50 protein-coding genes (2 of these 50 running past the window's edge) are annotated in these 57,009 nt (G+C 68.7%); 17 read left to right on the forward strand and 33 right to left on the reverse strand.

Going from position 1 to position 57,009, the window contains the following annotated elements; all coding sequences use genetic code 11:
- The 3 genes in view from nbtC to ABZ824_RS20955 are tightly spaced (at most 7 nt apart) and all read right to left on the reverse strand, a layout consistent with a single transcriptional unit that may run on beyond the window.
- Positions 1-2,718 carry the 5' portion of a nocobactin polyketide synthase NbtC gene (nbtC, locus tag ABZ824_RS20945; RefSeq protein WP_356964833.1) on the reverse strand. 315 nt of this gene lie to the left of the window's left edge, so only the first 2,718 of its 3,033 coding nucleotides appear in the window; its start codon is at positions 2,716-2,718; the stop codon falls past the left edge of the window.
- Complete coding sequence (locus ABZ824_RS20950; RefSeq protein WP_356964897.1) at positions 2,711-4,039, reverse strand: polyketide synthase; 1,329 nt, start codon at positions 4,037-4,039, stop codon at positions 2,711-2,713. The genes nbtC and ABZ824_RS20950 overlap by 8 nt, the downstream gene beginning before the upstream one ends.
- Before the next feature lie 7 nt (positions 4,040-4,046).
- Positions 4,047-4,820 (reverse strand): alpha/beta fold hydrolase, encoded by a 774-nt coding sequence (locus tag ABZ824_RS20955; RefSeq protein ID WP_356964834.1) that lies wholly within the window; start codon positions 4,818-4,820, stop codon positions 4,047-4,049.
- Between the two features lie 146 nt (positions 4,821-4,966).
- Here ABZ824_RS20955 and ABZ824_RS20960 point away from each other — a divergent pair, with 146 nt between their 5' ends.
- Positions 4,967-5,632 carry a GNAT family N-acetyltransferase gene (locus ABZ824_RS20960; protein ID WP_355076069.1) on the forward strand — a complete coding sequence of 222 codons (666 nt, stop codon included), beginning with the start codon at positions 4,967-4,969 and terminating at the stop codon, positions 5,630-5,632.
- Between the two features lie 44 nt (positions 5,633-5,676).
- On the opposite strand, the gene ABZ824_RS20965 is transcribed toward ABZ824_RS20960, so the two are convergent.
- Positions 5,677-6,963 (reverse strand): SidA/IucD/PvdA family monooxygenase, encoded by a 1,287-nt coding sequence (locus ABZ824_RS20965; RefSeq protein WP_356964836.1) that lies wholly within the window; start codon positions 6,961-6,963, stop codon positions 5,677-5,679.
- A 172-nt stretch (positions 6,964-7,135) separates the two neighbouring features.
- Between ABZ824_RS20965 and ABZ824_RS20970 the strand changes: the two genes are divergently transcribed.
- Positions 7,136-7,606, forward strand: coding sequence for a hypothetical protein (locus tag ABZ824_RS20970; RefSeq protein WP_356964838.1), 471 nt, complete (start codon positions 7,136-7,138; stop codon positions 7,604-7,606).
- Positions 7,607-7,712: 106 nt separating this feature from the next.
- Positions 7,713-8,420, forward strand: a complete 708-nt coding sequence (locus ABZ824_RS20975; protein WP_356964840.1) for a siderophore-interacting protein — start codon at positions 7,713-7,715, stop codon at positions 8,418-8,420.
- 222 nt (positions 8,421-8,642) lie between these two features.
- Here the strand turns inward: ABZ824_RS20975 and ABZ824_RS20980 are convergent, their stop codons facing one another.
- Positions 8,643-10,379, reverse strand: a complete 1,737-nt coding sequence (locus ABZ824_RS20980; protein ID WP_356964841.1) for an ABC transporter ATP-binding protein — start codon at positions 10,377-10,379, stop codon at positions 8,643-8,645.
- Positions 10,376-12,235, reverse strand: a complete 1,860-nt coding sequence (locus ABZ824_RS20985; protein ID WP_356964843.1) for an ABC transporter ATP-binding protein — start codon at positions 12,233-12,235, stop codon at positions 10,376-10,378. The genes ABZ824_RS20980 and ABZ824_RS20985 overlap by 4 nt, the downstream gene beginning before the upstream one ends.
- 415 nt (positions 12,236-12,650) lie before the next feature.
- On the opposite strand from ABZ824_RS20985, the gene ABZ824_RS20990 reads away from it, so the two are divergent.
- The 6 genes from ABZ824_RS20990 (at position 12,651) to ABZ824_RS21015 (ending at position 19,310) form a co-directional block, all read left to right on the forward strand.
- Positions 12,651-12,830: a hypothetical protein gene (locus ABZ824_RS20990; RefSeq protein ID WP_356964845.1), complete on the forward strand. Its 180-nt coding sequence runs from the start codon at positions 12,651-12,653 to the stop codon at positions 12,828-12,830.
- Between the two features lie 73 nt (positions 12,831-12,903).
- The gene (locus tag ABZ824_RS20995) at positions 12,904-13,356 is read left to right on the forward strand and encodes a TIGR03667 family PPOX class F420-dependent oxidoreductase (protein WP_356964847.1); all 453 of its coding nucleotides are present in this window, start codon (positions 12,904-12,906) and stop codon (positions 13,354-13,356) included.
- Positions 13,357-13,361: 5 nt separating this feature from the next.
- Complete coding sequence (locus ABZ824_RS21000; protein ID WP_356964848.1) at positions 13,362-13,943, forward strand: putative glycolipid-binding domain-containing protein; 582 nt, start codon at positions 13,362-13,364, stop codon at positions 13,941-13,943.
- A gap of 181 nt (positions 13,944-14,124) precedes the next feature.
- The gene (locus tag ABZ824_RS21005) at positions 14,125-15,054 is read left to right on the forward strand and encodes an RluA family pseudouridine synthase (protein ID WP_356964849.1); all 930 of its coding nucleotides are present in this window, start codon (positions 14,125-14,127) and stop codon (positions 15,052-15,054) included.
- 218 nt (positions 15,055-15,272) lie between these two features.
- Positions 15,273-16,013, forward strand: a complete 741-nt coding sequence (locus ABZ824_RS21010; protein WP_356964850.1) for a CPBP family intramembrane glutamic endopeptidase — start codon at positions 15,273-15,275, stop codon at positions 16,011-16,013.
- 588 nt (positions 16,014-16,601) lie between these two features.
- The gene (locus ABZ824_RS21015; protein ID WP_356964852.1) at positions 16,602-19,310 is read left to right on the forward strand and encodes a hypothetical protein; all 2,709 of its coding nucleotides are present in this window, start codon (positions 16,602-16,604) and stop codon (positions 19,308-19,310) included.
- Between the two features lie 129 nt (positions 19,311-19,439).
- Here the strand turns inward: ABZ824_RS21015 and ABZ824_RS21020 are convergent, their stop codons facing one another.
- On the reverse strand, positions 19,440-20,081 hold the full coding sequence (locus ABZ824_RS21020; RefSeq protein ID WP_356964854.1) for a TetR/AcrR family transcriptional regulator C-terminal domain-containing protein: 642 nt from the start codon (positions 20,079-20,081) through the stop codon (positions 19,440-19,442).
- Between the two features lie 105 nt (positions 20,082-20,186).
- Here ABZ824_RS21020 and ABZ824_RS21025 point away from each other — a divergent pair, with 105 nt between their 5' ends.
- On the forward strand, positions 20,187-21,296 hold the full coding sequence (locus ABZ824_RS21025; RefSeq protein WP_356964856.1) for an FAD-dependent monooxygenase: 1,110 nt from the start codon (positions 20,187-20,189) through the stop codon (positions 21,294-21,296).
- A 19-nt stretch (positions 21,297-21,315) separates the two neighbouring features.
- Here the strand turns inward: ABZ824_RS21025 and ABZ824_RS21030 are convergent, their stop codons facing one another.
- Both ABZ824_RS21030 and ABZ824_RS21035 read right to left on the reverse strand, forming a co-directional pair.
- The gene (locus ABZ824_RS21030; RefSeq protein ID WP_356964858.1) at positions 21,316-21,507 is read right to left on the reverse strand and encodes a hypothetical protein; all 192 of its coding nucleotides are present in this window, start codon (positions 21,505-21,507) and stop codon (positions 21,316-21,318) included.
- A complete protein-coding gene (locus tag ABZ824_RS21035) occupies positions 21,504-21,668 on the reverse strand; it encodes a hypothetical protein (RefSeq protein ID WP_356964860.1) in 165 nt (54 codons plus the stop codon). The genes ABZ824_RS21030 and ABZ824_RS21035 overlap by 4 nt, the downstream gene beginning before the upstream one ends.
- A gap of 142 nt (positions 21,669-21,810) precedes the next feature.
- On the opposite strand from ABZ824_RS21035, the gene ABZ824_RS21040 reads away from it, so the two are divergent.
- On the forward strand, positions 21,811-22,998 hold the full coding sequence (locus tag ABZ824_RS21040; RefSeq protein ID WP_356964862.1) for a helix-turn-helix domain-containing protein: 1,188 nt from the start codon (positions 21,811-21,813) through the stop codon (positions 22,996-22,998).
- A gap of 420 nt (positions 22,999-23,418) precedes the next feature.
- On the opposite strand, the gene ABZ824_RS21045 is transcribed toward ABZ824_RS21040, so the two are convergent.
- Both ABZ824_RS21045 and ABZ824_RS21050 read right to left on the reverse strand, forming a co-directional pair.
- Positions 23,419-25,569, reverse strand: coding sequence for an MMPL family transporter (locus ABZ824_RS21045; RefSeq protein WP_356964864.1), 2,151 nt, complete (start codon positions 25,567-25,569; stop codon positions 23,419-23,421).
- A gap of 42 nt (positions 25,570-25,611) precedes the next feature.
- Complete coding sequence (locus ABZ824_RS21050; protein WP_356964866.1) at positions 25,612-26,091, reverse strand: EXLDI protein; 480 nt, start codon at positions 26,089-26,091, stop codon at positions 25,612-25,614.
- A 283-nt stretch (positions 26,092-26,374) separates the two neighbouring features.
- On the opposite strand from ABZ824_RS21050, the gene ABZ824_RS21055 reads away from it, so the two are divergent.
- On the forward strand, positions 26,375-27,280 hold the full coding sequence (locus tag ABZ824_RS21055) for an NAD-dependent epimerase/dehydratase family protein (protein WP_356964868.1): 906 nt from the start codon (positions 26,375-26,377) through the stop codon (positions 27,278-27,280).
- Here the strand turns inward: ABZ824_RS21055 and ABZ824_RS21060 are convergent.
- The 12 genes from ABZ824_RS21060 to rpsJ all read right to left on the reverse strand — a co-directional run bounded on the left by ABZ824_RS21060 (position 27,270) and on the right by rpsJ (position 33,551).
- Positions 27,270-28,082, reverse strand: coding sequence for a phosphatase (locus tag ABZ824_RS21060; protein WP_356964870.1), 813 nt, complete (start codon positions 28,080-28,082; stop codon positions 27,270-27,272). The two genes, ABZ824_RS21055 and ABZ824_RS21060, sit on opposite strands and share 11 nt — an antisense overlap.
- Positions 28,083-28,301: 219 nt before the next feature.
- A complete protein-coding gene (gene rpsQ, locus ABZ824_RS21065) occupies positions 28,302-28,574 on the reverse strand; it encodes a 30S ribosomal protein S17 (protein ID WP_355076029.1) in 273 nt (90 codons plus the stop codon).
- Positions 28,571-28,810: a 50S ribosomal protein L29 gene (gene rpmC / locus ABZ824_RS21070; protein ID WP_040864843.1), complete on the reverse strand. Its 240-nt coding sequence runs from the start codon at positions 28,808-28,810 to the stop codon at positions 28,571-28,573. Before rpmC ends, rpsQ begins: the two co-directional genes overlap by 4 nt.
- The gene (gene rplP, locus ABZ824_RS21075; protein WP_039795447.1) at positions 28,810-29,226 is read right to left on the reverse strand and encodes a 50S ribosomal protein L16; all 417 of its coding nucleotides are present in this window, start codon (positions 29,224-29,226) and stop codon (positions 28,810-28,812) included. Before rplP ends, rpmC begins: the two co-directional genes overlap by 1 nt.
- A gap of 3 nt (positions 29,227-29,229) precedes the next feature.
- Complete coding sequence (rpsC, locus tag ABZ824_RS21080) at positions 29,230-30,024, reverse strand: 30S ribosomal protein S3 (RefSeq protein ID WP_039795445.1); 795 nt, start codon at positions 30,022-30,024, stop codon at positions 29,230-29,232.
- The gene (gene rplV, locus ABZ824_RS21085; protein WP_039795443.1) at positions 30,025-30,429 is read right to left on the reverse strand and encodes a 50S ribosomal protein L22; all 405 of its coding nucleotides are present in this window, start codon (positions 30,427-30,429) and stop codon (positions 30,025-30,027) included.
- The gene (gene rpsS, locus ABZ824_RS21090; protein WP_014981659.1) at positions 30,426-30,707 is read right to left on the reverse strand and encodes a 30S ribosomal protein S19; all 282 of its coding nucleotides are present in this window, start codon (positions 30,705-30,707) and stop codon (positions 30,426-30,428) included. The genes rplV and rpsS overlap by 4 nt, the downstream gene beginning before the upstream one ends.
- Before the next feature lie 15 nt (positions 30,708-30,722).
- Entirely contained in the window at positions 30,723-31,559 is an 837-nt protein-coding gene (rplB, locus tag ABZ824_RS21095; protein ID WP_039795441.1) for a 50S ribosomal protein L2, read from the reverse strand.
- 33 nt (positions 31,560-31,592) lie between these two features.
- A complete protein-coding gene (gene rplW, locus ABZ824_RS21100; protein ID WP_011207266.1) occupies positions 31,593-31,898 on the reverse strand; it encodes a 50S ribosomal protein L23 in 306 nt (101 codons plus the stop codon).
- Positions 31,895-32,569, reverse strand: a complete 675-nt coding sequence (rplD, locus tag ABZ824_RS21105) for a 50S ribosomal protein L4 (protein WP_039795438.1) — start codon at positions 32,567-32,569, stop codon at positions 31,895-31,897. Before rplD ends, rplW begins: the two co-directional genes overlap by 4 nt.
- Entirely contained in the window at positions 32,566-33,231 is a 666-nt protein-coding gene (rplC, locus tag ABZ824_RS21110; protein ID WP_355076024.1) for a 50S ribosomal protein L3, read from the reverse strand. The genes rplD and rplC overlap by 4 nt, the downstream gene beginning before the upstream one ends.
- Positions 33,232-33,245: 14 nt before the next feature.
- Complete coding sequence (gene rpsJ / locus ABZ824_RS21115; RefSeq protein ID WP_003938093.1) at positions 33,246-33,551, reverse strand: 30S ribosomal protein S10; 306 nt, start codon at positions 33,549-33,551, stop codon at positions 33,246-33,248.
- Positions 33,552-33,985: 434 nt separating this feature from the next.
- Between rpsJ and ABZ824_RS21120 the strand changes: the two genes are divergently transcribed.
- Complete coding sequence (locus ABZ824_RS21120) at positions 33,986-34,462, forward strand: hotdog fold domain-containing protein (protein WP_356964871.1); 477 nt, start codon at positions 33,986-33,988, stop codon at positions 34,460-34,462.
- Here the strand turns inward: ABZ824_RS21120 and ABZ824_RS21125 are convergent.
- The 3 genes from ABZ824_RS21125 to ABZ824_RS21135 are packed head-to-tail and all read right to left on the reverse strand — an operon-like array spanning position 34,449 to position 37,188.
- The gene (locus ABZ824_RS21125) at positions 34,449-35,186 is read right to left on the reverse strand and encodes an ABC transporter ATP-binding protein (RefSeq protein WP_356964872.1); all 738 of its coding nucleotides are present in this window, start codon (positions 35,184-35,186) and stop codon (positions 34,449-34,451) included. The two genes, ABZ824_RS21120 and ABZ824_RS21125, sit on opposite strands and share 14 nt — an antisense overlap.
- 42 nt (positions 35,187-35,228) lie before the next feature.
- Complete coding sequence (locus ABZ824_RS21130) at positions 35,229-36,164, reverse strand: alpha/beta fold hydrolase (protein WP_356964873.1); 936 nt, start codon at positions 36,162-36,164, stop codon at positions 35,229-35,231.
- Positions 36,165-36,180: 16 nt separating this feature from the next.
- Positions 36,181-37,188 (reverse strand): alpha/beta hydrolase family protein, encoded by a 1,008-nt coding sequence (locus ABZ824_RS21135; RefSeq protein WP_356964874.1) that lies wholly within the window; start codon positions 37,186-37,188, stop codon positions 36,181-36,183.
- A gap of 234 nt (positions 37,189-37,422) precedes the next feature.
- On the opposite strand from ABZ824_RS21135, the gene ABZ824_RS21140 reads away from it, so the two are divergent.
- Positions 37,423-38,619 (forward strand): lycopene cyclase family protein, encoded by a 1,197-nt coding sequence (locus tag ABZ824_RS21140; protein ID WP_356964875.1) that lies wholly within the window; start codon positions 37,423-37,425, stop codon positions 38,617-38,619.
- 31 nt (positions 38,620-38,650) lie between these two features.
- On the opposite strand, the gene ABZ824_RS21145 is transcribed toward ABZ824_RS21140, so the two are convergent.
- From ABZ824_RS21145 to ABZ824_RS21155, 3 genes are read right to left on the reverse strand one after another with little or no spacing between them, the layout of a single operon-like run.
- On the reverse strand, positions 38,651-39,529 hold the full coding sequence (locus ABZ824_RS21145) for an ABC transporter permease (RefSeq protein WP_356964876.1): 879 nt from the start codon (positions 39,527-39,529) through the stop codon (positions 38,651-38,653).
- A complete protein-coding gene (locus tag ABZ824_RS21150) occupies positions 39,526-40,311 on the reverse strand; it encodes an ABC transporter permease (RefSeq protein WP_355076316.1) in 786 nt (261 codons plus the stop codon). The genes ABZ824_RS21145 and ABZ824_RS21150 overlap by 4 nt, the downstream gene beginning before the upstream one ends.
- A 35-nt stretch (positions 40,312-40,346) precedes the next feature.
- Positions 40,347-41,330, reverse strand: coding sequence for an ATP-binding cassette domain-containing protein (locus ABZ824_RS21155; protein ID WP_355076010.1), 984 nt, complete (start codon positions 41,328-41,330; stop codon positions 40,347-40,349).
- Positions 41,331-41,695: 365 nt separating this feature from the next.
- Between ABZ824_RS21155 and ABZ824_RS21160 the strand changes: the two genes are divergently transcribed.
- Entirely contained in the window at positions 41,696-43,222 is a 1,527-nt protein-coding gene (locus ABZ824_RS21160; RefSeq protein WP_356964898.1) for an aldehyde dehydrogenase family protein, read from the forward strand.
- An 84-nt stretch (positions 43,223-43,306) separates the two neighbouring features.
- Here ABZ824_RS21160 and ABZ824_RS21165 read toward each other — a convergent pair whose 3' ends face one another.
- Complete coding sequence (locus ABZ824_RS21165) at positions 43,307-44,575, reverse strand: helix-turn-helix domain-containing protein (protein ID WP_356964878.1); 1,269 nt, start codon at positions 44,573-44,575, stop codon at positions 43,307-43,309.
- Positions 44,576-44,702: 127 nt separating this feature from the next.
- On the opposite strand from ABZ824_RS21165, the gene ABZ824_RS21170 reads away from it, so the two are divergent.
- Together ABZ824_RS21170 and ABZ824_RS21175 are read left to right on the forward strand one after the other, a co-directional pair.
- Positions 44,703-45,518 carry an enoyl-CoA hydratase-related protein gene (locus ABZ824_RS21170; protein WP_356964879.1) on the forward strand — a complete coding sequence of 272 codons (816 nt, stop codon included), beginning with the start codon at positions 44,703-44,705 and terminating at the stop codon, positions 45,516-45,518.
- Between the two features lie 48 nt (positions 45,519-45,566).
- Positions 45,567-46,592 carry an SDR family oxidoreductase gene (locus ABZ824_RS21175; RefSeq protein WP_356964880.1) on the forward strand — a complete coding sequence of 342 codons (1,026 nt, stop codon included), beginning with the start codon at positions 45,567-45,569 and terminating at the stop codon, positions 46,590-46,592.
- A 22-nt stretch (positions 46,593-46,614) separates the two neighbouring features.
- Here ABZ824_RS21175 and ABZ824_RS21180 read toward each other — a convergent pair whose 3' ends face one another.
- The 3 genes from ABZ824_RS21180 to ABZ824_RS21190 all read right to left on the reverse strand — a co-directional run.
- Entirely contained in the window at positions 46,615-47,856 is a 1,242-nt protein-coding gene (locus tag ABZ824_RS21180; protein WP_356964899.1) for an Nramp family divalent metal transporter, read from the reverse strand.
- A 134-nt stretch (positions 47,857-47,990) separates the two neighbouring features.
- A complete protein-coding gene (locus ABZ824_RS21185; RefSeq protein ID WP_355076310.1) occupies positions 47,991-48,980 on the reverse strand; it encodes an alpha/beta hydrolase family protein in 990 nt (329 codons plus the stop codon).
- A gap of 238 nt (positions 48,981-49,218) precedes the next feature.
- Positions 49,219-57,009, reverse strand: the 3' portion of a protein-coding gene (locus tag ABZ824_RS21190) for an amino acid adenylation domain-containing protein (protein ID WP_356964881.1). It continues 2,517 nt past the right edge of the window; only the last 7,791 of its 10,308 coding nucleotides appear in the window; its start codon lies beyond the right edge, outside the window; the stop codon is at positions 49,219-49,221.

Below are 57,009 nucleotides of genomic sequence, written 5' to 3' on the forward strand. Positions count from 1 at the left end.
CGATGCGGGCGCGAAAACCCTCGCCAAGCCGACGATCTCGGCCGTATCCCGCAAGCGCTCCCAGTCCGCCGACAGCACCGCGCTGTTCCCGGTACGGTCGGCGAAACCCGCCGCGATGGCGGGCGCGGCGGGCATGGGTCGTAGACCAGCGCCGAGGATCCTGGCTTCCACGTCGGCGTGCTCCGCGCCGGGCAGACCCCACAGCCCCCATTGCACCGACACGCAATCCCTGCCCTGCGCCCGCAGCCGCACGGCGACGCTGTCGAGCATGCGATTCGTGCCCGCGTACAGTGCCTGACCACGCCCGCCGAGGGTGGCCACGAACGAGGAGCACAACAGCACGGCGCAGTCGGCGGTCTGCGGCACCGCGCGCAGCACCTCGCCGAGCCCGAGCACCTTCGCGGCGGCCGCCTCGGTTACCGCCTCCGGTTCGAACCGCGCCCATGCGTACTGGACCGCGGCGTGCACGACCACGCTCACGGGGCGCTCGGCGAAGCGCCCCGCCAGCTCGGCGACCGCGTCGGCGTCGGTGATGTCACAGGCCACCACGTCGATTTCGGTGGAACCCGAGGCGCGGATCGCGCGCAGCCGCTCGGCGAGCACGCTCGTCTCCCCGGTGCGATTCACCAGGGTGACGCGCCGTGCGCCGTCGCGGGCGAGCTGCGCGCAGAATTCCAGGCCGACGTATCCCGTGCCACCGAGAATGAGGACCTCGCGTAGATCCGGGGGCGCCGAAGTGCCCAGCGACTCGGCGCGAACGAGACGCTTGGCGTGCAATTTGCCGCCCCGCAGCGCGAGTTCCGGCTCGCCCGGTACGTGAACGGCCTCGAGGATCTTGTCCGCCAGCACCGTCGGATCCTGCTCGGCGGCATCCGGGGGCAAGTCCAGGTGCCGGAACGCGATGCCGAGATGGTCGAGGCCGAGACTGCGGTACGCGGCGCTGACCGCCGAATGACCCAGGGAAGGCGCATCGTCCGGGGACACCGCCTCAGCACCGGTTGTCACCAGCCAGCATTCCGTGACACCGGAGACTTCCGTGGTCAAACTTTCCGCGGCTCGGGCGAACTCGGCGAGTTCGGCCACCGCGCCTTGCTCGTCCGTGGCCGTATTCGACGGAAGCAGCAGCACCATGGTGTCGGCCTCGGTCGCGGTGTCGGCGATCGCGGCACCGTGGCGCGCGGCCCGCGCGCACAGCGCCGCCGCGAGGTCGTCCGCGCCGTCGTGCTCGGCGAGCAGCACGGTGCGCGGCGCGGCCAGCTCGAACCGGGACAACCTGGTCCACTCCTCGCGCAACCGCGCGGGGGGCACGGCGACCGGGATCGGCGCCTCGGCATCCGATTGATACGGCGCCCACAGCCTCTTGGAGTTCATCACCGTGGCGGGAAAGTCACGCAGCGGCAGCGCCGGAGTGCGGTCGCCGGAGTCCGCGCGGAGCGCCTGCCAGTCGTAATGCAAATCGTGCACCGCGACTTCGGCAAGATTGCGGGTGAATTCACCCAACCCGTTCGCGGTGCGCAGCGATGTCCCCACGACCCGGAAGTCGCGGGCATCCCGCGCGACCGGGGACAGATTCTCCCGCAGCGCGGGCTGCAATGTCGGGTGCTCGGAGATCTCGACGAAGGTGTCCACGTCCGCGGTCGCCGCCGCCACCGCGCGATCGAAGCGCACCCGGTTGCGCAGGTTCCAGTACCAGTAGTCGTGGTGGGTCAACTCGGGAGTGATCGCCGCGCCGAGCGTCCCGCCGTAACAAGTGACGTCGCCGAGCGTGAAGGTCTTGCTGCTCAATTCGCCCAGCGACGATTGGAATTCGTCGCGCAATCGCGTCATCGCGGAGGTGTGCGACGGAAACGACATCTGGATCTGCTTGGCGAACAGACCTTTCGCGGTGGCGGTCGCCACCAGCTCCGCGATCGCGGCCTCGTCGCCGGAGACACCGGTCAACTCGGGTGAGTTGACCAAAGAGACCTCCGCCCAGCCCGAATTGCGGGCCAGCAGCGCCTCGCATTCGTCGCGCCCCGCGCCGAGCACGGCCACCGCGTAGCCGTCCGAAAGGTCGCGCTCCAGAAGCTGGGCCCGGTGCGTGACGATCGACACGGCATCGCGCAGCGTCAGCACACCGGCGACCACGCAGGCCGCGAGTTCACCCTGGCTGTGACCGATGGTCGCGGTGGGGCGCACGCCCGCCGCCTGCCACATGGCGGCCAAGCCGATCAGGTGGAACATTCTGGCCGGTTGTACTTCCCAGAGTGTCTCGCCGAACTCGGCGCAGGCACCGAGCAGATAGTGCACCGGCCGTGCATGGCCGTACCGCTCCTCGTGCACCGCCGCGCACTCGTCGACGGCGGCTCGGTAGGCCGGGGAGAAGTCGTAGTACGGCTTGCCCATACCCGCGTGCTGGCTGCCTTGTCCCGGAAAGACGAAGCCGACGCGACGCGCCGCGACGACGCCGCCGGACGTCACCACCGCCGGGTGCGCGGAACCCGCCGCGATCGACCGCAACGCGTCCGTCAACTCCTCGCGCGTGACGACCATGGCCAGGGCGCGATACCTGCGGACGATCCTGGTGCGGAAGAGCTGGCTCGCCAGTCGATCCGGGTCCACCCGAGGGTGGTCCTGCACGTAGGCCAGTATCGCCGCGGCCTCCGCACGCAAGCCTTCGGCGCTGTCCGAGGAGAGCAGGACGGGGACGGTGCCGTCCGGCAGCAGATATTCAGACAACGCTGTCCTCCTCCAGGACGGGCATCCCGACGACCGCGTGCGCGTTAGTCCCCGCGACTCCGAATGCCGACACCGCTCCGTAGCGAATGCCGTCGATCGGCTCCCACGAAACGAATTTCGTGGCCAGCCGCAAACTGGTGGCTTCCCAGTCGACCGCCTCGGTCGGGTGTTCTGCCCAGAGACTCGGCGCGACGTGCCCGTGCGCGCCGCACAGCAGCATCTTGATCAGGCCGAGCATGCCCGCCGCCGCCTGCGTGTGACCGATATTCGACTTGACCGATCCCAGCAGCGCGCCCCGGACACGCTCCGGCGCGCCGTACGTCCGGATGAGAGCGGACAGTTCGATGGGATCGCCCACCGCCGTGCCGGTGCCGTGCCCCTCGACCAGCCCGATCTGTTCCGGGTCGACGCGGGCCGCGCGGAGCGCGGCGCGAATCAGCCGCTCCTGCGCGTCGGCGCTGGGCACGGCCAACGGGCCGCTCTTGCCGTTGTGGTTGACCCGGGAGCCGAGCAGCCGAGCGTAGATCCGATGACCGAGCCGGCGCGCTCGCGACTCGCGCTCCAGCACCACCACTCCCGCGCCCTCGCCCCACAGGGTCCCGGTGGTGCCCGCGGAATACGCGCGGCAGTGGCCGTCGGTCGAGAGCGCGTTGTTCTTCGCGAACTCGACGAACATGCCGGGTGAGCCCATCACGCACACGCCACCTGCCAGGGCCCAGTCGCACTCGCCCGCGCGGACGGCCGCCGCGGCTTGGTGGAGGGCGGTCAAGCCTGCCGCGCAGGAGGTGTCCACACTGATCGAAGGCCCGATCAGACCCAGACTGTGCGAAATACGGCCGGATACCGCGCCGAGGGTGGTGCCGGTCATTCGATAACCGCTGTGCTCGCTGACGCTCGCCATGCGCGGGCCGTACTCCAGCGGCGTGACGCCCATCCAGCACCCCGCTTCGGCGCCGTCGACAGCGCCGGGATTGAGCCCGGCATCCTCGACCGCCCGCCATGCGACGCGCATCGCCACCCGCTGCTGCGGATCCATCGCGACGGCTTCGCGCGGCGTTATCCCGAAAAAGGCCGCATCGAATTCCGTTGCTTCGGAAAGAAATCCGCCCGCGTCGCGTACGTCGCTCCAGCCCTCGTTGCGACCGAGGGTGAGCAACTGTTCGATCGGCCACTCCCGATCCCGTGGCAATGGGCCGATGAGTTCCCTGGATTCGGCCAGCGCCGTCCAGAATTCGCGTGGACTGTTTATTCCGCCGGGGGCCTCGACCCCGATTCCGACGACGACGATATGGTCTTCGTCCCCCGAAGCCGATCCTGACATGGTGAACCTAACTGGAAAGAGCGGACTGTCCTGCGTCAGCGGCGGCGGAGGCAAGCAATTCCGCGACGCCGTCGATGTGGTCGTACAAATAGAAGTGCCCGCCGTCGAAGAGCGTGACCGAGCCGCCCCGAGTGCTGTGCGCGATCCAGGGACGCAGTTCGGCGACGGTGACGAAGTCGTCGTCGGCGCCGCCGATCACCTCGATCCGCGCGCCGATCCGCACATCCGGGTCGCACGTGTAGGCGTCGAACGCGCGATAGTCGGCCTGCAGGACGGGCAACGTCATTCGCATGATGTCGCGATCGGCCAAAACGTCCGCGCCCGTTCCGTTCAGCGCGACGAGCCGGTCGAGCAGCGCCTCCTCCTCGGTCGGCAGCGGCTCGCTGTCGGCTACCAATGCCGGCGCCACCGCGCTCGAGGCGCCGAGCAGCGCTACCGGCACACCGGCGGCCTCGGCCTGACGGACGAATTCGAAGGCCACCATCGCGCCGACGCTGTGGCCGAACACCGTGATGGGAATGCCTCGGTGGTAAGGCGATTCGAGGAATTCCGCAAGGGCACCCGCCGCGAGTTCGACGAGGCTGTCCGGCATGGGTTCGGCGGCTCGGTCCTGGCGTCCCGGATATTGCACGAGCACGACATCGAAATCGGCACTGAGCCGCTTGGACATGGCGCGATAGGTGGAGGCGCCACTGCCGGCATGGGGAAACAGCACCAGGGGCGGCAGCGTTTCCGTGACGGGTTTGTGAAACTTCCGAATCCACCCGGGTTTTCTCGACATCCAACAGCTCCTACACATCACGCGGTGTGGGCGCGCCCGCGCGCCGTCCTTTCCGAACGGCCGGGCCTCGCCGACCACGCGAGGTTAGCATAGGATAACCTTACATTCATCCAGCGGAGCCACTACCGAACGGAGCTCGACGACCGATGAACCCCACCCGGACGCCTCATGTCATCGCGCGCGAGCTGACCGATATCCCCGACGAACTGCGGGCCGTGCCCGCTCCGCCGCAACCGGCTCTGCCCGCCCCGTTCGACATCCGGACGGCCGACGCGGACGGTGCGGACGCGGAGCTGCTCACCGAGTGGATGAACCGGCCGCATCTGATCGAGACGTGGGAACAGCCGTGGCCCGTCGAACTGCGCAGGCAGAATCTGCGCGCGCAGCTGGACGGAAGCTATTCCCGCCCATACATCGTCGGGTACGACTTCACCGGCACCGACCGGCCGGAACTGGGCCGTCGCGACATCGCCTACCTGGAGTTGTATCGCCCCGCCAAAGACGAGATCGCCCGGATCTATCACGCCGACCCCTATGACGTGGCCTTCCACCTCGCCACCGCCGACCCGGAGGTGATCGGGCGCGGCATCATGTTCGCCTTCGTCAGCGGCCTGCTGCCCGGAATCTTCGCGGCGGAACCGAACTGCCGTCGCATCCTGATCGAACCGGATCACCGCAATGTCGCGGTGCGGCGCATGACCGAGCGGTTCGGCGTGCCCAGTCTCGGCGACTTCGACATCCGGCCGGATCGCCGGATCACGCTCTACTACCTGCCGCGCACGCCCGCGGACGTCCCGACGGTGCGGCGCTGAGGCGCGGTCCGCGCCCCCGGCCGCGAGCGCGAGGGCGGGGGCGCTCACCCGAAGGCCCGCGCGACGACGCCCGTCAGCGGCACACCGGACCGTCGCGTGGCCGGTTGCAGTACCCGATCGGAAAGCTCGCCGAGGCAACTGAGATTCGGAAAACCAGGCCCCTGCGCGACCGCGGCGAGATTGGGCAGATACAGCTTGGTCTCCATCCCGGAGACCGCGAGGTCGTAGCCGATCGACACTTCGATCCGCTCCTGGGACGGCCTGCCGCCGACCGCCAGTTCCAGCAGGTCGGCCGCGTCCTGATCGAAGAGGTCCAGGAACCACAGCGGCTGTCCGCCGGTGGCATCGATGACCAGGTCGAAAGTGTGCGATTGGTCCGCGCGCCGCTCGTTGCGCAAAGTCAGCGCTACGCCGTCGCCTTGATCGACCACCCGGACGGCACGGCCCTGCAGGTGATGCACCCGGCTGTCGCCGAGCAGGCTCTCCTGCACCCGCACCGAGAAGACGCCGCGGTCGGTTCGGCGGATGACGTCACGCCGCTCCTGGACGGTGAGTCCCGCCCACTTGACCGGGTCGCTGAACAGCGAGTTCTCGAAATAACTTTCGCCGCGGGTGTAGATCGTGGCCATCGGCGAGATCACCGAAATGGACAACATGCCGTGGCGCACCAGCTCGTCCAAGGCCGAGCCCGCGGTCTCACCGCCGCCGATCACGGCGACCCGGGAGGAGACCGGCAGACTGCGCCGCCCGGCCAGATCCCAGAATTGAGCGATACTCAGCACCCGCGGATGGTCGGCGAGCGCCTTGGTGCTCACACCGGGGCCGGTGATCATCAGCCCGGCCGCGTCCAACCGGATCGCACCACCGTCGGGATCGGTCGCGGTGACGCGCCAGCCGTCGGCGGTCGCGCCGATGGAACGCACTGTGCCGGAGACCAGTTCGAGATCGATCCGGCGAGCCACCCACTGCAGGTACTTGGCCCAGACGTGATGGGCCGGGTTCGGACGGCCCCGATCGATCCACTCCGCATAGGTGCCCTGCTCGATCAGGAAGGACGTCCAGCTGTAGGCCATCATGGCCGCGTTGATTTCCTGATTGCGCCCGCGCGCCCAGGTCGAGTGGTAGGGGAAGCCCACGTCCTTCTCCGGGCTGGTGCCCAATCGATGCCTGCCGTCGGTCCAACCGCCACTCGGCAGCCAGTTGCCGCCGACCGCGTGCGCCTCGACGACGATCACCCGGGGCGCAGGAAGGCCGAGCGTCCGCAGCACATGCGCTTTCGTCGCCACCGCAAGGGCTTTCGGACCAGCTCCGATGACCAGAAGCGTTTCCACCGGTTCTCCACTCTCTCCGACATCCCGCGGCTTCTCGCCGGGTGCGCGGGCCTGCCGCCGCGCCGACAACCAGAACCCGTGCGGATCATGTTTGCATAGGCTTACCTTATATTGCACACTCGTACCCGACTAGAGCGGTGACACTCACACCCTCGAAAGATTGGATGAACGAATGACCAAGACCCCGAACAAGACACTCGCCCGACTAGCCGCTACGGCGGTCGTGGTCAGCGCCGCATTCGCCGGCGCGGTCGGGACGGTCACGCCCGCCGTCGCGGCGCCCTTGGTCGCACCCTTGCACGCCCAGGCCCCGGGCGCGGGTGAGCTGACCGCCAAACTTCGCGTGGCGATCAACACCGGCGCAGCGCGCAGCACGCGAGCGGCCGAACTGGAGTCGGGCGACGCGGGCGTCGCGACGATGGACAAGATCGCTGGCCTGCTCGCGGTCTCCCCGCCGAGCCTGCGCTACAACGTGATCAACCCGTCCACGTCGGGCGACCGGATCGACGCCCAGCTCCTGATCACCACCGAGGGCTACCCGGACTTCACCTACGACGTCTCCTGGAAGCAGATCGACGGCTACTGGAAGCTGACGCGCCAGGCGGAGTGCAGCCTCGCTTCGGCGCTCGCGCTGTCCTGCTGACCCGAAACCCCTCGCGCCCGGGCCCTCCGGACACGGTCGCCGTCGAATGTCGCGTGGTGCGTACCCACCGCGCGACATTCGACTTTCGTTAGGCTAACCTTAGTTCATGGGCAAAGGTTTGAACGGTCTGATGGTCAAGGCGTGGGGCGGCAACGACTACCGGCTGACCGTCACCTCGACCGAATACGTCACGGACAAATACGTGCGACTCGGCTTCTCCGCGGGCGGTCTGCTCGCCGATCATCCTGTACACCCCACGCAGTGGATCCGTGGCTGGTTCCCTGACGGCGACAGCGGCAAGCTGCAACAGCGCGGCTATACCCTGGTCGACCCCGACCCGGACGGCGACCGTTTCTCGATCGAGTTCGCGCTCCACGACGGGCCCGCCGCCCGATGGGCGCAGAACGCCTCGGTCGGTGACGAACTCGACGCGTCGGTGCTCGGCTCGAATTTCCAGCTGCCGGAATCCGCGCCCGGCGAGTACCTCATCTTCGGCGACACCGCCTCACTGCCCGCGATCAACTCGCTGTTCGACGCCATCGGCGACACCCCGGCCCGGGTCTGGCTGGAATGGCAGTACGAATCCGACACCACGATTCCGCTGCGCAACAAGCCGCACCACCAAGTGACCTGGGTGCAACGGATCGATGACGGCAGATTGCTGCGGGAAGCGGCGCAAGAACTCACCTGCCCGGCCGACGCCTTCGCCTGGGTCGCCTGCGATGGGCACACCACCCGCTCGATCGTGAAGAGCTTCAAGACGATTCACAACCTGCCCAAGGCCGCGATCAAATCGCAGGCCTACTGGAAGTAGGTCTTTCACTGCTCCCACGCCGCACCCGTATTCGCGCGGTGCGGCGTTTCCGGTATCGACAACGTCCCGATCGAAAACGGCGACCACAGCCGATTCGTCGGCTGCCGCTTCCGGCGGGACCGAGGTCATCGCCCGCGCCTGACCGAACCACTCGCACGAACGGATCACCGTGGGCGCCGGTTGTTCTCGGCGTCCACGGTGACCGGCTCGACGTGCGAGCCGCTAGGTGGCGACCGGCTCCAGATGCCAGCCCGACGCGCGAGATCGCTCGTTCCAGAACGCGGCGTATCGGCCGTTCAGCGCGAGCAGTTCGGCGTGCGTACCGCGCTCCACGATCCGCCCGCCGTCCACGAACAGGATCTGATCGGCGTGGGCGATGGTGGCCAGCCGGTGCGCGACCACGATCACCGTCTTGTCCTTGGTGATCTCGTGCATCCCGCGCACCACGACCGCTTCACTGTGCGGATCGAGCGCGCTGGTCACCTCGTCGAGCAGCACGATCGGCGCGTCCTTCAGCAATGCCCTGGCGATCGAGACCCGCTGCCGCTCACCGCCGGACAGCGCCGCGCCGCCCTCACCGACCCGAGTGTCGAAACCGTCCGGGAGCCGGTCGACGATCTCGTCGACGCGCGCCGCGGCCGCCGCGCGACGCACCTCGTCGTCACCGGCATCCGGCCTGCCGATCCGGATGTTGTCCGCGACCGACTGGTCGAACAGGTAGACGTTCTGGAAGACCAGCGACAACTGACTCAGCAGCGTCGCCGACGGCTGATCGCGCACGTCGTGCCCGCCCACCACGACCCGGCCCGAATCCGCGTCGTAGAACCGCGCGGCCAGGCGCAGCAACGTCGTCTTACCCGCACCGCTCGGCCCGACGATGGCCGTCGTGGTGCCCGCGGGCACGCTGAACGTCACGCCCGACAGCACCGGCTCACCGGGACGGTATCCGAAACTCACGTCGTCGAAGACCACCGACGGCGCTTGCGGGGTGACGGCCGTTTCCGCCTCAGGGAGCACCGGTTCGTCGAGCAGCTCGCTGATCCGGTCCGCGGCCGCACCCGCCGAACGCAGCGCGGTGCCCAGCTGCGCGGCTTGGTTGAGCGGTTCGATGAACCGCGAGCTCACCGCGATCAGCGCGATCGCGGCGGCGGCCGAGATGGCGCCGTCGGTCACCCGCGCCACCGCGACGTACACCAGAACCAGGAACACGGCCTGCACGAACAGCGCGAACAGGATCAGGCCCGGCACGCTGGCGAACACCATGCGCGATCCGGCCGAGCGCTGCCCGGCCAACGCCGCGTCGAGCGCGCGGTTGCCCGATCCCACCGCGCCGAACGCCCGCAGCACCGGCTGCGCCTGGGCGAATTCGATGACGCGCGAATCGGCTTCGGCCGCCGCCGCGTGCATCCGCTGGTCGGCGCTGGTGTACGCGCGATCGGCCAGCCGGTTCACCAGGTAGAGCACTGGCGCGGCGAGCAGCATCGCCAGCGCGATACGCCAGTCGACCGCCAGCATGCCGACCGCGACCGCGAGCGGCACGATGACGCCGCTGAAGATCCTGGCCAGCAGATAGGCGACCAAGCCTTGCAGCTCCCGCACGTTGTCGACCATGACCCGCCCGAGCGGCCCGGCGTCATGGGTCTCGAACCAGCCGAGCGGCAGTGCGTTCAGGTGGTCGCCGAGCCGGGTCTGCAATCCGCGCTGCATGCCGATGCCGACGCGCAGGCCGATCGCCGCCTGCAGGTAACCGAAAACCACCACGCCCGCGACGGCGGCGAACATGCCGAGCGCCCAGAGCCACGCGCGGCCGAGGTCGTCGTCGAAAAGCGCCGTCAGCACCGGCACCAGCAGCAGGTACGCCACGGCCTGGCTGAGGGCCTGCGCGACTATGGCGGCGAACAGTTTCGGTGTCAGATGGGCGAATTCGCCCGGAACCAGCTCCAGCACCTTGCGAATCATCGGATACCCTCCACACTGTCGACGAGCGCCAGATCGCCGAGCGCCGCCTCGTTGATCTCCCATAGCCGCTGGTAGGCGCCGCCCGCGTTGACGAGACTCGCGTGATCACCCTGCTCGACCAGTCGTCCACGCTCGAGCACCAGGATTCGATCCACCGAGGTGATGGTGTGCAATCGGTGCGCGACGACCAGGACCGTGCGCCCCGCGACCAGTACGGCCAGCGCGTCCTGCACGGCCGCTTCGGATTCCGGGTCCGCGAAGGCGGTCGCTTCGTCGAGCACGAGGACCGGGGTGTCCGCGAGCAGGGCGCGCGCTATCGAGAGCCGTTGCGCCTCGCCGCCGGAGAGCGTCGCGTCGATACCGAGCTCCGAGTCGTAACCACGCGGCAGCGCCATGATGCGATCGTGGATCTGCGCGGCGCGGGCGGCCCGCTCCACCGCGGCGTCGTCGGCGTCGGGCCGGGCCAGGCGCAGGTTCTCCCTGATACTGCCGCGGATCAGCCGCACATCCTGGAAGACGAACCCGACGGTGCGGTAGAGCTCGTCGCTCGGAAAGTCACGGATGTCGCGGTCGCCGATGGTGATCCGGCCCGAACCCACGTCGTAGAACCGCGGCAGCAATTTGGCCAGTGTCGATTTGCCCGATCCGCTCGGGCCCACCAGGGCCGTGATCGTGCCGGGGGCGAGCTCGAGATCGATACCTCGCAGCACGTCGTGGCCGGAACGATAGCCGAAGTCGACACCTTCGAACCGGACCAGACCGGGGGGCGCGGATTCGGTTTCCGGCGCGGCGGAGGTCGGCGCACCGCCACTCAATTCGGGAGTCCGTTGCAGGTCGTGCAGGCGTTGCGCCGCCACCGCGGCGGCCCGCAGCGCCTGCGCGCCATAGCCGAGACTCAGCAATGAACTGCCCAGGCCGAGGCCGACCAGCAGGAACGGCAGCACGTCCAGCGGCTCCACCCACTCCAGGCCCACCGCGGCCAGTCCCGCGACGACCACCACCAGCATCACGAACACCGGGGTGACGACGATGTCGGAGGCCGCCTGCACCTTGATGATCGGCGTCTTCAGCCGGTCCACGCTGCGGGCTTGGTGTTCGACGGCGTCCTGGAAGACGCTGTGCGCCTTGCCCGCCTGACCGAACGCGCGCACCACCTGAATGCCGTCGACGAACTCGATGGCGGCTTGCTTGGTGGCCTGCTCGGAGCGGGTGTAGACCACGAAGCGGTCCCGTCCGTCCCGGTCCATCATCCGGCTGTAGAGCACGGCGTACGCCAGGACCGGCACCAGCAGCACCAAGGCCAGCCGCCATTCGACGGTGAGCAGATAGCCGAACGTGATCAGCGGAACGGTGACGGCGCCGACGAACTCCAGGCGGGCGTGCGCCACCAGGTAGTGCAATGCCTCCACATCGTCCTGGAGATACTTCTTCACCTCGCCGGAGGTCCGCTCGCCGAACCAGCCCAGCGGCACCCGGGTCAGCTTGGCCGCCAGCGCCCGGCGCACGGCGAGCTGATATCCGGCGTCGACCAGGTGCGTCCAGGTCAACGCCGCGGCCTGGAGCAGCGCGCGGACCACCAGGACCAGCACCGCGATCGTCAGCTGACGCCACACCCGGTCGGTGTCCACCTGATCCTCGAGCAGTTCGCGGCAGGCCGCCACGATCAGCACGAAGGGCACGACCGCGCACGCCGACGCGACGGCCATGACGATGCTCGCGACGGTCAACGGGCCGCGCACGGGCGCGAGGATCTCCTTGCGCGCCTGGGCCTCCTGCTGCTTGCGTTCTTTCAGCACCGCCCTCGGCGGCCGGTTCCCCGTCTGCGCCGCAGGCAGCGGCGCGACCTCTACCGTCATCTGACCTCGTCTCTCGCGGCATCCATCACCGGAATCGCCTCATCCTCACACAGAAGCGCCCAGCAAGAAAGGTTAGCCTAAGTTATCTTTGCCCTCCCGGCGCCGTGGGAGCTTCGCGAGCGGTCCATCGACCCGCGAGTACGGAGGCGGTCGTCCGGCACGGCACGGGTCGCCCGCTTCGCCGCCGAGACCACGCGTCCCGGGCGGTCCCCCCCTACCGGCCGTTGTCTTTCGTGACTTATTTCGTCAATGTGCGAAAACTGCTGCGAACTCGCTGTTTTCGAATTGTCGACGCGCTCGGGAAGCCTCCGTGAACGAACCCGCGTCCTGGTCCGATAGCCCGCGCGCATCGCTAACTTCGAATGCGAGCGAAACCACCGGACCCGCAGGAGGATCGAATATGTATGGCACGGAGATGTTTTCGGTTCTGTCGAATTGCGCCAGAGATCCCGGCGAACTCACCGCGGGCCAAGCGCACCACGCCATGCAAGTGCACCTGGATTGCAGCGTCGAAATATGCCGGGTCCGGCGGCGCGCCCGCAAGACATTGGTCGAAGCCCGGCTGATGGTGCTGGACGAACGGGCTACGCCGTGACAGGAGCACCGGTCTCGTGGCTCCCGCCGCGACGACGCGGAATCGTCACGGCGGCCGGGGTGTTGTCCTTGCCATGACCGCAACGGCATCCGATCGTTCCGCCACCCCTGTCGTCGACACCGAGACCGAATTCGGCGCCAAAGTCGCCGAACGCCTGAACCGCGAGTCCATCCTCTGGCTGACCACCGTCGGCCCCACCGGAACACCGCAGCCCAACCCCGTCTGGTTCCAGTGGCGCGACGGCGAGTTCCTGATCTTCAGCAAGCCCGGCCAACCGAAGGTGCGCAACATCCAGCGCAATCCCCGGGTCGCGCTGAACCTCAACAGCACCGCGTCCGGCGGCGACGTGGTGGTACTCACCGGCACGGCGCGCGTGGTCGAGCAACGGCCCGGTTCGGCGGAGATCGACGCCTTCACCACGAAGTACGCCGACGGCCTTCGCTCGATCGGCCTGACCGACGAGCAGTTCTACGCCGAGTACTCCGTCGTGCTGCGCATCACGCCCGACCGGCTGCGCGGATTCTGAACCCGATGCAGTTCGCGCCGCCGCCGCCCACCGCCGCGTGGCGTCATCGCACCGCCCGCGAGGGGTTCGAGGTGGCGTATTTCCGGGTCACCGAGCAGGGCGTGCTGATCGACGGCTGCACGACAGCGGTCGAGGACGGCACGGCCTGGGTGGTGGACTACCGGATCGCGCTGGACACCGAATGGCGCACGCGCCGGGCCCAGGTGGCCGTGCGCAAACCAGGCGGCTGGAACACGCTGGTGCTGGAGTCCGACGGCGCGGGGTCCTGGCTGCTGGACGGCATGCCCGCGCCCCTGCTCGACGGCTGTCTGGACGTGGACCTGGAGTCCTCCGCGCTGACCAACGCGCTCCCCGTGCACCGGTCCGCGCGGGAGATCGGCGACGGCGCGGACGCGCCCGCGGCCTACGTTTACGCCTCCGGCGCCGCGGTGGCCCGGTTGGAGCAGCGCTACGTCCGCGTCGCCGACGGCTCGCACGGACCGCGGTTCCAGTACTCCGCCCCGGAGTTCGACTTCGCCTGCGCGCTGGACTACGACAAGTCGGGCTTGGTGCTCGATTACCCAGGCATCGCGATCCGCGCCCACTGAGCCCGCGACCTCGGACGTCAGGCCTTGCGGTCGGGCGTACCTCCGCCTTCGCTCCGGCCATGCGCGGACTGAGGACGGACTCCGTCCGACTGCACCCATTAGGCGTACCTCCGCCTTCGCTCCGGCCATGCGCAGGCTGAGGACGGACTCCGTCCGACTGCACCTATTAGGGTCGGTATCGATGAGAAGGCGGCAACAACCGCCGTTGCCGAAACGGCACGGCTTGGACCCGGCCCGGTTGCGACTACCGGAGCAGGGGCATTGGGCGACCATCCGGGACCATCTGGTGGAGCGCCTGCCCCGGGTCTCCCCGGCGCGCATCGATGAACTGCTGCACGCGGGCGGCATCGTCGACCTGGACGGGCCGATCGCTCCGGACGCGCCGTTCGTGCCCGGCGGCGCGGTCTGGTTCCATCGCGATCTGCCCGAGGAGACGGTGGTGCCGTTCGACATCCCCGTCGTGCATCGCGACGACGACCTGCTGGTGGTGGACAAACCGCACTTCCTGGCCACGATCCCGCGCGGTCAGCACATCCTGCAGACCGCGCTGGTGCGGCTGCGCCGAGAGCTGGACCTCCCCGATCTGGTCCCGGCGCATCGGCTCGACCGCGTCACGGCGGGCCTGGTGCTTTTCGTGATCAACCCGGCTCGCCGCGGCGCGTACCAGACCATGTTCCACAAGCGCACCGTGCGCAAAGAGTACGAGGCGATCGCCCCTTTCGATCCCGCCCTCACGCTGCCCCGCGTGGTGCGCAGCCGGATCATCAAGGAGAAGCAGGTGCTCGCGGCCCAGGAGGTCCCGGGCGAACCCAACGCGGAAACCGAGATCGAACTGCTCGAGCACCGCGACGGCCTCGGCCGCTACCGGCTGCGCCCGCACACCGGCCGGACCCACCAATTGCGCCTGCATATGAACAGCCTCGGCGTCCCCATCCTCGGCGACGACTTCTACCCGGTGCTCACCGACAAGCCGGTCGACGACTTCACCAGGCCGCTGCAACTGCTGGCCGCCGCACTCGAGTTCACCGATCCGGTCACCCACGAGCCGCGCCGTTTCGAGACCAGCCGCACGCTGCAGGCCTGGACCGACCCGCACGGGTGGGCCGGCTGACACCGCGGTCAGCGCCCGCATCGAGCAGCGTCGCCACGACACGATCACCCGGCCGAGCGCCGCGCCATGCCTTCGCACACGGTTCCGCGACACCCGCCTCGCCTTCCGTACACACGGCGGGGACCCCGGTCGACCCCGACGGCGGCGAAAAGTGATCGATCCGGCAATAAAGCCCGCATCCGTGGTGAACGTGTTCTCGTTCCGTAGACTCGGTCGAGATGTCTGAGCCGGACCTAGCAGCACCGACCCGCCCACGCCACAAAGTGCACGCCTACGTCGACGTCGCCGTGGTGGTGATCGTCCTGGCGGGCACCAATCTCATCGCACATTTCACCACCGCGTGGGCGAGCATCGTGACGGTGCCGGTCTCGGCGCTCGTGCTGCTCGCACTGGTCCGCAGGCGTGGTCTCGGCTGGTCGGAACTGGGCCTTTCGCCCCGGAACTGGCGGCGCGGTTCGCTCTACGCGCTCGGCGCGGTGGCGTTGGTCCTCGCGGTCGTCGCGATCGGGGCGGCACTACCGCTCACGCGGCCGTTCTTCCTGGCCGATCGCTATGCGACCATCTCCGGCGCGTTGATCGCCTCCATGATCGTCATCCCGTTGCAGACCGTGATCCCCGAGGAACTGGCCTTCCGTGGCGTGCTGTACGGCACACTCGACCGCGCGTACGGTGCGCGCGGCGTCTTCGCGGCGGGCTCCCTGCTGTTCGGCCTCTGGCACATCGCGTCGTCCCTCGGTCTCACCTCCGGCAATCGCGGCTTGAGCGCATTCGTCGGCGGCGGCGTGACCGGCCAGATCGTCGGCATCCTGCTCGCCGTTCTCGCGACAGCCGCGGCGGGCGTGGTGTTCACCTGGCTGCGCCACCGCAGCGGCAGCCTGCTCGCCCCGATAGCCCTGCACTGGTCGGTCAACGGCGCGGGAGCCCTGGCCGCCGCCATCGTCTGGCACACGCTGAACTAGTTTCCAGCGCCTGCGGCGCTGGGTGTCGCGGCCCCCTTATGGCCGCGAACGGCGCATGCTCGGTCTCGCTTCGCTCGAAAGACGCGGTCGGGTGCGCTGGGCGCGGGTGTCGAACCTCGCTACCCGATGCGCGCGGTTTGTCGCGGCTGACAGTTCGCTCCGTGACCGAGATCGCAGCAGCCGGGTCAGCATCCGCCCCGACTCGACGCTGTCGCTTTCTTCGTTATGTATGCGGCGCCCGTGTGAACTCGAGCCGTGCCGCGGCGGCTGCCCGTCTCCTTCGCTCGACAGTCGCTGGTTTCGGCCAAGCCATGGGCGGGCGGCATCCCGAAACCGAGAAATTCGCGCGATAGCCATGCGCACATTCGAACTGAGTTTCGACACGCGGAGAGCGCCGATAAAAGTGCCGCTCATCCGGATATTCGGGCCAGACCGCGAATTTCGGCAGCTCGGCGTGTCGCCCTCAGGCGGGCGCGCATCGCATTGACCACGGGCGGAGCTCGGTTTAATCTCACTCCGATCACACATATGTTCGAGCGATCATGTCTCCACCACTCGACATGAGACCTGCTCTTGGGAAGGCTCGCGATGCCCGACGAATCCTCGAACGATAGTTCCGAGATTGCCGCGCTGGCACAGCAAGTCGAGACCGCGCGCGGCAAACTGCCCCTGCAGCTCGATCCGGCGCTGCTGGAGGTGCTGTCCGAACGCGAGATCGCCGCGGAGCGCGAGCTGGCGGAATGGATTCGCGCGCGCCGCCGCGAGCAGCGGCGACGGGCCATCGAGGCGGAACTGGCCACCGAACGGCGCGACCGGAAGTCGTCCGCGGCGTTGCGCCGCTCGGAGGAGGCCGACGCCCGCTGGCATCGGCGCGCACTGGCGGCGCGGCGTCGGGCGTCGAGCCAGGACGCGCGCCTGGCGCAGCTCTACCGGCGGGCGGAGTGGTCGTCGCGCGCCTTGATCGCCGTCGTCGTGCTCGGCATGGTGTGGGCCGGTGTCAACGTGCAGCACAATCTGGTACCCAGCGGCGACATGGCCGATCCGCTGTACTGGTTGAGCTACGGCATCGAGGCGATGATCTCGATCCCGATCATCACCATCATGGTGGCGGCGACGACCGCGGCGCGATGGGGCCGGGAGCTGGCGCGCGGCAAGGTGATCTTCTTCGAGGCGGCGCTGCTCGGCACGACCGTCGCACTGAACACGGGACCGCATCTCGCCGCGGGCGACCTCGGCCGCGCCGCCGAATACGCGATCGCTCCGGTGATGGTCGGCGTCGTGATCTGGTTGCACGCCTGGGTTTCCGCGCGGTACGCGGTGCTGATCGACGGCGCGCCGGTGATCGATCCCGACCCGCGAACGATCCGCATCGATGCGCGACTCGCCACGGGCATGCAGGCGGAAGCGAGTAGTCGCCCCTCGCTCGACGCAGCGGCGAACAGCGGCCGATTTCCCTGGGAAACCTATGCAGGCGTGACCGGTGGCCGCGAGGCGCACCACGACGCGAATCACGGAGCGCAGACCGATCATCGGGGCGGTGCCGACCTCCATCACGCCGGGAGTGAAGCCTCGACCCACCACGCTGTCCCGACCGAAATGACGGGCACTCGTCCCGCAGAACGCCTCGACGAGTTCAGCTCGGCCGCACCGACCATGCCTGTCCCGGCACGCGTCGATACCGCAAAGTCGGCGACCAATGGTCACGCGGTCGGATCGCGGATCAACGGCCACCCCATCACTGTCGACCGCGTCGCGTCCACCGCGGCGGCCCCTGGCAACGGCGAAGTGCGCGAGGGCTTCAGCACTTCGGGCCTCGCCGATACTCGCACGGCCAACGGTCACGCGGTCGATACGCCGATCAACGGCCACCCCGTCGACGGTGCCCCACTCGCGGGTGCGAATCCTGTGCACAGCGAAGTGGGCGAGAACTTCACTACCTCGGGTTCCGCCGACGAGCGCCCGGCCAACGGCCACGCGGTCTATACCGGCATGAACGGTGTCGCATTCCCGCACACGACGAACGGCCACCCCGTCGAACCCACCGTCAATGGCCACACCCGCGGCGACTTGTCCGTGAACGGCCACATCCTGCCGATCGACGGCAAGGCCAGCCGGACACCTGTCAACGGGAACGGGCACCCGCGCATCAACGGACGTACCTTGCGCCCGGCCACCAACGGTCACACGGTGCCGACCCCCGCTGAGGGCACTGAGCGGCATCCGCGAGTCAATGGAAAGACCTTCCGCCCCGGCACCGACGATGACACCACCGAGTTCCCGGCGACCGGAGACGCTCGAGTCAACGGGCACGACACTGTTACAACCGCCAATGGTCACGCCGCCGGGACGCCCACAGGCATCAACGCGCACGCGCTTCCGGTCGACCGGCACACCGCCCCCGCCACTGAAGACCACACGGACACCGTCGCTCCCCATGGAAGCCCGGTTCCGTCTGCCACCAACGGCCGCGAGTTGACGACTTCCCCGACACATCCGGATTCATCTGCCGCCCAGTACGTCTCGCAAGTGCAGTCGGACGGACGTTCGGCCCGGTCGGCCGATCCCGAAGCAGCGCAGCCTTCACCGGCCGACTTCGAGCACGGAACGCCGAGCCGAGTGCGAACGCGTGCGTCCGATATCCGTGAACCGCGCCCCGAACCCGCGCAACCTGCACAACAGATTTCGCTGGACGGACTCGAGTTCGACGAGCGTCCCTTCCCTCAGACGAACAGTGCGACGCCGCCACTTCCGCCCGCCGGTCGAGGCGAACGCTCGGCCGATCGCGTGCATCGAGGAGACGACGCCGCCCGGCGTCCCGGCTCCACCGAACCGATGCACACACAGTCCCCCGCAATCGCCGACACCGCCGCACAGGTGCACCCCAACGCCACCGCCCCGCGCGCGGCGAAACGCGGAAAGTCGATGTCCGCAGAGCAGAACGACCACTCCGCCGACGCGGAGAGCGAACAACTGGCCCTCGAGGAAACCCCCGAGCTTTCGCCCCTCCCCATCGCATCGATGCCGATCCTCGAGGACGACGACGAGGACGACGAATTCCCCACCGAGCCGGAGGAAGCCGACACCGACGACGACGAAATCTCCGCGATCGCACGAGCCATCACCGACCGCCACCTGTCCGACCTCCCGATCGAGGAGGTCAGAGAGATCCTGACCCTCGCCGATCAGGGCGGCTCGACCCCCGCCATCGCGAACGAACTCGGCGTCCCCCGCTCCGCGGTCACCCGCGTCCTGGACTCCGCCATCAAAGTCCACCGCCCCTACGCGACCATCGGCTGAGCACCGCCGCTCCGAGCGGCTAACGATGGCGCAAAAGCTGGGAAGGCAGGCGCGCCACCATCGAGACGCGGACAGGTCGGCGTGATCGGCCAACGGGTGCAGCGATGAAATCGGCCCAGGCGTCGGCGGTCAACTCGAGATGCGGGCTTCGATGCCGTCGAGTAGGAAGTCGAGGCCCATGCGGAAGGTTTGGTCGGCGTCGAGGTGGGCGGCGTCGCGTACGACCGTCTCCAGCGCGGGGAATCGGCCGGTCGCGAAGGCTCGCTCCAGATAAGGGCCGAAGGCGATCTGCCACTGGTGCTCGTCCATCCCGGTGGCCCGCTCGGCGCGCCGGTCGGCGATCTCCCGGCGCACCGCGCCGATCACGTACGCGTTGACCGCGGCGACCACCGGCATGGCCATGTCCACGTCGACGCCGCCCAGTGCCGCCAGCACGGCCTCCCCTCTGGCCATCGCGTGCGGCCCGAGCTGCGGCCGCCCACCGAGCAGGTCGGCGAACCATTCGTGCTGGTGAGCTGCTTGCCGGGTGGTTTCGGCAAGGGAGCGCAGCACCTCCCGCCAACCGTCTCCGGCCGGCTGGATCTCGGCGTAGACCGCGTCGACCATCAAATCGAGCAACTCGTCCTTGGTGGCGATGTAGCCGTACAGCCGCATCGGCCCGACGTCCAGCGCGGCGGCGACCTTGCGCAGCGACACCGCCGCCAAGCCGTCCGCGTCGGCCAGCCGGATCGCCGCTCGCACGATCCGCTCCCGGCTCAACGGGGCCGGCACCGGTCGATTCGGTGGCTCCGGTCGCTCCCACACCAACATGCCGCTGACACTACATCGCATGGTTCGATACAGTGTATTGATGAATACGGTGTATCGGAGGCAATCATGACCATCACCATCGTCGGGGCCGGACTCGGCGGCCTGGCCCTTGCCCGAGTGCTGCACGTGAACGGCATCGAGGCCGTCGTGTACGAACGCGAAGCCTCCCGCGAGGCTCGCGGCCAGGGCGGCATGCTCGACATCCACTCCGGCCAGCGGGCGCTACGCGAGGCCGGACTGATCGACCAGTTCCACTCGATCGCCCGTGGTGAAGGCCAAGACATGCGCCTGCTCGAGCCGGACGGCACCCTGCTGCTCCAGGAGGACACCCCCGACGACGCCCCGCTCGATCGACCCGAGGTCGACCGCGCCGATCTGCGCAACCTGCTGCTGGATTCCCTTCCCGAAGGCGTGGTGCGCTGGGGGCACGCGTTCGAATCCGCCGACAACGGCCTACTCCACTTCGCCGACGGCAGCACTGCGACGTATGACCTGCTGGTCGGCGCGGACGGCGCACAGTCCCGGGTCCGCGCGCTGCTCACCGACGCCCGCCCGGCGCATATCGGCCAGAACGTCGTCGAGCTCGGCATTCCCGACATCGACCGCACCCATCCCGACCTCGCGGCGATGGTCGGCCGCGGCAACTACTGGGTGCTCGGCAACGGACTGTCCCTGGCGGCACAGCGCAACGGCGACGGCCGCGTTCGCATCGGCCTCAGCTTCTACAACACCGGCGAGGACTGGTTCACTACCAGCGGGATCCCGTTCGACGACCCGGCCGCCGCCCGGGCGCGGCTGATCGACCTGCTCCCCGGCTGGGACGCACGATTCACCGCGCTGATCGCGGCCTGCGACGACACCGTCGTACCGCGGTCGATCACCAGTCTCCCGATCGGCCTGACCTGGCCGTCGAGGCCGGACGTCACGCTGCTCGGCGACGCCGCGCACCTGATGCCGCCGGTGGGCGAGGGCGCCAACATGGCCCTGCTCGACGGCGCCGTGCTCGGCCTCGCACTGGCCGCACGCCCGGACGACTTCCCCTCCGCCGTAAAAGAATACGAACGCGAGATGTTCGAACGCACCAGCGCCGCCGCCCGGATGTCCGCACGGATACAGGAACTCCTGACATCGCCGGACGCCAGCCGGAGAATGCTCGAGTTCTTCCAACCGGGCTGAAGGTATCCGAATACGGCGCTCATGGTTTCCGCCATTCGTCCGACGCGCGGCGCACGCCGCGCTCGCTCAGGTAGCGCTCAGCGGACACCCTACGCGGGCATGGCGGTTCACAGTTCTGGTGGATCTTCATCAGGCCACGCGCGTGTTTCTCGTCCGCGGGCAGGTTGCCGTCCTCACAGTAGTCCTGCACCCAGGAACCCCGAGTCGTCATCGCTGCTCGCCCTCCCGCCGCGCGAAGATCTCACGCGCCGGTACGGATTCGTCCGGTTCGTCGCCGAGATCGAGTAGCCAGGGCAGCACCCAGAACACGAGAATCAGCAATCCGCCGACAGCGGCTATGACGATCAGGACAGTTGCGAGTTCTGCGGTCATTCGGTGACCTTTCGGCACGTCGTGGGTGGTTGGTTGGCACCCGGCGCCGGGGATTCAGGACTCGACCCGACGCCGGGGCCTGCGGATACTTTGTCCTCGACGAACTCATGCGAAGCGGCACATCGTGTGTCACCGTGGAGGTATGGACGATGCCGGGATCGGGGAACGCACCGCCAGGGCGCGCAAGCTCACCCGGCTCACACAGCAACAGCTCGCCCAGCAGGCGAACGTGTCGGTGTCGCTGTTGCGCAAGGTCGAGCGAGGCGCACGCCCAGCCTCGCCCGCGTTCATCGCGGCCGTGGCCGGGGCACTCAGGGTCGACATCGAGGATCTGACCGGGCAGCCCTACATCCCGGCGCGCGACGATGCCGGAGCGCATGCCACCATCCGCGAGCTGCGCCGAAAAATTCTGGCGTTCAACGACGAGCCACTGAATGCGCCGACCACCCTGGAACAGCTGACCACGGCACTGCATCGGGTACAGGCGAGCAGACGACGCGGCCGGTACGGCGACCACACCGCCGAACTGCCGGACGTAATACACGGTTTGCACGCGCTTGCCGCTGACGAGCCATCCGGGCACCGTTTGGAGAGGATCTATTCGACGCTCGCCTACGCATACAACAGTGCGTCATCGATCGCCTACCGCTACGGCTACCTCGACCTCGCCGGACTGGCCGCCGAACGATGCGTGTGGGCCGCCGAACGCAGCGCTGACCCCGCGTGGCCGATCGCGGCGGAATACCATCGCGCGCTGATCCTGCTGTACTCCGGCGCGTATGCCGGTGGACTGCGGATCATCGAGCGCGCACACGCAGCCAGTGAGCAACTACCTGCGACGCCGGAAGTCCTCGCGGTGCGGGGCGCGTTGCACCTGCGGGCGTCGATACTGTCTGCCCGTGCGCTCGACGCCGACACCGCCGACACGCATCTTCGAGAAGCGCGCCGGATCGGCGAGACGATCAACTCCGACCGGTATCAGGAGTACGGAACCGGGTTCCATCTGCCGAACGTCGCTATTCACTCCGTCGCCGTCCCGGTCGAGTTGTGCGATGGCACAACCGCCGTCGCACGCGCCGAGCAGATTCGGCTACCGGCATCGGTCACGCCATCCCGCGCTGGACATCACTGGATCGACGTATCCCGCGCGTGGTTACTCCACGGCGACAAGCAGCGTGCCCTCGCCAGTCTCGACCAGGCGCGCCGGATCGCACCGGGGCTGACACGCAACCACCCCCAGGTCCACGAGACCGTCCGCGTACTCGCCAATGCCCGGCGCGGAACCGACTCCCTGGCCCGGTTCGCGAAGTGGGCCAACGTCAAGATTTGAGTCTCGTACGAAGCCATAGCCACGGCCGACCACGCGACGCAGTGCGGTTGGTCAGCGGCCGAGGCGCGGGCGGCGGCCGAGCAGGAACGTGAGGCCGCTCGCAGAGCCCTGGACGCGGCCGCGGGACGCGCGGCGTTCAGAGAGAGCTGGACGAGAAGGGGCGTCGTCGGAGGTGGCGAGACTCCTGCGGTTGATGCGGCGCATCACCCGTGAGCGGCGGTTATTCGCCGCCTTGGCATGAGGATCGAGCGTGGCGGCACCGGACAGGGTCTGGACCGCACGCACGGAGTTTCCCGCGCCCGGTGACCGTCCGGTCACGACGTGCGTTCTTCGTGCGGAAAAGGCTGTGCGCCCGATGAATCGGGCGCACAGCTCTATTCCGGTTCACTCATCCGCGGTGTCCGCGAGTTCCGGTCCCGCTCAGCTCTCGCCGACCGAAGTGCCGACGACCTCGCGAGACTCCGGTCCAGAGCCCTCCGGCTTCTCGTCCCCATGCCCCGGCCACCACGCCTTGTGCCCGATGAGCGCCGTGAGCGCGGGCGTGAAGAACATCGCCATGACGAAAGCCGCGATCGCGATGCCCACCGAGATGGCGAAGCCCATCTGTGCGAGAACGTTGTTGCCCGCCAGCATCATCGATGCGAAGGTGCCTGCCAGGATCACCCCGGCCGCCGCGATGGTGGGGCCGGTGTGCCGCACGGCCAGCGCCGCGGCCTGTTTCGGTTCGTTGCCCTCGCGCGCTTCTTCCCGCAACCGGGCGACCATGAGGATGTTGTAGTCGGTCCCCAGCGCGACCACGAACAGGTACATGATCACCGGCAGCGTGAAGATCAGACCGGTCTCGCCCCGGAAGTGCTGGAACACCAGCACCGCGGCACCGAGCGTGGCGGCGAAGCCGAGGAACACCGAGGCCATCAGGTACCACGGCGCGACCAGGCTACGCAGCAGCAACCCCAGCACGATCATGATCAGGATCGCCGCCACCGGGAACACGATCGCGTAGTCACGCGCCATCGCTTCCTGGAAGTCGACGAAGACCGAGGTCAGACCACCGACGGCGGCGGTGGCACCGGCGGGCGCCGCGGAATGCGCGACATCGCGCAACGGTCCCTTGACGGTGTCCAGCGCGGCGTCCGACTCCGGCGCGGCAGAGAGCGTCACCGCGAAGTCGGCGATCGACTTGTCCGCGGACAACTTCGGCTCCGCCACCTGTCCCACTCCCGGCACCGCGGCCAGCGCGGCGCGGTAGGCGGCGAGTTGATCGACCGCCAATTCACCACCGCCGGACTGCAACAGGACATCCGAAGGCTGGGTCGTCCCCGCGGGCAGGCCCTTGACCAATTCCTTGCTGTAGACAACGGATTCGGAGGCCTCCGAAGTTTGCCCCGAGCTGAGGTCGAACGTGGGGTGGAAACCCAAGGCGAAGATCCCGAGCACGACCAGCAAACCGCCGGAGACCGCGGCGAACACAGCGGGCCGCCGGCCGAGCGCACTGCCGATCGCGGTGAATCGCGCACCCTTCGGTTCGATGCGCCACGCCTTGGACGGCCAGAACACCTTGGTGCCCAGCAGCGAGACCACCGCAGGCACCAGCGTCAGCCCCGCCGCCAGCGCGACCGCCACCGCGATCGCCAGCGCCGGGCCCATGGCGCGGAACATGCCGAGCGTGGACAGCACCAGTGCCATGAACGCGATGATCACCGCGCCCGCCGCCGACGTGATCGCCTCACCCACCCGGGTGACGGCGTTGACCATGGCGGTCTTCGGATCCTCGCCCGCGCGCAGCCGCTCGCGATAGCGGAACATCAGGAACAGGATGTAGTCGGTGCCGACACCGAACAGCACCACCACCAGAATGGCATTGATCGATGCGTCGATCTGCAGGTCGAAGGCCTTGGCCACCACGGCGATCAACCCACTCACCATGCTGGAGATCGCGCCGATCACGACGATCGGCAGCAACGCGATCACCGGGCTGCGGAAGATGACCAGCAACAGCACCAGGATCAGCACGACGGTGGCGATACCGACGATGGCCAGCCCCTTGTCGCCCGATTCCCGCTGATCCAGCACCTGCGCCGCCTGGCCGGTGATGCCCGCCTTCAGCTCGGTGTTCGCGACGCGCGCGGTCAGCTCCTTGCGCAGCGCCTTGACCGCGTCGCCTTGGGTGGTGTCGTTCGGATTCGTCACCTTCGTCATCTGCACCGCGATGATCTGGACCAGGCGGTTCTCCGACGGCGGCGTCGGTTGCATCCCGATGACGTCCTTGACCCGCGCGTCGCGCAGCTCATTGCCGATCGAGACGACCGAAGCGGCGTCCGCACCGGTCAACGGCGTGCCGTCCTTCCGGGCGAACACGATGATCGCCGCGGGAGCGGAGCTGTCCGGGAAAGCCTTCTGCTGCAACTCCAATGCCTGAATGGACTCGTAATGCGAAGGCAGGAAGGCTGATTGGTCTGTAGTGGATTTCAGTTCCGGCGCCGCGGCCACCACCGCGATGGCGAGCAGCACCCACAGGCCGATCACCTTCCACGGATTGTGGACGACCACGGCCCCCAGTCGTGCGAACATCTGCGAATAGATCCTTTCCGGATGTGGAAAAGCGGCGGTATCTCAGATCTGCAGGTCCTGCGAGTTCGGGTGCTCGGCCACGTCGACGACAGTCCGGTAGATGTGCTCCGGAATCCGGCCCCGCAACTCGGCGGGCGAGTCCACGATCTCCACCGTGTAGTCACCCCATTCGCGCTCGCCACTGCCGGGCCGCAGCAGCTCGCGCCAGTTCTTCCATTCGGTCCAGTCGATCGCGACGGACATTTCGCGCCAGTCCGATTCCCGGCGGTGCACCACGAATTTGCCTTTCCGGCTCACGTAGACCCGCACGACGTTCATCCCGACCTTGCCGTATTCGCGGGATTCGCCGAGCAGTCTGCCGAAGAACCGCTGCTGACGCCCGCCGCCCGGACCCACGCGCAACACGATTTGGCGCAGGTCGTCCACGTCGCCCGGCTCGGCCGATTCCTTCACGATGCTGACGCCGCAGGCCTGCTCCTCGACAGTGTCCACGCCGCTCAGGTTGTTCGGATCAGTGGTCATGATTTCCCCGTTTCATAGATCAGTGCGCATGCAGGCATGCGTCTATCGTCGACCGGCCCACCCCGAATCCGCCTCTACCGGTGCGGATTCGATGTTCCCAGAAAGCCCGGGCCGCCGTCTCACTATAAGTAGATGTATACGTATAGCGCAAGGCCCCGCGTGACCGCCGGTCCCACCTGGCGCGGCGAGCCTTCGCTCAGCTGATCGATCTGTTCCGCTTGCGCACCGCGCATCGCCTCTCCGTCCTCCGGCGACCGCATGGTTCAGGCCCTACCATCACGGTGTGCGCGTTCTCGTCACCGGAGCGAACGGCTATCTGGGCCAGGCGGTCGTAAAACTGCTGGCTGGAGCCGGGCACGAGCCGATCGCGATGGTTCGCGACTGCGGTTCGCCTCTGCGGGTGACGACTCGGGTCGCCGACCTGCTGGATGAGGACGGGCTTCGGAAAGCTGTGGACGGCGTGGAGGCGGTGTGCCATCTCGGTGGGCTTACTCGGGCGCGCGAGTCGGTGGCCGATCCGCTGCGGTACTTCCGCGTCAATACCGGCGGGACCGTCGCATTGCTGGACGCCATGGCCGCCGCCGGAATATCGCGGCTCGTCTTCGCTTCGACCGGCTCGATATACGGAACTCCCGAACGACAGCCGATGACAGAGCGTCTACCCGACGCGCCCCCGCACCCGTACGCGGCGAGCAAGCTGGCCGCCGAGTGGGCGATCGGCGCGCAGGCGGGCACCGGTCGCTTGTCCGCTACCGTGCTGCGCTTGATGAACGTGGCCGGCGGCGCGGATCCCGATCCGACGCGCTTGATTCCCCGAGCATTCACCGCCGCGAGGAATGGCTCGGCTCTGGAAGTCAACGGCGACGGCAGCGCTGTCCGCGACTATCTGCATATCGACGACGCCGCAGCGGCTTTCGTCGCGGGTATCGAGAACATGCCGCCGAAAGGCGAATTCAGGCGCTTTCTCATCGGCAGCGGCCGCGGCAGCAGCATTCTCGACGTCGTGGCCGCGGTCGAGCGGCGGACCGGACGTCGAATTCAGCTGAACCATCGGCCACCGGCGCCCGAACCGGCCGCCCTGATCAGCGACCCGGCCAAGGCTATGGCCGAATTACCCTGGCGTCCAGCGCAGTCCGATCTGGAAACCATCGTGTGCGACACACGGCACCGGGGTGACCTCAGCCGGTGAGTCCGGCCTGGCCGAGCAGATAAGCGGTCAGCGGACCGTAGTAGTCGGGATGGACTCCGTCATCGAGTGGCACCGTGACCGCGATCTTCCCCTCCGCTTGCCCGGCGAACAGTGCGGGGTCGTTGCTGTCGGCGAATCCCACGGTCTCGATGCCCGCCTCCCCTGCCGCACCGGCCCAGCCGTGGTCGGCGACGACCAGGTCGGGCCATTGGCCGGTTTCGGCCTCGCGCAACTCCCGCAGGGCCGCCCGCATCGGATGCGGGTCATGAGTGTGTCGCAGCGTGCCGTCGGTGCCCAGCGCGGCAACTCCTGAGGTGTAGACGATCTCGCGATGCTGCGGGCCCCATGGCGTGGTCACCCGATAGGACCACCCGGCAGCCGGCACGAGCACCACGCATCCTGCCGCACGTAACGCGTCCTCGACAGCGCGATAGACGCCCATGAGTGTGTCCGGATGCCCGGTCGCCAGGATCACCGTCTCCCGACGACGAGCGGCGAGCCCGATCCGCGCACCCATCGCGTCGAGCGCGTCGAGCGTCAGGTCGACGTCGATGGTGTCCGGACCCCGCAGATGCCGAGGGTCGGGGCTGACCCCGCACAGACGCGCCATCATCTCCAGCGTCTCGGCGAAGGTCCAATCCTTCAGCGTCAGCCCGAACTGATACCCGGGGTCCTTCGCCACCATCTTGCGATAGTTCGCGAGATTCCCCTCCCGAGGCGTCGCGACATCACCCGCTATCCGCGTTTTCAGCAGATGTTCCCGCAGCAGCGCTCGATCATAGGTCTGTTCAGATCGACTCACATTCCCCACCGCTCATCCTCCGCATCGGCCGTCGGCGCCACCTATCGCAGTTCCGGTCAGGCCAGGAGTCCGCCGGTTTGCTCGATCGCCACCCGCAACACGACAGTACCCATGCAGGGTGGACGGCAAGAGAATTCCTCAGACGCGCCCGGATACGGCGAAGGCCCGCCTCCGAGAACGGGAAGCGGGCCTTCGGGTTTCACGCCGTGCCGGAGAGGCTTACTTGGCCTTCTCCAGGACCTCGACCAGACGCCAGCGCTTGGTGGCCGACAGCGGACGGGTCTCCATCAGCTGAACGCGGTCGCCGATGCCCGCGACCTCGTTCTCGTCGTGCGCCTTCACCTTCGAGGTGGTGCGAATGATCTTGCCGTAGAGCGGGTGCCGGTTGCGGTCTTCCAGCTCGACGACGATCGTCTTGTTCATCTTGTCCGAGACAACGTAGCCGACCCGCACCTTACGGGTACCGCGCTGCCCTTCTGCTTTGTCGCTCATGCGGCATCTCCCTTGCCAGCGGGTCCGGTGGCCAGACCGAGCTCGCGCTCACGCATGACCGTGTAGATGCGCGCGATCTCGTGACGGACGACGCGCAGACGACGGTTGTTGTCCAGCTGACCCGTCGCCATCTGGAAGCGCAGGTTGAACAGCTCTTCCTTGGAGTCGCGCAGCTTGGCCACCAACTCCTCTTCGGTGAGCTCGCGGAGCTCTGCGGCCGGTGTTCCGGTAGCCATCAGAACTGCTCCTCCCTGGTCACGATCCTGCACTTCATCGGGAGCTTGTGCATCGCGCGGCGCAGGGCCTCACGAGCGGTCTCCTCGTTCGGGTAGCTCATCTCGAACATCACGCGACCGGGCTTGACGTTCGCGACCCACCACTCCGGCGAACCCTTACCGGAACCCATGCGGGTCTCGGCGGGCTTCTTGGTCAGCGGGCGATCCGGGTAGATGTTGATCCAGATCTTGCCGCCACGGCGGATATGGCGAGTCATCGCGATACGCGCCGACTCGATCTGCCGGTTGGTGACGTAGGCCGGCTCCAGCGCCTGGATGCCGAATTCGCCGAACGCCACCGAGGTGCCGCCCTTGGCCGTACCGGAACGGCCAGGGTGGTGCTGCTTGCGGTGCTTCACCTTGCGAGGCATCAGCATGCGTCAGCCCTCCTGTGTCTCTGCCGGGGCGTCGGCCACCGCGGTGGCGGCGCGCCCGGCCTCGGTGCTGGTCGCGGTGGTGCCGGTGGAACCGGACCGACGCGGGCGGCTCGGCCGCTCCCGGCGCGGACGCTCGGGCGCGGCGGCAGCGGCGGCCAGCTCACGCTTGCCACCGACGATGTCGCCCTTGTAGATCCAGACCTTCACGCCGATGCGACCGAAGGTGGTCCTGGCCTCGTAGAGGCCGTAGTCGACGTCGGCGCGCAGCGTGTGCAGCGGCACCCGACCTTCGCGGTAGAACTCCGAGCGCGACATTTCCGCGCCGCCGAGGCGGCCCGAGCACTGCACACGGATGCCCTTGACGTTCGGCGAACGCATGGCCGACTGGATGGCCTTGCGCATCGCGCGACGGAACGCCACACGGTTGGACAGCTGCTCGGCGACGGCCTGGGCGACCAGCTGCGCATCCGACTCGGGGTTCTTGACCTCGAGGATGTTCAGCTGCACCTGCTTGCCGGTCAGCTTCTCCAGCTCGGCGCGGATGCGGTCGGCCTCGGCGCCGCGGCGGCCGATCACGATGCCGGGCCGCGCGGTGTGGATGTCCACCCGCACGCGGTCACGGGTGCGCTCGATCTCGACCTTGGAGATGCCCGCCCGCTCCATGCCGGTGGCCAGCAGCTTGCGGATCGCGACGTCTTCCTTCACGTAGTCCGCGTACTGCTTGTCCGCGTACCAACGTGACTTCCAGTCGGTGGTGATACCGAGGCGGAAGCCGTGGGGGTTGATCTTCTGTCCCATTTACTTTGCCCCTCCCTTCCGGCGGTTACGAGTGGCTCCACCGGCGGTGGGGATGCTCTCGACCTCGATGGTGATGTGGCTGGTGCGCTTGCGGATGCGGAACGCACGGCCCTGGGCACGCGGCTGGAACCGCTTCAGGGTGGCACCCTCGTCGACGTAGGCCGTCGAGATCACCAGCGTGGCCGGGTTCAGGCCGAGGTTGTTCTCGGCGTTGGCCGCGGCGCTCGCGACGACCTTGGCGACCGGCTCGCTCGCGGCCTGAGGCGCGAACTTCAGCAGGGCGAGGGCGTCCTCGACACGCTTGCCGCGGACCAGGTCCACGACACGGCGTGCCTTCATCGGGGTGACGCGAACGTGCTTGGCGGTCGCGCGCGCAGTCGGGTTCTGAGTCTCAGTCGTCGTCATCGCCGCTTGCTCTTCCGGTCTTCCTTGACGTGGCTCTTGAACGTCCTGGTCGGCGCGAACTCACCGAGCTTGTGCCCGACCATGTTGTCCGAGATGAACACCGGCACGTGCTTGCGGCCGTCGTGCACCGCGAACGTGTGACCGATGAAATCGGGGATGATGGTCGAACGACGCGACCAGGTCTTGATGACCTGCTTGGTGCCCTTCTCGTTCTGCACGTCCACCTTCGCGAGGAGGTGGTCGTCGACGAACGGGCCTTTCTTGAGGCTGCGTGGCATTTCTTACCTCCTCCTTCAGCGCTTCTTGCCGGTCTTGCGGCGGCGGACGATGAGCTTGTCGCTCGGACGGTTGGGCTTGCGGGTGCGGCCTTCCGGCTGACCCCAGGGCGAGACCGGGTGGCGACCACCGGAGGTCTTGCCCTCACCACCACCATGCGGGTGGTCGACCGGGTTCATGACGACACCACGGACCGTGGGGCGGCGGCCCTTCCAGCGCATGCGGCCGGCCTTGCCCCAGTTGATGTTCGACTGCTCGGCGTTGCCGACCTCGCCGACGGTGGCGCGGCAGCGCACGTCGACGCGACGGATCTCACCGGAAGGCATACGCAGCGTGGCGTAGGGGCCTTCCTTACCCAGCAGCTGGATGCTCATGCCCGCCGAGCGGGCCAGCTTGGCGCCGCCGCCCGGACGCAGCTCCACCGCGTGGATCGTGGTACCGGTCGGGATGTTGCGCAGCGGCAGGTTGTTACCCGGCTTGATGTCGGCCGTCGGGCCGGACTCGATGCGGGTGCCCTGCGTCACGCCCTTGGGGGCGATGATGTAGCGCTTCTCGCCGTCCACGAAGTGCAGCAGCGCGATGTTCGCGGTGCGGTTCGGGTCGTACTCGATGTGCGCGACCTTGGCCGGGATCCCGTCCTTGTCCAGACGACGGAAGTCGATCAGACGGTAGGCGCGCTTGTGCCCGCCACCGCGGTGCCGGGTGGTGATCCGGCCGTGGGCGTTGCGGCCGCCGGACTTGGTCAGCGGGCGCAGCAGCGACTTCTCCGGGGTCGACCGGGTGATCTCGGCGAAGTCCGAGACGCTGGAGCCGCGGCGGCCCGGCGTAGTCGGCTTGTACTTACGGATTGCCATGAGTTCTTCTCTGCTTTCTGGATTCCCGGGCGCTTACGCGACCGGGCCTCCGAAGATCTCGATGGGCTTGCTGTCGGCCGAGATGGTCACGAGCGCGCGCTTGGTGTTCTTGCGCTTGCCGTAACCGAAGCGGGTCCGCTTGCGCTTGCCCTGACGGTTGGCGGTGTTGACGCTGGTCACCTTCACACCGAAGACCTTCTCCACGGCGATCTTGATCTGCGTCTTGTTCGAGTCCGGGTGCACCAGGAAGGTGTAGGTGCCTTCCTCGATCAGTCCGTAGGACTTCTCGGAGATGACCGGCGCCAGCAGAATGTCGCGGGGGTCGGCGATGGTGGTCACTTGCTCTCCTCCTGTGCAGCCTCGGCCGGGCCGTGCACGAACGCGTTGAGCGCCTCGACGCTGAACACCACGTCGTCGCTGTTGAGCACGTCGTAGGTGTTGAGCTGGTCCGGGGCGATCGGGTGCACGTTCTGCAGGTTCGCCACGCTCTTCCACGCGGCGACGTCCTCGCGGCCGACCACGACCAGGAGCTTCTTGCGGTCCGACAGCTCGGCCAGGAAGCTCTTGGCGGTCTTGGTGGACGGGGTCTGGCCCGCCACCAGTTCGGTGATCACGTGGATGCGCTCGTTGCGCGCCCGGTCGGACAGGGCGCCACGCAGGGCGGCGACCTTCATCTTCTTGGGCAGGCGCTGGGTGTAGTCGCGCGGCTGCGGGCCGTGCACGGTGCCACCGCCGGTGAACTGCGGCGCGCGGGTCGAACCCTGGCGGGCGCGACCGGTGCCCTTCTGCCGGTACGGCTTCTTGCCGCCGCCGGAGACCTGGCCACGGGTCTTGGTCGCGTGCGTGCCCTGGCGGGCCGCGGCCTGCTGAGCCACGACGACCTGGTGCATCAGCGCGATGTTGGCGGTCACGTCGAAGATCTCCGCGGGGAGGTCGACAGTGCCGTTGGTCTTGCCGCCGATCTCCTTGACCGGCAGCGTCAGGTTCGCCTTCTTCTCGAGGCTCGTCATGCGTGCGCACCACCCTTCACGGCGCTCTTGACGATCACGACGCCGCCCTTGCGACCCGGGATCGCTCCCTTGATCAGCAGCAGGCCGTTCTCGGCGTCGACCTTGTGCACCGACAGGTTCTGCGTGGTGACGCGGTCGTTACCCATCCGGCCCGACATGCGCATGCCCTTGAACACGCGGCCGGGGGTGGCGCAGCCACCGATCGAGCCCGGACGGCGGTGCACGGCCTGCGCACCGTGCGAGGCGCCCTGGCCACGGAAGCCGTGGCGCTTCATGGTGCCCGCGAAGCCCTTGCCCTTGCTGGTGCCGGTGACGTCGACGTAGCTGCCCTCTTCGAACACCTCGGCGCTGATCTCCTGGCCGACCTCGAAGGTGGAGGCGTCCGCGACGCGGATCTCGGCGACGTGGCGGCGCGGCGTGACACCGGCCTTGGTGAACTGGCCGGAGACCGGCTTGGTCACCTTGCGCGGATCGATGGCGCCGAAGGCGACCTGGACGGCGCTGTAGCCGTCGCGCTCCACGGTGCGGATCTGGGTGACGACGTTCGGCCCGGCCTTGATGACGGTCACGGGAACGACGCGGTTGTTGTCGTCGAAGACCTGGGTCATGCCGAGCTTGGTGCCCAGGATGCCGGCGGCCGGCCTGTTCTTGTTGTCAGTCATGTCTCGAGTCCCCGTCACTGAATGTTGACGTCGACGCTGGCCGGCAGGTCGATGCGCATGAGCGCGTCCACCGTCTTCGGCGTCGGGTCGAGGATGTCGATAAGCCGCTTGTGCGTACGCATCTCGAAGTGCTCGCGCGAGTCCTTGTACTTGTGCGGCGAACGGATGACGCAGTACACGTTCTTCTCGGTCGGCAACGGCACCGGGCCGACGACGCGTGCCCCGGTGCGGGTCACCGTCTCCACGATCTTGCGCGCCGATGCGTCGATCGCCTCGTGGTCATAGGCCTTGAGCCTGATGCGGATCTTTTGTCCCGCCACGCTAAGTGTCCTTTTCTCCGCTTTCCTTCGTGGTCCGGAAGCCCGGCTATACCAGTCCTCTGGACCACCCTCATTTGCACAGCCCGAACACACGAAGACGTCTCAGTGGAGACCCTGACCGGGCACGCCCGATCTCGCCGCTGTTCATCTGTCATGGTTCTCCGGTACACGCGGTCGGGCGTGTCGCCCGTCCGCTCATTCCTCGGCCTCGGATCGCAATGCATCTCAGGCCTGGAACACTGTCCCGGACGTACCCACGCCAGAAACCCGGCGAGGTACTCGATGGGGTACTGCTCGCCCCGCCCGACCAGCTGTTTCACCTGGAAACAGACACGGCCCGGTGCAAGGCAACCCGAACAGTATGCACGATCCCCGCGAGTCACTTCAAATCGGTGGGGCTGGCCACGAACTTACTTTTGAGTAAGATACGCCGCATGGCAAAAGAGACCGTGACCTATCGCGGCTGGAAGAAGCTGCCGGACAACCGGCTGGGGCATGCCCTGTTCTCGCTCGGGATGGTGGCGCGGGTGCCCTACTTCGGCACCGTGTTGCCGAACGTGGTCCGGCTCGAACCGGGGTTGTGCGAGGTCACCTCGCCGAAGTGGTTCGGCATCCACAACCATCTGGGCACCTTCCACGCGATCGCGGCGTGCAATCTGGCCGAGGTCGCGATGGGCATGCTCAGCGAGGCGACCGTGCCCGCGACGCACCGATGGATCCCCAAGGCGATGAACGTGCGATATCTGGCGAAAGCCGAGACCGGGCTGCGGGCCGTCGCGCAACTGGCCGAGATCCCCGACTTCGCGAGCATCACCGAGGGGCGCGAGCTGGTGGTGCCGGTGTCGATCTACGACAAGCACGGCGTGGAAGTGGTGCACGCGGACATCACCACCTGGGTCACACCGAAGTAGCCGGCCTCCGCGAGCCGCGCGCGTCCGGTCTCGCGAAAGCTGTCCGTGGTTCGACCGGGGCCGGAACCGATGCGTCGCCCGCGACGAGTCGCCCCTGATCGATGTGCAGGATGTTCTCCGCGCATCCGGCGAGATCGTCGGCGAGACAAGCAGAAACGACGATCGTCATGTCCTGGCGCGCGAGAGCTCGCAGCATTCCGGCCAGATAGCGACGCCCGTCGTGGTCCAAGTCGGCCATCGGGTTGTCCAGAACGAGTGCCGTCGTACCCGCGGCCAGCGCTCTGGCCAGGCCGAGCCACTTCTTGCCACTCCGGGACAGACGGAGCACAGGTGTGGAAGCGGAGTCCGCCAAACGCGCGAGATGCATTGCCCGATCGACCAGTTCATCGGCCACGTCCGCGCTGTGGCCCGCGATCTTCGCGGAGAACCGCACGACCTCCGCGACCGACCAGGTCTCGCCGCTCTCGTACACGTCGGGGACCCAGCCGACCCGGGAGCGGACCACCCATGGCTCTGCGCTCGGATCCGCGTCCTCCACGCGGAGCCACCCTCGGTGTGGCCGCAACCGGCCGGCGAGCATCGACAACAGCGTCGTCTTGCCCGCGCCGTTCGGCCCGACGACCGCGGTGACCCGGCCCGCGGGGGCGCGGAAGGTCACGTCGTCGATCACCGCGACTCCGGCGAATTCGCGGCGCAGCCCGCTACAAGTAATGCCGAGACTCACCGAGGTTCTCCATCTTCGTGATCCGGTCCGGCCAGGGTGCGCTCAGCAGGGCAACGTTCGCCGATCCCCGGCGAGCGCGGAGAGAACGGCCGCGGTGGCGCGTTGGTCTTCCAGCATGCCGCTGTGGTCGGCCGCGTCGGCAGGACATCCGTCCTGCAGCCACACGTTGCGGTCGGCCGGGCCGGGCGCGGCGAGCAGGGCGGTGTCCTGCGGCGTGATCACCTGGTCGGCGCGGGAGGCGATGGCCGTGTACCGGAGACCGGGCACGGTCTCGCCTCCCGTGTTCAGCCGGTTCAGCAGTGGTGACCCGGCCACCTGCTGCTGGCCCGGAGTCCCGAAGACCTGGGCCGCGATCTGCGCGTCGCCCAGGCCGAGCGCGGCCAGGTCCGGATAGCTGCCGCGCAACCCGGCCCAGGTCGAGCCGCGATACGGCGTGCCGAGAGTCACCACTTGGGACACCGCCTCCGCGCCGCGGGCGCGCAGATACTGCCGGATCACCGTGCCGCCGGTGGAGTGGCCGACCAGCGCCACCCGGCTCGCGCCCGTCGTCTCCCGCACCGCCCGCACGACTTCGGCGAGCTCGCCCGCCATTCGATCGATGTCGGCCACGCCGTAGACGACACGTCCCAGCAGTGCGGCGCCGATCGGCCCGACGCCGGTGGAGCTGGAGCCGGTCTGCCCGCTCACCGCGTCGACGACACCCGGCGCGGCGCCGAGATTCGCGGCGAACACGCAATGTCCCTCGGCCCGGATGGCCGGCGCGAGCAGGGGGAAGCTGCGGCCGATATCGGTGCCCGAGCCGTGCACGAGCACCACCGGCTCCGGTCGCGCCGGTGTCGGCTTGCAGGCCCAGTCGTTGGCGCCGTCCAGCGCCGGTGTCTCCGGGGCGGCGGCCGCGGTCGGCGCATGGCACAGCGCCACACAGGCAGCGGCCATCATGAGGCCGACGACGCGCGCGGCCCGAGTGCGAACAGTCATTTCGAATTCCCGCGGATCAGATTCCCAATGGAGCGGCCAGCGTCGGCCACGAATCCTTCAGCGCGTCCTCCCAATAACCCCAGGAATGGGTGCCTTCCGGGCGGAAGTTGTATCGCGCGGGGATTCCGAGGCTGTCCAGCCGGTCTTTCATGTTGTGCGAGCAGTAATTGGTGGCCGCTTCGATCACACCGCCGACGACGAGCTGATTCGCGAAACCCCACGGACCGTTCAGCGAATATTTCCCGCCGTATCGGTCGTAGACGCCGGGCATGCCATTTCCACTGGCGATGTAGATGGATTTTCCACGCAATCCCTCCGCCTGCACGTAGGGATCATTGGCCACCCATTGCGGGCCGCCCGCGGGCCCCCACATGTTGTCCAGTTCCGCGAGACCCCATTCCTCGACGGTCAGCCGGACGAACTCACGGCCGACCGGATCGCTGGTCTGCGCGCAACCACTGTATGCGGCGACGCCGGAGTACAGGTCACCCGTGGTCGCGGCGAGCGCGAGTGTCGTGGTCCCCGACATCGAGAACCCCGCGAGGGCATTGCGCCCGCTGGTCCCGAGATACGAGTCGATCAGCGGAGGCAGTTCGCGGCTCAGGAAGGTCCGCCACTTCTGGCGCCCCAACCTGGCGTCGTCCTTCTCCCAGTCCGCGTAGTAGCTGAACATGCCGCCGATCGGCGTGACCGCGTGCACGTTCTTGTCCGCGAGGAATTGCATCGCGTCGGTCTTCGTGGCCCAGGTCGAGCCGTCGATGCCACCGGCAGCGCCGAGCAGCAGATACAACACCGGCCGGGGAACGCTCGTGTCCGCGGCGCGCTGCACTTCCACCGGAATATCGAGATCCATGGCAGCGGAATGCACCGTCAATGTCAGGTTCCGCGCACTGTGCTCCTGCACGGAAACAATAGAAGACTCCGCGGGCGCGGCCTGGGCCTGCACCGAAACCATTGCCGATGCGGCCGCAGCGCCGGCGACGACCGCCGACAGCAGCAACCGGCGGAGGTGGCTCCCTCTCATGACTCCCCTTATCCCGAATCCCGGAACGCCTCGCGTTCCGAGCTCAGGCTATGGCCTGTCCCGAGCCGTTTCACGACTGAAGTTGCTGGGCCACCGATTCTGGGGGCATGCCCGTGCACCGGAATTCGCGCCGTTTCGAACCGATCCGATTCCGAAATAGCGAGACCCGAATTCCTTGGGCTCGCAGGCGTGGAATAGTTGCGCTTCCGTCGGCCCACCGGATTGAATGCCCCTATGGGTGTCAGCGCGGACCGGGAAGTCGATGTGTGCGTGGTCGGGCTCGGTCCCACCGGACGGGCGCTCGCGCACCGCGCCATGATCGCGGGGCTGTCGGTGACCGCGATCGACCCCCGCCCCGAACGGCTGTGGCCGCCCACCTTCTCCTGCTGGGTGGACGAGCTGCCGCAATGGCTGCCGTCCACGGCTGTCGCGACGACCATCCCGGCGCCCAGAGTGTGGACGAAGACCGAGCATCGCATCGACCGTCCCTACTGCGTGCTGTCCAAACCCGGCCTCCGCGCGGCGCTACCGCTCGATGACGCCACCGTCGTCGCGGGCCGCGCCACGCGGGTGGACGCGCACGAGGTCGAACTCGCCGACGGCACGGTGCACCGGGCGGCGGCGGTGTTCGACACCCGTGGGCTGCCCCCGCTGGGACGCCGCCGCGGGGCGAGCGCGCACGGCATCTTCGTCGACGCCGAGGCGGCCGCGCCGATGATCGCCGAAGGCGAGGGCCTGCTGCTTGACTGGCGGCCGGAGAACGGCGCGGGCCCGGACGAGCCGCCGTCGTTCCTCTACGCGGTGCCGCTCGGCGACGGCACGGTGATCTTCGAGGAGACCAGTCTCGGTCTCCAGGGCGGCATGCCGCAGCACGAACTGCGCAAGCGCACACTCGCGCGCCTCGCCGCGCACGGCATCCGGCTCACCGGCGACGAACCGAGCGAGGCGGCGCACTATCCACTCGACCAGCCGCCGCCACGCACCGGCAAGGCGCGCGCGATCGCGTTCGGCTCGCGCGGCGGCATGATGCACCCGTGCACCGGGTACAGCGTCGCCGACTCACTGGCACTGGTCGACACCGCGATCACCGCGCTGTTGGAAGGCCGCGACCCCATCGCCGCGCTGTGGCCGCCGCGCGCACGGCTGGTGTATTGGATGCGGATGCGCGGCCTCTACGGCCTCGGCAGACTCACCACCGAGCAGTCCATCGCCATGTTCGACGCGTTCTTCAGCGCCACCCCGCGTGGTCAGCGCGCCCTGCTGTCCGCGCACGACGACTACACGGCGCTGGGCGCTGTGCTGTTCGGCACGGTCGCGCATACCTGGCCGTTCCGCTGGCGTTACGACCTGGTCGGCTGGGCCAATCGGAACCGCTGGCTGGACTACGAGTTCGCCGAACCGCGCGAAGACGCCGAACGCCGGGTCCGATGATCCGAACCCGGCGCACGGTGACGGCTGGTGGCTACGGCCCCGTTTCCGCGGCCCGCCGGTATCCCCTGATCGCCGGGTAGGCGAAGACGACGATCATCCCGAGCGTCCAGGCGAGCGTCTCGAGCAGCGGGTCGGCGACCGCACCGCCGTAGGACAAACCGCGCATCGCATCGATCGCGCAACTCATCGGCTGATGCGCCACCACGTCCTGCAACCAGATCGGGTAGGCGAAAACCGGAACGAAACCCGAGTTGAAGAACATCAGCAAGGTGCTGATCATGCCGATGATGTTCACCAGCATCACGCCCTCGGACACGGTCGCAAGCGCGGTGACCAGGACGGCGAAGGCCACCCCGAACAGCACCGGGATGCCGATCAACGCCAGCGCCGCGACCGGTCCCTGATCGAAGCGGAAACCGAGCAGCAGACCGACCGCGACGACGAACACCGTGGTCACCAGGACACGGATCGCCTCGGCGAGCAGCCGCCCGGTGAATCCGGCCGCACGGTGCACCGGCATCGTCCAGAACCGGCCGAGCAGCCCGGTCATCTTCTCGGTCTTGAAGCCGAGGGCGCTGACCACCGCCCCGGACATCGCCGCGACCAACGTCAACAACGGGACCGTGCCGTACACGGCGGGCATGCCGGTGGCCCCGGAGACGGGCTTGTTCAGCACGATGTAGAACATCACCAAGGTGAGCGCGGGATACACCAGCGTCTGGATGGTCGTCGCCGGATCACGCGCCCAGACCAGCAGCAGCCGCTTGCACTGGATCAGGCTCTGCACCACCCAGGTGACCAGCGAGCCTTCCGGCCTCGTCCGGACGACGGGCAGGGGTTCGGCCGGGCGTCCCTCGAACACCTCGGTCTGCGGCGCGGTGCGCTCCACGGTCGATTCCACCGAACTCATGACCGCCTCACACTCGCCCAGATCGCCAACGGGGTGAACACCGCCGCCAGCCCGATCAACCACACCAGCGGAACCCACAGCACGTGCCAGGTCACGCCGTCGGCCGCCATGTCGCGCAGCGCGAAGGAGAACTGGGAGATCGGCTGATTGCGCACGAACGGGCGAATCCATTCCGGGAAGTTGCGTTCCGGCACGAACCCGCAGGAGAGCATGCCGAAGATCAGCGTCGGCAGCGTCAGCGCCTGACTCAGCGACTCCGGGCTCTTGGTCAGACTGCCGAGCCCGTCGGCGCCGACCGCGAGCACCGTGCCGACCGCGAGAGAGAACGCGCAGAACAGCACGGCCTGCCCGACGCCTGCGACGAAGCGGAAACCGATCAGGTACCCGAACAGCACCGCGGCGGTGAGCGAGGTCACCGACCGGACCAGCCCGGCGCAGATGCGCGAGGTGAACGGCACCAGCGTGCCGATCGGCATGGTCTGCAGTCGGGTACTCAGGCCGGTCATCGCCTCGAACGCGGCCAGCTGCGCGTTCGACATCATGGTGAAGGCCATGGTCTGCAACACGATGATCGGCATGACGTACTGGGCGTAGTCGACGCCCTGGATCTTCATCACGTAGCGCAACGGCAGATAGAAACCGAGGGTGAAGATCAGCGGCGTGACCGCGGCGACGATCAGCTCGCCCTTGGTCGCCATGGTGCGGACGATGCGGCCGGTCAGCGCGCGCCACTGCGCGAACGACGACAGCCGCGCCGCGGGCAACTCGGCGAACAGCGTCACCTCGGCCTCGGTGTGCTCCGGGGCGGTCGCAGCGGTCACGCTCGCCCGCCCGAGTGGCCGGTGATGGACAGGAACACGTCGTCGAGCGAGGGGCGGCGCAGCGCGATGTCGGCCAGCTCGACACCGGCGCTGTCGAGCCTGCGCAGCGCCTCGGTCAGCGTGGCGGCGCCTTCCGGCGCCGGGATGGACAGCCGGTCGCCGCCGTCGATGTCGGCCAGCACCGCGGGCGGCACCAGGTCGCCAAGGGCGTACGCGGCGGTGCGCAGTTTCTTCTGATCCAGCGGGACGACCTCGCAGTAGCTGCCGCCGGTCTTCTCCTTGAGTTCGTCGGCGGTGCCCTCGGCGATCACCGTGCCCTTGTCGATCACGATGATGTTGTCGCTGAGCACGTCGGCTTCCTCCAGGTACTGCGTGGTCAGCAGCACCGTGATGCCCTGCGTCTTCAGCGCGGTCACCAGGTCCCAGACGCCCTGCCTGCTGCGCGGGTCCAAGCCCGTGGTCGGCTCGTCCAAGAACACCACCTCGGGACGCACCACCAGCCCGCAGGCGATGTCCACGCGGCGGCGCATGCCGCCCGAGTAGTGGCGCACGGCCCGGCGGCCCGCGCTCACCAGATCGAATTCCTCGAGCAAGGTGTCGGCGCGCTTGCGGGCCGTGGACTTGCCCAGGCCCATCAGTCTGCCGAACAGCTCGAGGTTCTCCCGGCCGGAGAGGTTCTCGTCCAGCGCCGCGTACTGGCCGGTCATCATGATCGAGCGGCGCACGCCCGCCGGGTCCTTCGACACGTCGTACCCGGCCACGACGGCGGTGCCGGAGTCGGCACGCAGCAGCGTGGAGAGGACCTTCACCATGGTCGTCTTGCCCGCGCCGTTCGGCCCCAGGATGCCGAGGACGGAAGCGCGTTCGGCGACGAAGCTGACGCCCTGCAGTGCGTGCACATCGCCGAACGACTTGCGAACGTCCGTTACCCGGACCGCAGGCTCACTCGCATGCGAATCCGCTTGGTTGGAACTCGGCATCAACTCTCCACTATCGGCCGGTACGGCGACCAGGTCGCCCGAGCGCGGGCGCACGCTCGGATTGGTGATCCGTCGCGCTCGGCGTGATGTTACCGGCCCGATCGCCCGGGCTGCCGCGTCGCGTGAGGTACCCGCACCAGCGTGCGCCCATTGTGTCCTTACTCACATTTTCCGCTGCCCGTTCGCCGTGCGGAGAATCGGCGCTGGTGAGCGCGATCCGATCCGGACACCGAGGCCGCGGCCGAGCCTTGTCGGCCCGCTGCGCCAGACCATAGTCTGCTTTGCGGGGGAAAACACTCACTCGTCCACGGATGTGGCCCCGCTGAGCGGTCCGCACGCCGGTTTCGACACTGCGAGAGGTGATCATGGCCGAGTCCGCGCAGTCACGGTTGGCGGCGCGTCCGGGAGGAACGGGCCGAACGAACGTCCTGACGTCCTACGACCCGCGCACCGGCGAGGTCGTCGGCAACTACGCCGTGATGAGCGCGGGCGAACTGAATCGCGCCGTGCGAGCGGCTCGCTCCGCCGAAAAATGGTGGGCCGAACTCGGATTCAGCAGCCGGAAGCGGTGGCTGCTGGACTGGAAACGCGAGATCGCCCGGCGCTCGGGCGAATTGGTCTCCCTGCTGTGCGAGGAGACCGGGAAGCCGGTAGCCGACGCCGCGATCGAGGTGATGCTCGCGGTGGAGAACCTCGACTGGGCCGCGCGCAACGCGGGCCGCGCACTGGACCGGCGGCGCATCGGTTCCAACTGGCTCACCCGCAATCAGCGGGCCTCCGTCGGGTATCTGCCGCTGGGCGTCGTCGGCGTGCTCGGCCCGTGGAACAACCCGGTGTTCACCCCGATGGGTTCGATCGCCTACGCGATGGCGGCGGGCAACGCCGTGGTGTTCAAGCCGCACGAGCTGACCACCGGCGTCGGCGTGTGGCTGGCCGACAGCTGGTCCCGGCTCGCACCGAACCAGCCGGTGCTGCAAGTGGTTACGGGTGACAAGGCCACCGGCACCGCGCTGTGCCGCGCGAAGGTCGACAAGATCGCCTACGCCGGCTCCGAAGCCGGTGCGCGCGAGGTGATCTCGGTATGCGCCCAGACCATGACGCCGGTCGTCGTGGAGCGCAGCGGCAAGGGCAGCATGGTCGTGCACGTCGACGCGAAACTCGACGACGCCGCCGAGGCCGCCGTGTTCGGCGCGATGGCCAACGCCGGGCAGAACGCCACCGGCATCCAACGGGCCTACGTCGCCCAATCCGTCTACGACCGCTTCCTGGAGTTGGTCGCGGATCAGGCCCGCAAGCTGCGGCCGGGCGCGGACCGGAAGGCGTCCTACGGCCCGATGATCATGGAGTCCCAGATCGAAGTGGTGCGCAGGCAGGTGCGCGACGCGGTGGCCCGCGGCGGCCGCGCGGTCGTCGGCGGGCTGGACTCCATCCGCGATCCCTACATCGAGCCGATCGTGCTGGCCGAAGTGCCGGAGGAGAGCACCGCGATCACCGGCGAGGGCATCGGCCCGGTGCTCATCGTGAACAAGGTGGCGAGCATGGACGAGGCCGCCGAGCGGATCAACGCGGTGGGCACCGACGTCGCGGTGTCGGTGTTCACCAGGGACGTGCACGAGATCGAGGCGTTCGCCGAGCAACTGCGCGCCGGGGTGGTGACCATCAACTCCTCGACCGCGTACGCGGGCATTCCCGCGCTGCCTTTCGGCGGTGTGGGCGAATACGGCCAGGGCCACAGCCACGGCGACCAGGGACTACGAGAGTTCAGCCGGACCCTGGCCATCACCCGCAAGCGGTATCAGGCGCCGGTGAATCTGTCCACGTTCGACCGGCACCCGCGCCATCTCCGCCTGGCCAGAACGATCTTCCGGATCCGGCACGGCCGCCGCCCCTGAGCGGCGCGCCCACGCGTACCTCCGCCTTCGCTACGGCCATGCGCTGCCTACCTCCGCCTTCGCTGCTTGCAGCCATGCACGGGGTTAATGGCGGGCATCGTCCGGCTGTGCGTTATCGGCGAGCAGCACCGCGTCCATCAGCGCGGTGACGCGGGCCAATTGCGCGGGCCGGGAATCGAATCGGATCAGCCTGCCCACATCGATCACCTGACTGATGGCGGCGTGCACCCGGAAACGCGCTTCCACCGGGTCGCCGTCCAGCAGGTTGGCCCATTCCAGCACGTTCTGCCGCTGGATGGCGCGCAGCTTGTGCTGCTCGGCCTGCGGCAGGTTGCCGAACTCGGCGTAGTACACCGCCATGATCTCGGGCATGGCGAAACTCAGTTTTGCGTAGCGGTCGGCCACGTTGCGCGCGGCGTCCGCCCGGCTCGTGGCTTCGGCCAGCGCCTCGGTGATCGCGATGGCCAGCCGGTCGCCGGTGCGGTGGAACGCCGCGGCGAGCAGGTCGGCCTTGCTCGCGAAGTACCGGTACACGCTGGAGGCGTTGATGCCGACGGCGGCGCCGATCTCCTCGATGCTCGCCTCGTGATACCCCTGCCTGCCGAAAATCCGGATGGCTTCGGTGAGCAATTGTTCGCGCTTGGAGATCACCGGGATGCCGCGCACGGGCGGGCCGGGATCCGGTTCGGCGGGCGCGGGAGGCAGTTCGGTGCGCAGGATGGCCCAGGACATCTGACGCAACAGCGGAAGCAGCCGAGCGCTCGAGAGTGCGGTGCGGTGCGCGGCGATGCTGGCGATCGCGCTGAGCACGCCCGCGGCCAGCATCGCCACGTCCGCGGGCGGCGCCTCGGGTCGCAGCAGCGCGATCGGCGCCGCGAGGGTGTTGTTCAGGTCGTCGTAGATCTTCTTGATCCGGACACGGTCGTCCCGCTCGAGATAGCGCCGCTCCCAGCGGTAGAGCCCGGCCTCGCGGCGGATGTCGACGGTGTGCTCGCTGATCGCGCGGATCAGCGCGTCGGCGCGCCGCACCGGGTCCAGCCGAGTGTCGTCGGCCCCCTCGGCGACGTTCAGCAGGTGTTGCGCGCCCTCCTCCGCGGCGGCGACCAGCAACGCGTACTTGTTCGTGAAATGCCGGTAGAGGGCGGGACCGGAGATGCCGACCTCGGCGGCGATCTCGTCCACACCGACCGGGTAGTACCCGCGTTCGCTGAACGCGCGGGCGGCCGCCCGGATGATCTGTACCTTGCGGTCCTTCGGACGGCGGCGCACCGACGGCGCGCCCTCAGCGCTCGCCCGCCTGCCCGGTTCGGGGCGCGCGGGAGCGAGATCGACCTCGCTGCGATCCGCGACCATGCACCTCTCCGTTCTCCGGCGGCGCTGGTTGACAGCGCCCGACAATGGAACCTAAGTTAACCACAATTCGCAAAGTTAACCACTATTCACGGCCTGGCGTCCGGCGAATTGCAGCTTAGGAGCAAACGTGAGCAACAACGATTCCGCGGCCCCGGCCGCCCCCTCCGCCGCGAAGTTCACCGCGGTCCAGGACGGCAAGGTGCTCCGGATCACGATCACCAACCCGAAGCGGAAGAACGCCATCGACTACGACACCATGGTCGCGCTCGGGGACGCCTTCCGCGCGGCGGCGGACGACCGCGCGGTGCGGGCGATCGTACTGACCGGCGAGGGCGGCGATTTCTGCACCGGCGCCGATCTCTCGGCGAGCGCGGACGAGGCGCAGCGGGGCATCACCTCGGACATGGTGATGGACGCGGCGAACCGGCTGGTGCGGGCCATCGTCGACGCGCCGGTCCCGGTGATCGTGCGCATCCGCGGCGCCGCGGCGGGCGTCGGCGTCGGCATCGCGCTGGCCGCCGACCTGGTCTACGCGAGCGAGGACTCCTACCTGCTGCTGGCCTTCATCAACATCGGCTTGATGCCCGACGGCGGGGCGGCCGCGCTGGTGGCCGCGGCGGCGGGCCGCCCGCTGGCGGCGCGGATGGCACTGCTCGGCGAACGGCTGCCCGCCCAGGAAGCCGCGGCCGCCGGTCTGTTCACCGCCGTCGCGCCCGACGACGAACTCGACGCCGCGGTCGAGGCCGGGGTCGAGAAGATCGCCACGGGCCCGCGCCGCGCGCTGGAACTCACCAAGCACGCGCTGAACCAGGCCACGCTGACGGCGCTGGACGGGGCCCTGGCCGCCGAGAAGGCGGGGCAGACCGAGCTGCTGCGCTCCCCCGATTTCATCGAGGGCGCCACCGCCATGCTCAGCAAGCGCAAGCCCGTCTTCGCCGACTGATCAGCCCGCCGGAACGTAGCTACCGACAGGCGACTATGTTCATCGGCTATGACTTACCTGGTTACCGGGGCAACTGGGTTCATCGGTCGTTTTCTCATCCCTGAGCTCCTGAAACGCGAGGGTGACATTCACGTGCTGGTTCGGCCGGGCGACGCCTCGGCCGACCGGTTCGCCTGCTGCGCGCAGGAATGGGCGGGCGGCGACCGCGTCCGTCCGGTGCGCGGCGATCTGGGCGCCCCGGGGCTCGGCATCGATCCGACCTGGCTGGCCCGGCATCGCGGCGCCATCGAGCACGTCTTCCATCTGGCCGGAGGCTACGACCTGACCGAGCGCGGCGGCGGGACCAGGCACCTGGTCGACGTCGCCGAGGAGCTGGGCGTCGGCTTGCTGCACCACGTCTCGACCGTGGAGGTGGCCGGGTCCACCGAGGGCCTGTTCACCGAGGACATGTTCGATCACGGGCAGGCGCTGGCCACCCCGATGCAGCGAGCGAAGTTCGAGGGCGAGCGGATCGTCCGGGAATCGTCGCTGCGCTGGCGGATCTATCGTCCGTCGATCGTGATCGGGCATTCCAGGACCGGCGAGATCGATCGGATCGACGGCCCGTACTACTTCTTCCGCCTACTGCGCATGGGCGCGCAGCTGCCGAGGCTGCTGCCGGTCCTGGTGCCCAAACTGGGCGAGACCAACATGGTCCCGGTGGATTTCGTGGCTCGCGCCCTCGATCACATCGCGCATCGCGCCGGCTCGGACAAGATCACCTATCACCTGGTGGATCCGCGCAGGCAGAGCGCGGTCGACGCGCTGAACCTGTTCGCCGACGAGGCGGGCGCGCCACATCTGGTCGAGGTGATGCCCAAGCGCACGTTGGACATGATGTTGCGGGTCCCCGGCGCGAACTGGCTGCTGCCCCGGGTCGGTGTGCCGCTGGACGTGCTGGAGCACAGTGAATTCGCCTGCTGGTTCGACTGCAGGCACACCAGCGCGGCCCTGGCGGGCACCGACATCAGGGTTCCGCCGTTGGACGCCTACGCACCACGGATCTGGAAGTACTGGATCGAGAACTGGGTCTGATCGGCGCGCCGCGCCGCGCGGGCTACCGCCCGGTGACGGTGAGATAGATCAGGGCGGCATTGAGCAAGGAGATGATCGCCGCGACCGTCCAGGCCAACGCGGTGGTCACGCGATGGTTGACGTCCGCGCCCATCAGCGTTGGGTCACTCGTGAAGCGCACCAAGGGAATCAGCGCGAACGGGATGCCGAACGACAGCACCACCTGGGAGATGATCAGCGCGCGGGTCGGGTCGATCCCCAGCGCAAGGACCACGATGGCGGGGATCAACGTGATCAGCCTGCGTGTGATCAGTGGGATTCGCCGGTGCAACAGGCCCTGCATGATCATCGCGCCCGCGTAGGCGCCGACCGACGTCGAGGCCAGGCCGGAGGCGAGCAGGCCGATCGCGAGCAGCAGCGCGGCGGCCGGGCCGAGCACGTCGCCGACGGCCGCGTGCGCGTCCTCGATGGTCTCGACGTTTCGGCCGCGCAGGGTGTTGGCCGCCATGAGCAGCATGGCCAGGTTCACCGTGCCCGCCAAGATCATGGCCAGCCCGACGTCGACCTTGGTGATCCGCAGCAGCCTCGCGCGAAGCGGCCCCGGCGCCGGTTGCCCGTGCCGGTCGCGGGCCAGGCCGGAATGCAAGTAGACCGCGTGCGGCATGACCGTGGCGCCGATCATGGCGGCGGCGAGCAGCACGCTCTCGGTGCCCTGGAAGCGCGGCAGGAGACCGCCCACCGTGCCCCCGGCCGACGGCGGGGCGATGACCACGCTCGCCAGGAATCCGATCGCGATGATCATGAGCATCCCGGTGATCACCCGCTCGAACGGCTGCTGGCCGCGACGGTCCTGCACCAGCAGCAGAACCATCGACACCGCGCCGGTGATCACGCCGCCGACCAGCAGGGGCAGGCCGAACAGCAGATGGAGCGCGATGGCGCCGCCGACCACCTCGGCCAGGTCGGTGGCGATCGCGACCGTCTCCGCCTGGCCCCAGTAGGCCAGCCGGACCGGACCGCTCGCCTTCGCGCGCACCGCCTCCGGCAGCGACCACCCGGTGACCAGGCCGAGTTTGGCCGAGAGGAACTGGACCAGCCCCGCCATCACGTTGGCCAGCACGATGACCCAGACCAGGAGGTAGCCGAACTGCGCGCCCGCGCTGATGTTGGACGCGACGTTGCCGGGATCGACGTACGCGATGGCCGCGACGAACGCGGGCCCCAGCAGAACGGTCGCGGCACGCGCGCGCCCGGTGACGGACTTGGTCGACTCGACCAACGTAATACCCACGAACTGAATTTTACGGGTTCCCGAACTTTTTTGTGAAGGTTACCCCATAAAGACGACCGCCTGGTCGCGCGACAGCGGCGACCAGGCGGTCGGAGGAATCTTGCCGGTCGGTCCCGGCTCGATTCGGATCAGATACCGAGCCCCTTCGCGAGCACGGGCCACGACAGCTGGAATTCGTCGCGCCAGTAGCCCCACGAGTGGGTGCCCGAGTCGCGGAAGTTGTAGGTGGCCGGGATGCCCAGCTGGTCCAGCTTGTTCTTCAGGTTGTGCGTGCAGTAGTTGGTGCCCGCCTCGATCACGCCGCCGATGACGATCTGGTTGGCCAGACCGTATGCGCCGGGCAGCGCGTACGGACCGTTGAGCGTGTCGTACTGGCCGGGCAGGCCGTTGCCGGTGGAGATGTAGAGGTCGAGCCCGCGCAGTCCCTCGGCGTTCACGTACGGGTCGTTGGCCACCCAGTCCGGCGAGCCTTCCGGACCCCACATGTTGTCGGTGTTGCCGCCGCCCCAGGTCTCGACGGTCAGCTTGACGAACTCGGAGCCGACCGGGTCACTGGTCTGCGCGCAACCGCTGTAGGCCGCGGCCGCCCTGTACAGGCCCGGCTTGGCGATCGGCAGCGCGAGCACCGTGGTGCCCGAGGTGGACAGGCCCGCGATGGCGTTCACGCCGTTGGTGCCCAGCGCGCCGTCGACCAGCGGGGGCAGCTCCTCGGTGAAGAAGGTCTTCCACTTGTTGCGGCCGAGTACCGGGTCGTCCTTGATCCAGTCGGTGTAGTAGCTCCACTTGCCGCCGATCGGCTGGATCACGTTGACGTTCTTGTCCGACAGGAACTGCAGCGCGTCGGTCTTCGCCTGCCACGAGGCTTCGTCCTCGCCGCCGCCCGCGCCGTTGAGCAGGTACAGCGTCGGACGCGGCACGGAGGCGTCGGCCGGGCGCTGGACGTCGATGATGACCTTCTCGTCCATCGCCGCCGAGTACACGTACAGCCGGATGCTGCGCGCGTCCTTGTACTCGGCCTTGGTGATACGCGAACCGTCCGGGGCGACCGGGTTGCCCAACAGAGTCTTGGAATCGATGATCGGATCAGCTGTCGCGCTGGACGCGCCGAGACCGGTCATCATCCCCGCGAGCACCGCGGTTGCCGCGATGGCGGCCGCGGCCCGCAGGCCACCGCGCCGGCTCTGTCGACGTATCAATTTCGCACCTTCGCTTCGTCTCGAGATTCGCTCTGCATGCCCCACACGCCGGGGTGGATGCCCAGGCATCCCGCCCGACCATACGGCCTATGTAGTCGTCACAACAGTGGACTTCGTTACCGCACCGTTGCCCTATCATGCCGGAACGGTGTCGGCTCGATCATGACCGCCCCATGTTCCGTGTCGCTTCCCACCCCGGGGGATCGAGCAACTCGGACAATCTGGGACCTATCTGCGCGAGCGCTTCCGGCGATGTCATCTGATCGTGCGAGACACCGACGGGATGATCGTCCACCCGGCCGTCGACATAAGGTTGCCAGCCGGCCGCCGCGGTGTCGTGACCGGCCGCGCTGAAGTAGTCCAATCGGCCCCGGAAGACGTCCGGCCGGTGCTCGGCGATCAACTCGGCCGAGCGCACCGCGCTGCGGTAGATCCGGCGCACCCGGTCCGGGGTGAGCACCGCCATGTCCGGCGGGATGGTGGCGTGCAGCGCGGCCAGCGCGTCCTCGCTCAGATCGTGGACGTCGCCCTCGCCGGGCAGCAGGGCGTCCGCGCCGATGCCGAGTTCGGCCAGCGCCTCGCGGATCGCCGCCCGGAAATCCGTGACGTCGATGTCGGGGTGACTGTCGAGCATGGTCAGCAGGCCGATCTCCTCGCCGGCGGCCTGCAGTTCGGTCGCCACCGCGTGCGCCAGCACACCACCGAGCGACCAGCCGAGCAGCCGGTAGGGCCCGTGCGGCTGCACCGCGCGGATCTCGGCCACGTAGCGGTGCGCCATCTCGAACAGCGACTCCGGCAGGTAGCCCTCTTCGGTGAGCGCGGGGGACTGCAGGCCGAAGATCGGCGTGCCTGCGGGCACGTAGCGCGCGAGGCCCGCGTAGCACCAGGACAACCCGTACATCGGATGCAGGCAGAACAGCGGCTCGGCGGCGGCCACGTCGTGCGGCACCATGGTGCGGATCGGCAGCAGGACGCCGAGCGCCGCGTTCGAGTCCTGGTCGTAGTCGTGATCGTCGGCCAGCGCGGCCATGATCCGGGCCGCCAGCGCCGCCGGGGTCGGGTCGGTGAAGAACCACTGCACCCGCACCTCGGCGCCGGTGAGCGTGCGCAGCCTGCTGACCGCCCGCGTGGCGACCAGCGAGGTACCGCCGAGGCCGAAGAAGTCGTCGTCCATCCCGACCCGATGCGCCGGGCCGGGTTCGAGGACCTCGTCGAACACCTCGAGCACGGTCCGCTCCAGCGGCGTGCCCGGCGCGCGGTACGGACGCGCCACCAACGGCGGCGCGGGCAGCGCCTTGCGGTCGAGTTTGCCGCTGGCGTTGAGCGGAAGCTCGGCGAGCGCGACGACAGCCGAGGGCACCATGTACGACGGCAGCGCGGCGCGGGCGTGCGCCGCCAACGCGGCTTCGTCGAGGGTCGTCCCCGGCGCGCCGACGACGTACGCGACCAGCCGATCGCCGGTGGCGCCACGCACCACCGAGACCGCGGCGTGCCGCACCTGCGGCTGACTCGTCAGCACGGCCTCGATCTCGCCGAGTTCCACGCGCTGGCCGCGCAGTTTGACCTGGAAGTCGCTGCGGCCCAGGTATTCCAGCGCGCCGTCGTGCCAGCGCACGATGTCCCCGGTGCGATAGAGCCGGGTGCCGCCCGCATGGGCGACGAAACGCTCGGCCGTCAGGGCCGGGGCCCCGAGATAGCCGCGCGACAATTGCGCACCCGCGACGTACAACTCGCCCGCCGCGCCCAGCGGCACCGGCTGCAACTGCCGGTCGAGCACGTGCACGCGGGTGTTGGCCGCCGGGATGCCGATCGGAACCGCCGCCGCGGCGGTGTCGCGCACGGGATGGCCGGTGACCACGGTGGCCTCGGCGGGGCCGTACCAGTTGATCAGCTCGGCGCCCGGCACGGCCGCGGCGAACTTTTTCGCGGTGGCCCCGGACAACGCCTCGCCCGCGGCGAACACCCGGCGCAGCGAGGGGTACGCCACGATCGAACCTGCCACCGGATCCGAGAACGCGTCCAGCATCGACGGCACGAAATGCGCCGTGGTCACCGCGTTGTCGACGATGACGCGGGCCAGATAGGCCGGGTCACGATGCCCGTCGGGCGCGGCGATCACGATCGACGCCCCGGTCTGCAACGGCCAGAACAACTCCCAGGCGGAGATGTCGAACGTGATCGGCGTCTTGTGCAGCACCACGTCGTCGCCGCCGTGCGGGTAGGCCGACTGCGCCCAGCGGAACTGATTCACCATCTGCCGGTGCGTGATCATCACGCCTTTGGGGTGGCCGGTGGAGCCGGAGGTGTAGATGACGTAGGCGACGGTGTCCGGACGTACCTCCTCCTGCGGCCAAGGACCTTCGTACGGAGGCAGATACAGCGTGTCCACGGCGACCACCGGCACGCCGGTCGCGGTGTCGAACGCGTCCGCGGTGGTGGTCAGAGCGCAGATCGGGGCGGCGCTGCCGAGGACGTACTCGCTGCGTTCGGCCGGGTGGTCCGGGTCGATCGGGACGTAACCGCCACCGGCGCGCAGCACCGCGTAGATCGCGACGACCAGGTCGATGCCGCGCCGCATGGCCACGGCGACCAGCGTCTCCGGGCCGACGCCCCAACGCATCAGCTCGACGGCCAAGGACCGGGCGCGCGAGTCGAGTTCGGCGTAGGTGAGCGTGGTGTCGCCGAAGCGGACCGCCGGCGCGTCCGGCGTGCGCGCCACCTGCGCGTCGAACAGGGAGGTCAACGTCGCACCGTCGAGCAGTTCCGGCGCGTCGGTGGCGTTGTGCGCGGCCAGCTCGGCGCGCTCGGCGTCCAGCAGCACGTCGATATCGCCGACGCGCGCCTGAGGAGTGGTCACGAAGCGGCCGATCAGCGCCGAGAGCCGCTGCGCGAGCGCGAGCGCCGCCGGTTCGTCGATGACGTCGCGCAGGTACTTCACCGAGACGCGCAATTGGTTGTCCAGCACCACCATGACCGTGAACGGGTAATGGGTGCCGTTGACCGCGCCGACGCCGGTGACGCTCATACCGTCGATGGCGCCCGCCCGGTCCAGGCCCTCCCGGTCCACCGGGAACGACTCGAACACGACGAGCGAGTCGAACAGCCCCTCCACGCCGACGGCTTCCTGAATGTCGCTCAGCCCCAGGTAGTGATAGTCCAGCAGGGCGGCCTGCTCGGCCTGTAGCTGCCGCAGCAGCCCACCCAGCGTGCCGGTCGGGTCGAGCCGCACCCGCACCGGGATCGCGTTGAGGAACAGGCCGACCATCGCCTCGACACCGTCCAGCTGGGGCGGCCTGCCGGACACGGTGGCGCCGAAGACAACGTCGTCACGGTCGGCGGTGCGACCGATCAACAGCCCCCAGGCCGCCTGCACCACGGTGTTCACCGTGACGCCCAGCCCCGACGCGAGCCGGGTCAGCGCGGTGGTGTCGGCCGGGGACAACTCGAACCCGACTTCGCCCACGCCCGAGGCGATCTCGCGGCCGGGATCGACCGGCCCCAGCGGCGTCGGCTCGGTGACACCGGCCAGCGCGGCGCGCCACGCGGAACGGGCCGCTTCCGCGTCCTGAGCGACCAGCCAGGCCAGATAGTCGCGGTAGGACGGCACCGAGGGCAGGTGCCGGGATTTGCCGCCGAACGCGTACAGGGTGAGCAGATCCTTCATCAACAGCGGCATGGACCAGCCGTCGACGAGGATGTGGTGACTGGTCACCAGCAGGTGGTAGCGGGCCGCGGCGGAGCGGATCAGCGCGAACCGCAACAGCGGCGCGGTCCGCATGTCGAAGTGGTCGGCCAGATCCGCCGCCTTGATCCGCTCCAGTTCGGCTCGGGCCGCGTCGGGTTCCAGCTGACCCAGATCGATCAGTCGCCACGGCACCTCCAGCGAATCCTGCACGATCTGTACGGGCTTGCCCTCGCTGTCGTCGGCGAAGGCGACGCGCAGGTTGTCGTGCCGGTCCAGCACCGCTTGCGCGGCCGCGCGCATCCGGCGGGCGTCCACCGCGCCGCTGAGATCGAGCACGAACTGGGTGGTGTAGACGTCCACCGAGCGCTCCGCGAGCAGGGCGTGGAACAACATGCCCGATTGCAGCGGGGTGAGCGGCCAGGCGTCGGACAGGTCGGGGTAGGCGCGGGCGAAGCGGTCGATGTCGGGCTGTTTGAGCCGCACCAGCGGGAAATCGGAGGGGGTGTAGCCGCCCGCGTCCGGGCGCAGTCCGTGCTCGGCGAGGCCGCCGAGCGCGCGGATCCAGTGCTCGGCGAACGTTTTCGCGTCCTCACCGCGGAACGCGGCGGCGGCGAAATCGAACCGGGCGAGCAGGCCGTCGTCGGTGGCGTCGACGGTCAGTACGAGCAGCAGGTCGTCCGACGGGATGTCGGTGTGCACGCGCGCCGGACGCAGATCCCGGTAGCGCAGCGCGAACCGGCCACGCCCGAGGCCACGCAGCTCGGCGGCGGTCTCGGCATTGAGATGGCGCAACAGGCCGTAGCCGACACCGCGCGAGGGCACCGACCGGCGCAACTCCTTGATCTGCGCGATCGCGATGCCCGCCGCCGGTCCGCCGATCAGGGCCTCATCGATGTCGATCCGGCTCAACCGCAACGGCAGCGGATATTCGGTGACGAAGCCGCCCACCGTGCTCGCCCCATCGGCGTCGGTGGCCGCGCGACCGTCGGCGGACAGCCGGACGACCGAACCGATGGCGCGTGTGACGGTCTCTCCCGCGGAGGTTTGCAGTGCCAGCGCCAGCGCGGTGAGCAGGATGTCCTCCACCCCGGCGTGGTAGGCCTCGGCGGCCGCGGCGACGGCCGCCGCACCCTCCGCGGTGATGGTGAGCGATACCCGGCTGCGTGCGTGCAGATCCCGTCCCTCGGTTCCCGCGCCCTCCGGGACGGAGCCGAGCGCTAGTCGCCACCAATCCATTTCGGCGACGGTGACCGGATCGTGCGCCTTGGCCGAGAGGGCGCGGATGAGCACGCCGAGGTCGGTTTCGGCGCTCGCGGGCGCGGCGTGGCGCGCCCGCTCCCACCGTGCGGTGAGCTGGTCGACGACCGCCCGCCAGGAAACGTCGTCGATGACGAGGCTGCTGGCCACGACGATCAGCGTGGAGCGAGCCTCGGGTCCGCCGGTGAGCACGAAGTAGATGTTGCGGCCCTGTTCGGGGTCGAGGGCGGCCGCGACCGCCTGCACCACGTCATCGATGGGCAGCGAAGTCTCGCCGCGCTGCGGGTCCAGCCTGCGGAACGCCTCGCCGGTGCGTTCGGCGGCGGCGGGAATGCGCAGCACCGGCGTGCCGTCCTCGCCGTAGCGCAGCTGTACCCACAACATCGGATGCTGCTCGAGCACTGCGGCGACCGCGCCGTGCACCGTCTCCACGGAGCAGGTCTCGGGGATGTCGAGCGCGATGGCCCGCACTTCGATGCCTTCGTCCAGCATTCGCGCGGCGTCCGGCGTCAGCGGTAGTTCGCCCGCCTCGTCACCGGGGCCGCCGCCCTCCACCGCGGCGGCGCGGGCCAGCGCGGCGACGGTCCGGCATTCGAAGACGTCCCGCGGCGCGAAGGTCACACCTCGTGCGCGCGAACGGGAGACCACTTGGATGGACACGATGCTGTCGCCGCCGAGGGCGAAGAAGTCGTCATCGATCCCGACCCGTTCGAGACCGAGCACCTCGCCGATCACCTCGGCGATCACCAGTTCGGCGGGGGTTCGCGGCGCGCGGTAGGCGCGGAGGGCCGGCTCGGGCGCGGGCAGCGCCTTGCGGTCCAGTTTGCCCGCTGGGGTCAGCGGAATCGCGTCGAGCACGGCGACCGCCGCCGGAACCATGTACTCCGGCAGTCTGCGTCCGATCCGTTCGGTCAGCACGGACGGGTCGGCCGTCGCTCCCTCGGCGGGTAGCACGTACGAGACCAGCATGGTGGCGCCCGAACCGGTTTCGCGACCGAGTGTCACGGCGAAGTCGACTTCGGGCTGGGCCGTGAGCGCGGCGTCGATCTCGCCGAGTTCGATGCGGAAGCCGCGCACCTTGACCTGGAAGTCGTTGCGGCCCATATACTCCAGGACCGGCGCACCGCCACCGCGGCGCCAGCGCACCAGGTCGCCGGTGCGGTAGAGACGCTCGCCGGGCACGCCGTACGGGTCCGCCACGAAGCGAGCGGCGGTCAGTGCCGAGCGCGCGTGATAGCCGCGCGCGAGCTGGATGCCGCCCAGATACAACTCGCCCGTGACCCCTTCTGGCACCGGGCGCAGCCTGCTGTCGAGCACCAACGACCGCATCCCGCGGATCGGTCCGCCGATCGTGACCGGTTCGCCGGGCCGGAGCGGGTCGCTGATGTTGGTCATGATGGTGGTTTCGGTCGGCCCGTAACCATTGTGGAAATCGCGTTCGGACACGGTCGTCCACTTGGCCGCCAGATCGGCGGGCACCGCTTCGCCGCCCGCCACGACGGCCCGCACCCCCGGCAACGCGTCCGGATCGAGCGAGGCGAGCACCGACGGCGTGAGGAAGGCGTGCGTGACGCCTCCGGCGCGGATCAGCTCGGCCAGTTCCGCGCCACCGAAGGTCGACGGCGGCGCAACCACGAGCACGCCCGCGGAACCCAGCGCGAGCAGCAGTTCCAGCACCGACGCGTCGAACGAAGGCGAGGCGAACGCCAGGGCACGGGTGGAACTGTCGAGCCGATAGCGCTCCACCTGTTCGGCGCTGAAATTCGCCAGGCCTTCGTGGGTCACCACGACGCCCTTCGGCACGCCGGTGGAGCCGGATGTGTAGATCACATACGCGGCGTTGCTCGCGCGCAGCGGTCCGCGCAGCTCGTCTGGCCGCAATGGGTTATCCGAGCGCACTGCGACGTCGAGGGTGAAGTCCTGATCGTCCAAGGCGAGCCAGCCGCCGGGCAGGGGCAGGTTGTCCAGTTCGGCGGTGAGCGTCACGCCGAGTGCTACGCCGGAGTCCGCGACCATGCGCGCGACGCGGTCGGCCGGATAGGTCGGGTCGATCGGAACGAACGCCGCCCCGGTCTTGGTCACCGCCCACAGTGCCAGCACGGATTCCACCGAACGACGGATCGCGATGGCGACCGGCACTTCCGGTCCCGCGCCGCGGTCGATCAGCGCACGCGCCAATTGCGCCGAAGCCGCGTCGAGTTCTGCGTAACTGAAGGTGCGGTCGTCCGCGACCACGGCGATTCCGGCCGGATTCCCGGCGACGGCCGCGGCCATCAGTTCCGGCAGCGTGCGCGTCGGCACGGCGGGTGCGCCGGTACGGGCGATCAGCTCCGCGCGCTCGGAGTCGTCCAAGATCTCCAGATCGCCGACGGCGGTCTCCGGGCGCTGGGCGACCGCGGACAGGATGCGACGGAACCTGCGGCCGAACTCGACCACGGTCGCTTCGTCGAACAGGTCACGAGCGTAGGTGAATTCGGCGGCCAGGCCGGCTTCCGCACCGGATTCGGCGCGCTGCTCGCGCACGGTCAGCAGCAGGTCGAACTTGGCGGTGTCGGCGGCCGGGTCGAGCGCGGTGAGGCTCAGGCCGGGTAGCTCGAAGCCGGTCGCGGACAGGTTCTCGAACGACAGCGCCACCTGGAACAGCGGATGGCGACCGGCCGAGCGTTCGGGGGCGAGCACTTCGACCAGCCGCTCGAACGGGATGTCGGCGTTGGCGAAGGCGCGCAGGTCCGTTTCCCGCGTGCGGGCCAGCAGTTCGGTGAAGCCGAGACCGGGCGTGACCCGGCTGCGCAGCACCAGCGTGTTGACGAACATGCCGATCAGGTCGTCCAGTTCGGCTTCGCCGCGGCCCGCGACGGGCGTGCCGATGGCGATGTCCTCGGTGCCGGACAGACGAGCCGATAACACCGCGAACGCGGCGTGTACCACCATGAACAGCGTGGCGTTGTGCCGCCGCGCGAGATCGGCAAGCGCGGCGTGCACGTCGGCCTCGATGACGAAATCGGCTCT

The sequence above is a fragment of the Nocardia sp. NPDC047038 genome, from assembly GCF_040644075.1.
In the GTDB taxonomy this organism is placed as follows: Bacteria; Actinomycetota; Actinomycetes; order Mycobacteriales; family Mycobacteriaceae; genus Nocardia; species Nocardia sichangensis.

What these genes read in the sequence shown, in the direction of transcription:
- ABZ824_RS21000 (WP_356964848.1), top strand. Translation starts at nt 13,362, where the DNA reads ATGCAGTTCGCGCCGCCGCCGCCCACCGCCGCGTGGCGTCATCGCACC.
- ABZ824_RS20995 (WP_356964847.1), top strand. Translation starts at nt 12,904, where the DNA reads ATGACCGCAACGGCATCCGATCGTTCCGCCACCCCTGTCGTCGACACC.
- ABZ824_RS21025 (WP_356964856.1), top strand. Translation starts at nt 20,187, where the DNA reads ATGACCATCACCATCGTCGGGGCCGGACTCGGCGGCCTGGCCCTTGCC.
- ABZ824_RS21130 (WP_356964873.1), bottom strand. Translation starts at nt 36,164, where the DNA reads ATGACTGTTCGCACTCGGGCCGCGCGCGTCGTCGGCCTCATGATGGCC.
- rplD (WP_039795438.1), bottom strand. Translation starts at nt 32,569, where the DNA reads ATGACGAGCCTCGAGAAGAAGGCGAACCTGACGCTGCCGGTCAAGGAG.
- ABZ824_RS20990 (WP_356964845.1), top strand. Translation starts at nt 12,651, where the DNA reads ATGTTTTCGGTTCTGTCGAATTGCGCCAGAGATCCCGGCGAACTCACC.
- ABZ824_RS21135 (WP_356964874.1), bottom strand. Translation starts at nt 37,188, where the DNA reads ATGAGAGGGAGCCACCTCCGCCGGTTGCTGCTGTCGGCGGTCGTCGCC.
- ABZ824_RS21030 (WP_356964858.1), bottom strand. Translation starts at nt 21,507, where the DNA reads ATGACGACTCGGGGTTCCTGGGTGCAGGACTACTGTGAGGACGGCAAC.
- ABZ824_RS21120 (WP_356964871.1), top strand. Translation starts at nt 33,986, where the DNA reads ATGGCAAAAGAGACCGTGACCTATCGCGGCTGGAAGAAGCTGCCGGAC.
- rplP (WP_039795447.1), bottom strand. Translation starts at nt 29,226, where the DNA reads ATGCTGATGCCTCGCAAGGTGAAGCACCGCAAGCAGCACCACCCTGGC.
- ABZ824_RS20955 (WP_356964834.1), bottom strand. Translation starts at nt 4,820, where the DNA reads ATGTCGAGAAAACCCGGGTGGATTCGGAAGTTTCACAAACCCGTCACG.
- ABZ824_RS21155 (WP_355076010.1), bottom strand. Translation starts at nt 41,330, where the DNA reads ATGCCGAGTTCCAACCAAGCGGATTCGCATGCGAGTGAGCCTGCGGTC.
- ABZ824_RS21185 (WP_355076310.1), bottom strand. Translation starts at nt 48,980, where the DNA reads ATGACCGGTCTCGGCGCGTCCAGCGCGACAGCTGATCCGATCATCGAT.
- ABZ824_RS21145 (WP_356964876.1), bottom strand. Translation starts at nt 39,529, where the DNA reads ATGAGTTCGGTGGAATCGACCGTGGAGCGCACCGCGCCGCAGACCGAG.
- rpmC (WP_040864843.1), bottom strand. Translation starts at nt 28,810, where the DNA reads ATGGCTACCGGAACACCGGCCGCAGAGCTCCGCGAGCTCACCGAAGAG.
- ABZ824_RS20975 (WP_356964840.1), top strand. Translation starts at nt 7,713, where the DNA reads ATGGGCAAAGGTTTGAACGGTCTGATGGTCAAGGCGTGGGGCGGCAAC.
- ABZ824_RS20960 (WP_355076069.1), top strand. Translation starts at nt 4,967, where the DNA reads ATGAACCCCACCCGGACGCCTCATGTCATCGCGCGCGAGCTGACCGAT.
- rplB (WP_039795441.1), bottom strand. Translation starts at nt 31,559, where the DNA reads ATGGCAATCCGTAAGTACAAGCCGACTACGCCGGGCCGCCGCGGCTCC.
- ABZ824_RS21005 (WP_356964849.1), top strand. Translation starts at nt 14,125, where the DNA reads ATGAGAAGGCGGCAACAACCGCCGTTGCCGAAACGGCACGGCTTGGAC.
- rpsC (WP_039795445.1), bottom strand. Translation starts at nt 30,024, where the DNA reads ATGGGACAGAAGATCAACCCCCACGGCTTCCGCCTCGGTATCACCACC.
- ABZ824_RS21140 (WP_356964875.1), top strand. Translation starts at nt 37,423, where the DNA reads ATGGGTGTCAGCGCGGACCGGGAAGTCGATGTGTGCGTGGTCGGGCTC.
- ABZ824_RS21010 (WP_356964850.1), top strand. Translation starts at nt 15,273, where the DNA reads ATGTCTGAGCCGGACCTAGCAGCACCGACCCGCCCACGCCACAAAGTG.
- ABZ824_RS20950 (WP_356964897.1), bottom strand. Translation starts at nt 4,039, where the DNA reads ATGTCAGGATCGGCTTCGGGGGACGAAGACCATATCGTCGTCGTCGGA.
- ABZ824_RS21165 (WP_356964878.1), bottom strand. Translation starts at nt 44,575, where the DNA reads ATGGTCGCGGATCGCAGCGAGGTCGATCTCGCTCCCGCGCGCCCCGAA.
- ABZ824_RS21045 (WP_356964864.1), bottom strand. Translation starts at nt 25,569, where the DNA reads ATGTTCGCACGACTGGGGGCCGTGGTCGTCCACAATCCGTGGAAGGTG.
- ABZ824_RS21040 (WP_356964862.1), top strand. Translation starts at nt 21,811, where the DNA reads ATGGACGATGCCGGGATCGGGGAACGCACCGCCAGGGCGCGCAAGCTC.
- rpsQ (WP_355076029.1), bottom strand. Translation starts at nt 28,574, where the DNA reads ATGAGCGACAAAGCAGAAGGGCAGCGCGGTACCCGTAAGGTGCGGGTC.
- ABZ824_RS21050 (WP_356964866.1), bottom strand. Translation starts at nt 26,091, where the DNA reads ATGACCACTGATCCGAACAACCTGAGCGGCGTGGACACTGTCGAGGAG.
- ABZ824_RS21015 (WP_356964852.1), top strand. Translation starts at nt 16,602, where the DNA reads ATGCCCGACGAATCCTCGAACGATAGTTCCGAGATTGCCGCGCTGGCA.
- rplV (WP_039795443.1), bottom strand. Translation starts at nt 30,429, where the DNA reads ATGACGACGACTGAGACTCAGAACCCGACTGCGCGCGCGACCGCCAAG.
- ABZ824_RS20970 (WP_356964838.1), top strand. Translation starts at nt 7,136, where the DNA reads ATGACCAAGACCCCGAACAAGACACTCGCCCGACTAGCCGCTACGGCG.
- ABZ824_RS21035 (WP_356964860.1), bottom strand. Translation starts at nt 21,668, where the DNA reads ATGACCGCAGAACTCGCAACTGTCCTGATCGTCATAGCCGCTGTCGGC.
- rpsS (WP_014981659.1), bottom strand. Translation starts at nt 30,707, where the DNA reads ATGCCACGCAGCCTCAAGAAAGGCCCGTTCGTCGACGACCACCTCCTC.
- ABZ824_RS21175 (WP_356964880.1), top strand. Translation starts at nt 45,567, where the DNA reads ATGACTTACCTGGTTACCGGGGCAACTGGGTTCATCGGTCGTTTTCTC.
- ABZ824_RS21160 (WP_356964898.1), top strand. Translation starts at nt 41,696, where the DNA reads ATGGCCGAGTCCGCGCAGTCACGGTTGGCGGCGCGTCCGGGAGGAACG.
- ABZ824_RS20980 (WP_356964841.1), bottom strand. Translation starts at nt 10,379, where the DNA reads ATGATTCGCAAGGTGCTGGAGCTGGTTCCGGGCGAATTCGCCCATCTG.
- rplC (WP_355076024.1), bottom strand. Translation starts at nt 33,231, where the DNA reads ATGACTGACAACAAGAACAGGCCGGCCGCCGGCATCCTGGGCACCAAG.
- ABZ824_RS20985 (WP_356964843.1), bottom strand. Translation starts at nt 12,235, where the DNA reads ATGACGGTAGAGGTCGCGCCGCTGCCTGCGGCGCAGACGGGGAACCGG.